Here is a 57,406-nt window from a genome sequence, read left to right on the forward strand (position 1 = left end):
GCGCCCAGCTTGACGTCCATCTCGGATTTCAGGTCTGCATCGATCGGCAACAGGTAGTTGATGCCGTTCACGGCAATGCCGTGGCCGGCATAGAAGAACACCGCGACATCGGCACCCTCGCTCTTCTTGCCGAACTCCAGGAGTTTTGCAGTCATGGCGTCACGCGTGAGGTTGGCACCCTCGACGACATCGAAGCCGACATTGCGCAGCACCCTGGCCATTGCCTTGGAATCGATCGCGGGGTTGGGAAGCTGCGGGACGTTCTTGTAGGCGGCATTGCCGACCACGAAGGCGACGCGCTTGTCAGCGAGGGCCGTGTTGCCGCTGACGATGAATGCTGCGAGTGAAATTGCTGCGATCAAGAAGCGCATGATCATTCTCCCCTGATCCAAACTTCTTCGCTGCTCTCGCATCGGCCTTAGCCGATCCGATGACAGCAATCTGATCCAACTCACAAGGACGCACTGTGATTTGGATCACTCGGGGATTTCTGCTGCCCGAACCGAGCTGGGAGTCGCTGCGACGATCGCTTTTCGGGCTGCTAACGCAGCGGGCAATCCGGCAGGTGACGAGCAATGGCAAAAGATTGTACCCGCTGGAGCTGCGAGTCCAGCAGCTATTGAAACCTCGTCCGAGAATGCGTGATGGATCAGGATTCTGCTTCGATGCCGAACGAGACAGCGCTCCTTTCTGATGGTAGCGCGGTGCCAGTGGCGCGAGCATGCCATGGATGCCGACTGGCTCCGGCGCTAGCCTGCAGCCGACGTTTCGGTCCTTTGGAATGTGACCCGCATCACATCGGAGCTTTTGAACCTTCCCTATGCTCGGAGCATCAAATTGCCATCAGGCGTCACAGCAAGGATACGACAATGACCCATTTCAATAAGTCTTTTGGACTGAGGGCGATCACGCTCACGGCCGCGCTGTCGTTGACGGCGGGCCTGGCTTTCGCCGGCGACAGCAACGTCTCGTCCAGCCAGATCCTGGATGCGTTGAAGCCGAAGCCGATCACCCGCGGCCTCTCCGTCGGTCCGCAGGCCGATCCAACCGCGCAGGCCAAGGAAGCGACTTTCCTGAATTCCGTGCGCAACCGGCAGACCCGTTCGCTCTCGATGGGCGAACGTGACCAGATCGCCGAGCTTGCTTCGACCAAGCCGAACATCGATCTGGAGATCCAGTTCGACTACAACTCGGCCGACATCGCCAAGACCTCGGTGGCATCGGTGCAAGCCCTCGGCAAGGCGCTGTCCGACCCGTCGCTGAAAGGCTCGACCTTCGTGGTCGCCGGCCATACCGATGCGATCGGCACGGAGGAGTACAATCAGGGCCTGTCGGAGCGTCGCGCCGATACTATCAAGAAGTACCTGGTGCAGAACTACGGTCTCAACGGCAGTGACCTCGTCACCGTCGGCTATGGCAAGACCAAGCTGAAGGACGCCGCCAACGGCGCCGACCCGATCAACCGCCGCGTCCAGGTCGTGAACATGGACACCAAGACCGCGTCCAAATGATCTGAACAAGTGACCTGAGACGCCATTGCCACAATCGACAAACCGCCTGCCGCGAGACTGGCAGGCGGTTTTCTGTTGTCAGATCCAGCTCTGAAACAGCATCAGCCGGTTGAACGTCTGCATCGATGTGCCGATGAAGGCCGCCGAAATCGGCAGCATCACCGCAAAGCCGGCGGCAGCCATGCCGACATAGGCCCACAGCAGCCAGCGCGGCAGTCCCTCTCGGCGCAGCGCATAGACCAGCGCAAGCGACGCGACCGTTGCGGCCGGCAGATAGTAGTAGATGAAGCCCAGCGTGCGCGGGAGCAAAGCCCAGGCGAGCCAGCAGCCGAAATAGAACGCCGCGATCAGAAACGCATCCCAACGACGCGCGACGACGATGTCGCGCAACACAACGGCAAGCGCGAGCAGCGCCGGCCAGGCGACCAGCGGATTGCCGAGGAAGACGATCGCCGCGACGTTGTCGTCTGATGTCTTGTCGAACAGGAACCACACCGGCCGCGCCAGCAACGGCCAGGACGGCCACGAGCTCATATAGGTGTGGCCGGCGATCGCAGTGGTGGTGTTGTCGGCGAAGATCCGGCGCTGCGCCTCGATCAGATCAGGCAGCGACAGGCCGTAGAGCGGAACGAAGGCGGCGATATACGTCACTGCCGGCAACAGCGCGAAGCAGAGCGCGGCATGATGCGCCCTGAATGTGGGCCAGAGATCAGGGCGGTACCAGTCAGTTGGCCTCGCATCGGCAAACAGAGTATGCCAGCCCTGCATCAGGCGGATCACCGCAACGATTGCGATGCAGACAGCGAGCGGAAACAAGCCGCTCCATTTGCAGGCAGCTGCGAGACCGAACAACGCACCCGCGATCGCGAACAGCGCCTGCGGCCGCGCTCGCCGAAAGCCGTGCATGAAAGCAGCGATGGCGAGCAAGCCGAGGCTAAGTGCAAAGATGTCGAGCATCGCGATGCGCGCCTGCACATAGAGCATCTGGTTGAAGGCCGCGATCAGCGCCGTCGCAACCGCGGGTGCTTGCGAGCCGAACAGCGCGAGCCCGCAGAGATAGATCGCGACGACAGCGAGCGCGCCGAACAAGGTCGCCGGATAGCGCCAGCCAAACGCGTTGTCGCCGAATGCCGCGATCGACGCCGCGATCAGCTCTTTCGCCAGCGGCGGATGCATCGGATTGAGCATCGGCTGCGGCGCAGTGACGCCCAGCATCTGCCGTGCTGCCGGCACGTAATGCACCTCGTCGAACACGAACTTGTCCGGCGTCGTCAGCCCGATCAGCAGCGCGAGATGCGCGGCTAGGAAGATCGCGACAGCGATCACTGCGCTTCGCGACGTCATCGGCATCGCATGTGCTTCAAGCGACTGCTGTAGGGCTATTTTGCGTGGCAAATCGGCGTCACCGCGAATAAAAAATCACTCAGCCGATGCATTGAACGCATTCTGCCGCAACTGTCACTAAGCTAGCGCTCGTCTCGCGCCGCCTGTGATAATTCTGCCACAACACGAGCGTGCGCGATCCAGCACGATCAGGGGCCTCGCTCGGTTACGACATGAATCTGCGTTTTCTGCTTTTCCCAACATTGCTGTCGGCTGCATCGTGCGCTGCGCCTTCTGTGCAGGCCCAGACGCGCGTCGGCGAAGCCGTCCTCGTGCAGAACGAAGTGGTGCGGGTGGCCGCGAGCACGACGCCAATCAATGTCGGCGACAGCATGCTCCGCGACGAGACCGTGCGCACCGGCGCCGATAGTGCGGCGCGTTTTGTCATGGCCGACAGCACCAATCTTTCGCTCGGGCCGAGTGCGACGCTGAAGCTCGATCGCACCGTCTTCAACGACGAACACAGCTATCGCGACGTCGCCATCCGAATGGCGACCGGCGCATTCCGCTTCGTCACCGGACATTCGGAGAAGACCGCCTACAAGATCACGACACCGCTGGCGACCATCGGCGTTCGCGGCACAATCCTCGACATCCTCTCGCAGCGCAGCCGCTCGGTCGTCGTGCTTCAGGAGGGAGCGGCGAGCGTCTGCACGTTGAGCTTCCAGTGCATTCAGCTCACCCAGCCGGGCGACACCGCGATCATCACCTCGACCGGCGGCAAAGTCACGATCACCAAGACCAACTCGCCGCCCTGGACGTTCGCAGCCAACTGCGCCGCCAATGCCGGTCTGTGCGCCGTCAACCAATATGCCGATGCCTCGCCGACCACGCCCGCCGTCCATGACGACGGCATGCTGTGTGGACGCTGACGATGGCAACGCCCGACTTCAAACGCCTCGTACTGGCCTGCACACTCGCTGCAGCCGCCGCGCTCACGCTGTTCGCGCTCGACGCCCGTCCAGCGACAGCCGCGACCTTTTGCGAATCCGAGTGCGGCAATCCGACACCCTCCCCTTCACCGACCTATTCGCCGTCCCCGACACCAGGCACATCGCCCTCCCCGAGCCCATCGCCGTCGCCGAGCCCGACCCCGCTGCCGAGCCCAACGCCGACCGGCTCCGATTCCAGCGGCAACTCGGTCAATGGACTCGCGGGCCAGCGCTTCAATCAGATGATCACCAACCGTGTGCTCGGCACGGTGCTGCTTGGCGTCAACGAGCAGATCAATTGCAGCGACTGCATCAGCGCGTTCGGCTCGGCCGGCTCGTTCTCGGCGGGCATCCACGGCCGCAAGGAGCTGACGCCCAACCTGTCGCTGCTTGCCGGTATCGCCTACACGCAATACAGCGAGGGCGGCTATCACATCACCAGCGCGCCGATCGGCGCCTTTGCGCTGCGCTATGACTTCACCGATTGGGGCTCATCGCGGCCGTTCTTCGACGTCGGCACGATCCTGACGCCGTGGGAGAAGGCGCGCTACACCCGCAGCTACACCTCCAGCCTCGGTCCGGTCAGCGTGACGAGCTCAACCGACGCTTCCAATTATGCAGTCTATGGCCGCGTCGGCTGGATCAGTCGCCTGTCACCGCGCGATGAGGTCGCAGCTTCCGTCGAACTCTGGCAGCTCTGGCAGCGCGTGTCAGGCTATGCCGACAACACGGTCGCGTTCAATCCGTTCAACGCCACCATTGCAACGGGCACCGACCGCACCAGCCTCGTCAAGATCGGCGGCCAGTGGACCCATCTCTTCGCCAACAATATCGAGACCAATATCAACGGCGGCTGGGTGCAGTCGTTCGCCAGCCACAGCGGCATCGTCGCCACCGTGACCGGCGACGGCATGGTGGTGCCGACGATGGGCAACCAGGGCTGGTTCGAGTATGGCGGCCGTCTCGGCTTCCGTGCGCAGAAGGGCTGGGTGGTGGACCTCTTCGCCAACGGCACCCTGGGCCCGCAGCCTGTCGGCAACACGATCCACGGCGGCGTCGGGCTTAGGATCAATTATTAGCGGCGCGCTCTCGCATGGCCACGAATTCCGCTGTCATGCCCCGGCTTGGCCGGGGCATCCAGTACGCCGCGGCGGTCGTTGTGAGAGGGAGCTCTTCGACGAAGGCCTCTGGAATACTGGATCGCCCGCCTTAGCGGGCGATGACATCTGTCGCATGGCAACGGCACTGGCCCTCACGCCGCCGATTTGCCTTCGAACGCTCGCCGCAACACCTCCACGTCCAGTTTCACCATCTTCGTCATGGCCTGCCATGCGCGGGCGGCGGCCGCCTTATCGGGGCTGGTGAGGAACTCGAACATCACTTTCGGCACGACCTGCCAGGCCACGCCCCAGCGATCCCTAAGCCAGCCGCACTGTTCTTCCTTGCCGCCATTTGCGAGGAACGCATTCCAGACGCTGTCGACCTGGGCCTGGTCGTCGCAATGAATCATCAGCGAGATCGCATGCGTGTATTCCATCTTCATGCCGCCGTTGAGCGCGACCATGGGCTGCCCGGCCACCGTGAACTCGACGACCAGCACCGAGCCTTCCTTGCCGGACGGGCTATCCGAGACGTTGTGCTGAACGTGCGTGATCTCCGAGTTCGGAACGAGCGAGACGTAGAACTTGGCGGCATCGACCGCATCGCCGTTGAACCACATGCAGGGCACGAGCTTGGACATTGCGAATGCTCCTCTTCAGGTTTCGATCAGGCGTTCGCCATGGCGGGCTTCGGCGGGACGGCTGCCATGTCCAGCCAGTTCACGCCCCACATATGGCCATCCGGATCCTCAAAGCTGCGGCCATACATGAAATCGTATTCGTCAACCGGGCTGGGATCGGCCAGGCCGCCTGCAGCCTTGGCCCTGCCGACGATATCGTCGACCTCCTTGCGGCTGTCGGCGGACAGACAGAACAGCGCCTGGTTCGAGGTTTTTGCATCGGCAATCGGCTTCGGCGTGAATTGACGGAATTTGTCGTGGGTCGTCAGCATCACGTAGATGGTCTCGGAAAAGACCATGCAGCTTGCCGTGTCATCGCTGAATTGCGGGTTCCTGGTCGCGCCGACCGCCTCGTAAAAGGCGGTCGCGCGCTTGAGATCGGTCACCGGCAGATTGACGAAAATCATCCTGGGCATGGGGGCTCCTTGGGCGGGGTTCTGCCCAAGGACGGACGACCGGGCCGCCATCCGACAGCGCATGCCGAATTATTTTGCCGAGACCGCCGCGGGGTTTGGTCGCACTGACCCCTCGAGCCTCGGTGTTACTTCTTCTCGTTCGGATCCCGATGCACGGGGTCGATCCACAGCACAGTCTCGGGCTTCTCGACCGGCTCGATGTCCAGATTGATCGCAACCGCCTCGCCATCGCTCCGCACCAGCACGCATTCCAGCACCTCGTCGGGGCTGGCGTTGATCTCCTGGTGCGGCACGTAGGGCGGCACGAAGATGAAATCGCCGGGACCCGCTTCAGCGGTGAATTGCAGGCTCTCGCCCCAGCGCATCCGCGCCTTGCCCTTCACCACGTAAATGACGCTCTCGAGATGGCCGTGGTGGTGCGCGCCGGTCTTGGCGTCGGGCTTGATGCTGACGGTGCCAGCCCACAATTTCTGCGCGCCGACGCGGGCGAAATTGATCGCGGCCGCGCGGTCCATCCCTGGTGTCGAGGGCACATTGGTGTCGAGTTGATTGCCGGGAATGACGCGCACGCCGTCATGCTTCCAGCGATCATCGTGATGATCGTGGACATGGTGGGAATGGCTGTGGTCATGGCCGGTCATGGGGACTGCTTTCTGTTGGTTCCGCGCGGGCGAACGTAACCAAAGGCGCGACATCAAGCCATACCAAAATCGGAACTCTCATAGTCGACAGATGTTGTCTTTGCGAGCAAACTGGAAGGAGAGTTTCATGGGTAGCACCAGCGACAAGATCAAGGGCACTGCCAACGAGACGATCGGCAAGGCCAAGCAGGGCATCGGTGAAGCCACCGGTTCCGAGCGTCTGCAGGGCGAAGGCGCCGTTCAGGAAGTGAAAGGCAAGGGCCAGAAAGCCATGGGAGAGGCCAAGGACAGCGCGAAGGAAGCGATTGATCGCGCCGCTGCGGCGGCACGTCGCGCGGCGGAATAACGCGCGCTAGCACTGAAAGCGAAAAGACCGGCCGAAGGGCCGGTCTTTTTGTTTGTGTTGATCTCTATCCGTCATGGCCGGGCTTGACCCGGCCATCCACGTCTTGGCCAAACGAAGGAAGTACGTGGATGCCCGGGACAAGCCCAGGCATGACGAGGCGGAATGCGCCGTCACTTCACGCCGAGCAATTCCACGTCGAACATCAGCGTCGCGTTCGGCGGGATCACGCCGCCGGCGCCGCGCGCGCCGTAGCCGAGCTGCGGCGGGATGATCAGCGTCCGCTTGCCGCCGACCTTCATCGTGGCAACGCCCTCGTCCCAGCCGGCGATGACGCGGCCCTTGCCTATGGGGAATTCGAAGGGCTCGTTGCGATCGACGGACGAGTCGAATTTCTTGCCCTTCTGGCCGTTCTCATAGAGCCAGCCGGTATAGTGCATCACGCAAATCTGGCCGGGCTTCGGCGAGGCGCCAGTGCCGACGACGCTATCGGTGATCTGCAATCCTGAAGCTGTGGTCATGGTCTTTCCTGCGGTCTGGGCCGAGGCCGGGGTGGAAACAAACGTCGGCGCACCGCCGATCGACGTGATCGCGAATGCCGACATGATGGCGAGGAGCACGCGCTGGACACGCTGCATAAGACACCTTCCCTTTGAGGCCGAAGGTGTCTAGCGCAAGGTCGACGCCGTTTCCACCCCTCTAGACCTCGATATTTTCCAGCCGCACGGGGAGCTTGCGGATGCGCTGGCCGGTGGCGTGATAGATCGCATTGCAGATCGCGGCGTTGGTGCCGACGTTGGCGAGCTCGCCGAGCCCCTTGGCGCCGGCCGGGTTAATGTGATCATCCTGCTCGGAGAGCAGGATCACCTCGACGCCGGGGACGTCTGCATTCACGGGAATGAGATAGTCGGCAAAATTGTCGTTGACATAGCGTGCGGTGCGCGCGTCGATCTCGGTGGCCTCCAGCAACGCCGAGGACATGCCCCAGATCAGGCCGCCCATCAGCTGACTGCGAGCCGTGCGCGGATTCATGATGCGGCCCGCCGCAAACGCTCCAACCAGGCGCGGGGCGCGGATCTCGTGGGTGAAGCGATTGATCCGGACTTCCACGAACTCCGCGCCGAAGGCATAGGCGATCTTGTCCTTCATGGCCGCACCGCCGACGAGCTGGGCGTGCCCGCTGTGCATCGCCTTGAACGAATCCGGCGGCGCGCCTTCGGGCTTCCATTCGCCATATTCCTCGACCACGCCGACACCGAGCGCGTCGAACGCTTTCTCCAGATCGATCGGGCGATCGCCCTTTGCTGCCTGTGTCGATCGGGTCTGCCCCATCCCAACGGTTTCCTTGGCCTTGTCCGTGAGGCTCTCGTTCGGCATCAGCGCCTTGAACAGGCGCTGACGAACCTGATCGCACACCATCATCACAGCGGAGCAGGTGCTGGCCGTCGAATTCGATCCGCCAGCAACGGGCCCCGGCGGCAGGTCGCTGTCACCAATGAAGACCGCGACCTTCTCCAGCGGCACGCCAAGTCGCTCGGCGGCTGTCTGCGCAAGGATGGTGTAGGCACCGGTGCCGATCTCGTGGCCGGCGATCTCGACGCGGGTACGGCCGTCGCGCTGCAGGCGAACGCGCGCCGCCGACGGCGCCATCTGCGTCGGATAACAGGTGGCCGCGCAGCCATAGCCGATCAGCCAGTCACCGTCGGACATCGATTTCGGCGCCGCCGAGCGCTGTGCCCACCCGAAGGCTTTGGCAGCTTCGTCGAAACACGCCATCAGCGAGCGCGACGTGTAAGGCTTGCCGCCGATCGGCTCATTGGTCGTGTCATTGACGCGGCGGAGCTCGATCGGATCCATGTTGAGCTTCACGGCCAGCTCGTCCATCGCACTCTCGAGCGCAAACAAATACGGCACCTCAGGCGGCGAGCGCATGAAGCCCGGCGTGTTGCGGTCGGCGCGCACGATCGACACGAGACTGTCGACATTTGGGCAGGCATAGAGCCGCGTCGTGGTCTTGGTGCCGCCGACGCAATAGGGGTCGGCGCGCGAGGAGACCTCGGCCCCTTCGTGCCTCAGCGCGACCAGCTTGCCGTCCCGGCTCGCGCCGAGCTTGATCTCGTGGCGGGTTTCGGCGCGATAGGTCGCAATCGTAAAGCCCTGGTCGCGAGTCGCAACCAGCTTGATCGGCCGGTTCAGCCGCCTCGCGATGCCGGCAATGATCGCGGTTCTCGGCGTCATCGAGCCGCGCGAGCCAAAGCCGCCGCCGACATAGGGATTGACCACCCTCACCTTGTCGGCGTCGATGCCGAGCTGTTCGGCGACGCCGTTCTTCAGTCCGTAGACATATTGGCTGGGCTCATAGATGACGAGAGTGTCGCCCATCCAGGCGCAGCTCGTCGAAAAAAGCTCCATTGGATTATGATGCTGCGTCGGCGTCTCGTAGGAGGCCTCGACCTTCACCTCGGCCTCATCAAACGCCTTGGCAAAGTCGCCGACCTTGGGGTCTTCCTTGAATTGCGCGTTCTGGCCTTTCGCGGCGGCTTTCGTCGTTCCCGGCGAATCGAAGCTCGCACTCGGGGTTGCGGCTGTGTAGCTCACCTTGACGCGGTTGGCGGCCTCGCGCGCGGCCTCGTGGCTCTCGGCGATGACCACCGCGATGATCTGGCCGTCATGGGCAATGTCGGTCGATTTCAGCGGCTGGATCGTGGTGCCAGCATAACCGCCATTGCTGAACAGCTTTGACTCGTTCAGGTTGGGCGCGTTCTCGTGCGTGACAATGTCGATCACGCCTCGCACGCGTTTAGCATCGTCGAGATCGAAGCTGTTGATGCGGCCTTTGGCGATCGCACTGGTGACCAGAAACGCATAGGCGGGATTGTCCAGCGGCATGTCGGACCCGTAGGTTGCACGCCCTGTGACCTTCGCAACCGCATCGTAACGTGGCACGGGCTTGCCCATATTCGCCTTCGGCTCGGGAGCGGCAGCGGTCATGGTCATATCTCCATCATTACGGCCTGCTGGAGCGCACGCGCCACCACGCGCTTGCCGAGCGCAATCTTGAAGCTGTTGTGCTGGCGCCCCTTGGCCTCAGCGAATGCAGCATCGGCGGCGCGCTGCGCCAGACCGTCGTCGAATTTTTGTCCCTTCAGCTGCGCCTCCGCCTCGCGAGCGCGCCAGGGCACGGTCGCGACGCCGCCAAGCGCCACGCGCGCGTCCCGGATCGTCCCACCCTGCACGTCCAGCGCAACCGCAGCCGAGGACAGCGCAAACTCATAGGATTGCCGGTCGCGCGCCTTCAGATAAACCGAGCGGGGCCAACGGCCGGAAATAAGAAAGGCCGAGATTAACTCGCCTGGCTGCAGCGTCGTCTCGATCTCGGGCGTGTTGCCGGGAGCCTTGTGGAGCGCCGCAAATGGCATGCTGCGGGTGCCGGACCTGCCGGTAACCTCGACCGTGGCATCCAGCGCGATCAGCGCCTGGGCGAAATCGCCGGGGTAAGTCGCGATGCACTGATCGGAGATCCCGAGCACCGCATGCATGCGGTTGATGCCGTCCATCGCGGCACAGCCGGAGCCGGGATTGCGCTTGTTGCAATTTTCATAGGAGACATCACGAAAATAGCTGCAACGCGTCCGCTGCATCACGTTGCCGCCGAGTGTCGCCATGTTGCGGAGCTGGGCGCTGGCGGCGAGCTTCAGGGAATTGGCGATCACGGGATAATTGCGCTGGATTTCGTCATGCGCGGCGACGTCGGACATCTTTGCGAGGGCGCCGAGCCGCAGGTCCTCGCGACCGGGCGAGATCGCCGACCACCCCTGCGCGAGCGGATTAATGTCGACGATCGCGGCGGGCCGCATCACGTCGAGCTTCATCAGGTCGATCAGCGTCGTTCCGCCGGCGAGCGGCTGGGCCGAGGCCTGCGTCAACGGCTTGTTGGCGGCCGCAGCGGCGCTAAGCGCCTGCACGGCCATGTCGGGGTCTGTCGCCCTCTGGTAAGAAAATGGTCGCATTCGCCTAGCCTTTCATGATCTCGGGCGCGGCCTGCTTCACCGCAGCGACGATGTTGGGATAGGCGGCACAGCGGCAGATGTTGCCGCTCATGTATTCGCGGATGTCGGCATCGCTGCCGGCGTGTCCCTCCTTCACGCAGGCAATCGCCGACATGATCTGACCGGGCGTGCAATAGCCGCACTGGAACGCATCGTTGTCGATGAAGGCCTGTTGCATCGGGTGCAGGCGGTCGTCGGTGGCGAGGCCTTCGATGGTCGTGATCTCCTGCCCTTCAGCGGCCAGTGCGAGCGTCAGGCACGACACCACGCGCCGATCGCCGATCAGCACCGTGCAGGCACCGCATTGGCCGTGATCGCAACCCTTCTTGCTGCCCGTGAGCTTGAGATGCTCGCGCAGTGCGTCCAGCACCGTGGTGCGCGGATCGAGACTCAGACGCTTCTCCTGACCATTCACCCGCAGTGTGACGTCGACGGGAAGCGCCGGATCCTGCGCCACTGCCGCTCGTGCCTCCTGCACGGTCGCGCGCGCGGTCAGCGGAACAAGCGCGCTGCCGGCAGCACCTGCCATGAAGGAACGCCTATCGTATCCGGATGATTGGGAACTTGGATGATCGGACATGGACGGCCTCCGCCGCTTCGACAACAAGGCAGCGCGCGCCTGCACCGCTCATCGCCCACCAACTTTGGGCCATGAGCTCCGTTCCGAACGGAAAAGGGCGACGCGGCCGATGCCGCGCCGCCCTCCGTCAACTTTTCCTGATCTTGTTGCGAGGAACCTCGCGCGACGATCAATAGCCGAGCGCGCAACCGTCCTTGCGCGGATCGGAACCGCCGGTCAGCGTGCCCTTGTCCCAATCGATCCAGATCGCCTGGGCGCCGCCGAGCGGGCCGACCACGCTGGTGGTCTTGTGGCCAAGCTTCTTCAAGCCTTCGACGACCGCCGCCGGCACGCTGTCCTCGAGCTGGTACTGGCCCTCGTAGTGCAGGCCTCGGGGCATGTCGATTGCCTCCTGCACGTCGCAGCCATAGTCGAGAACGTTGGTCAGCAGATGGGTCTGCCCGGTCGGCTGGTACTGGCCGCCCATCACCGCGAACGACATCGTGGAACGGCCGCCCTTGGTGAGCAGGCCCGGCATGATCGTGTGCAGCGGGCGCTTGCCGCCTTCGATACAGTTCGGATGGCCCGGCTGGATGCGGAAGCCGCCGGCGCGGTTCTGGAACAGCACACCGGTCTTGTTGGAAACAATGGCCGAGCCGAAGGAATGCGCGACCGAGTTGATGAACGAGCAGACGTTGCGATCCTTGTCCACCACCGTGATGTAGATGGTCGAGGGATTCATCGGCGGCGCGACATTGGGCAGGTCGAGCATGCCGTCCATGCGGATCTTGCTGATGTATTCGTCCGCAAAGCCCTTCTCGAGCATCTCGGCAACGTTGATCCTCATGTGGTCGGGAGAGGCGACATGCATCTCCCGGTTCATGTAGGCGATGCGCGCAGCTTCCGCCTCGAGATGGAAGCGCTCGACGCTGACGGGCGCGTATTTGGCGAGGTCGAAGCGCGACAGGATGTTGAGCATCAGAAGTGCGGTCACGCCCGGACCGTTCGGCGGGCACTGCCAGACGTCGTAACCCTTGTACATGGTGCCGATCGGCGTCGTGACTTCGGTGGTGTGCGCGGCGAAATCGTCGAGCGTATGCAGGCCGCCGATGCCGCGCAGGGTCTCGACCATGTCCTCCGCGATCTCGCCCTTGTAGAAGGCGTCGCGGCCGTCCTTGGCGATCGCGCGCAGCGTCTTGCCGAGCTCGGCCTGGCGGATGACATCGCCGGCGACCGGCGGCCTGCCGCCCGGCAGCAGGTAACGCACGGCGTTGGTACCGTTCTTGAGCTTCTCGAACTGGTTCTTCCAGTCGAAGGCGATGCGGGGCGCGACGACATAGCCTTCCTCCGCAGCCTTGATCGCGGGCTGGAGCAGACGGTCGAAACCGAACTTGCCGTGGTCGCGCAGCACGGTCGCAAACGCATCGATCACGCCGGGGATCGAGACCGCATGGGCCGAGGTCAGCGGCACGGAATTGATCTTGCGCTCGAGATACCAGTCGGCGTTGGCGGCCTTTGGCGCCCGGCCGGAGCCATTATAGGCGATGATCTTGCCCTCGCCGCGCGGTTGGATCAGCGCAAAACAATCGCCGCCAATGCCGGTCGACTGCGGCTCGATCACGCCGAGCAGCGCTGAACCCGCGACAGCCGCGTCCACCGCCGTGCCGCCCTCGCGCAGCACCTCGATCGCGGCAAGAGAAGCCTGCGGATGCGAGGTCGCCACCATCGCGTTGGTAGCGTGGACCGTGGACCTGCCGGGGAAATGGAAGTTTCTCATCGAAGTTTTGCTCTCTCAGCACCGTGGGACGCGCGCCGCGCCGTCTCGGAAAAACCGGACCTTCATGACACATTCCTGGCCGTCCGGGCAATGCTGGCATACCAGGGAAATGGCTGCCATTCCCTGGGAATAGAGCTGTGCGTTGCGGGTTTTCTGGGCGCCGGCCGCCTGCTAAACGGGCGCATGATTTACAAGGTCTGCGCCTTCTACCAATTCGCTGCCCTGCCCGATTTCCGCGAGCTGCGCGAGCCGCTGCGGGCGTTCTGTGCCGGCCTGTCCCTCAAGGGCAGCGTGCTGCTGGCCCATGAGGGCATCAACGGTACTATCGCCGGGTCGGCCGACGCAATTGACGCCTTCGCCCATGAGCTCGCACATGGAGCTATGTTCGGCGGCCGTCTGAACAATCTCGAGCTGAAATGTTCGACAGCCGAGGCGATGCCGTTTGGCCGGCTCAAGGTGCGGCTGAAGAAGGAGATCGTAACGCTTGGCGATGCGGCCGCCGATCCGACCCGGCAGGTCGGCATCTATGTCGACGCGCGCGAATGGAACGCGCTGATCACCTCGCCCGACACGCTGGTGCTCGACACCCGCAACGCTTTCGAGGTGGCGATGGGGACGTTCGAGGGTGCTGTCGACCCCGACATCAAGAGTTTTGGCCAGTTCAAGGACTTTGCCGCTCAAAAGCTCGATCCGGCCAAGCATCGCAAGATCGCAATGTTCTGCACCGGCGGCATCCGCTGCGAGAAGGCAAGTTCGCATCTGCTGGCGCGTGGCTTTGCCGAGGTCTACCACCTCAAGGGCGGCATCTTGAAATATCTGGAAGAGGTGCCGGAGGCGCAGAGCCGCTGGCGCGGCGAATGTTTCGTATTCGACGAACGTGTCGCGCTTGGCCATGGTCTGCAGGAAATTGGTCTCCGCGAACGGGATGAGGGGCACGCCGGTGACGAATGACATCAAGACGCTTGCCGAACGCATCGACGCGCTGGAGATGCGCCTTGCCTATCAGGACGACACCATCGAGACGCTGAACCAGACCATCACCGCGCAGTGGAAGCAGATCGATGCGTTGACGCGGAAGGTCGCAGAGCTCGGCGAGCGGCTGCAGGACGCCGAGACCAACGCGCCGGGCCCTGCCAACGAGCGCCCGCCGCATTATTGAGCGCGATTACTGACCTGACGCTCTGGGCAACAGGTTCATGACCTCGCCGGACATCATCAGCCGGTCGCGGCCGGCATCCTTGGCGGCGTAGAGCGCGCGGTCGGCGGCCTCCACCAGCGAGCTCGTGCCCGCGGTCCGCTCCACCGCCGGCCGGCAAGCCGCGCCGCCGACCGAGACGGTGACGCATGGCCCTGCCGGATTGGAGGCATGAACCAGGCCGGCATCGCGGATGGCGTTGCGGATCCGCTCACCGAGCCGGGCGCAACCGGCGGCATCGGTGTTCGGCAGCAGCATGGCGAATTCCTCGCCGCCATAGCGGGCCGCGAGATCGCCGCCCCTCTGCACCTCGGCCGCAATGGTCTTTGCCACCACGCGCAGACAGGCATCACCCGCGGGATGGCCATATTCGTCGTTGTAGGCCTTGAAGTGATCGACGTCGATCATCAAGAGGCCAAGGCTGGAACGGTCGCGATACGCGCGCGCCCATTCCTCCTTCAGCCGCTCGTCGAAGCGGCGGCGGTTCGCAAGCCCGGTGAGGCTGTCCTCGATCGCCAGGGTCTCGAGCCTCGTCTCCAGATTCTTCTGCTCGGTGATATCGCGCGAGATCGCGACCACGCCGTCGACAGTGCCGTTCTCCTTGCGCGTCACGTGCATGGTCGATTCCAGCCAGACCTCGGACTTCTGCCGGTGCACGTTGCGGTAAGTGACGCGCGCTTCTTCCGTCTCGCCACGCTTCATGGCATCGATGATGGCCTGGACGTGCGGGCGGTCCTCCGAATGGATTCCGGCGAGCGCCTCCGTGCCGATCAGCTGATTGGGCCGCCAGCCGACGACGCGGTTGGACGATGGCGAAACATAGCGCAGCCGCTCGTCGAGCCCGATGCGGGTGACCATGTCGCTGGAGCCTTCGGCGAGCAGGCGGAAATGCGCCTCCTTCTCGATCAGGGCCGCCGCCATGCGCTGGCCGCGCTGCAACTGCCGCACCAGCACCGCGCCGATGATCGCGATCAGCATCACCAGCGCGAGCACATACAGCATGCGCGAAATCGCCGCAGCCCGCCACGGCGCCAGGAGCTCGTCCTTGTCGACGGTCGCGAGCACAAGGAGCGGGTAGCTGCTGCTGCGCTTGAAGAAACTGACTCGTTGGGCGCCATCCAGCGGCGACTTGAAATGATAGACGCCGCTTGGTCGCTGTAGGCTCGGGTCGCGAAACAGCGGCCCGTCGGCGACGCTGCGTCCGACGAACCGCTCGTTGTTCGGATTGCGCGCGATGATCAGGCCGTCGCCATGCACGAGCGCGATCGAGCTGTTGCGCCCGATCTCGAACTGCTCGTAGAAGTGCGAGAGGTAGCCCGCGCTGATCGTTGCGAGCACGACGCCGCCGAAGCTGCCATCCGGCTTGTTGAACCGGCGTGACAGCGTGACGATCGATTGCCCGTCGAGCAGGCTCTTTACGGGATGACCGACATAGGCCTCGCGCTTCGGCGAGAGCTGATGGTGACGGAAGAACGTATCGTCGCTGAGCGTCGATGCGATGGCACCAGGCGCGGTCAGCCAGTTACCCCGGTCGTCGATGATGGCGAGGCTGTGGATGCGCGCGACCGCCTTCTTGCGGGCGTCAAGGATGCTGCCGAGTTTGGCGATCGTGGACGGGTCAGTGCCGTCTATCTCGAGACGGCTGACGACACCTACAACGCCCGAATCCAGCAAATCGAGGCTGTCCTCGGCGTGCTGCGTCAGGGAGCGGGCGACGTTCGCCATCTCGGTCTCGGCACCCCTGAGCACCTGATCGCGCGCGGCCCATTCGCGCCAGCCGCTGACGCCGAGGATCGCGACGCAAGTGAGCACGACGAAAGCCGCCGCGCGCAACGGCAGGCGGCTCCATCCGGCTCTCAGTGAGGCGACGTTCATGCGACAGAATTCTCCAACGGGGGGGAAATTCTGCCGCTTCTCTTAGTGAACTCTGAAGCCCTGACAGCGATTCGCATTCATCTACGGGCTTTTCCGTACTCCTACGGACCGGGACTTCGGCAGATCACTAACAAGGTCTTAGCAAACCTGTCGGAAACTCGCGGTCCCTAGCTGAAGATCGCCTTGACCTTGTCCCACAGGGAAGGATTGTCGGCGTCCGCATCGGCCTTCGAGGGCGTCGGCTGCGTGACGCTGACCGGATCGGAGGCGGGAAAGCTATCCTTCAACCCGGTGTCGAGCTTGGCGTGGCGATCCGCCGCGAGGGCTTCGCGCAGGTCCTCGGCATGCTTGTCATGCGGCGCGGGATTGAATGTCTGGGCCATGCAATTCCTCCTCCATTGGCGGGGTCAACGCGGCGCATTTGCGCTGGTTCCCCTGTTCCGCTTCCGCCCGCGGCGGTATATCAGGAACCTCAACTCTGCATCAGGACGATCAGTGCCCCAGTCTGCGACAAAGCCTTTCATCGACGTGCTCTCCGGCCAGCGGCAAGCCGTGCCGCCTTTGTGGATGATGCGGCAGGCGGGCCGCTATCTGCCTGAGTATCGCGAGGTGCGCGCCAAGGCCGGCGGCTTCCTCGATCTCTGCTTCAATCCGGAGCTTGCGGCCGAAGTCACGCTGCAACCGATCCGAAGGTTTGGCTTCGATGCGGCGATCATCTTCTCGGACATCCTGGTGATCCCCCATGCGCTCGGCCGCGCGGTGCGGTTCGAGGTCGGCGAAGGTCCGCGGCTCGAGCCGCTCGATGATCCGGCCAAGGTCGGAACGCTCGCCGCGCAGGCCGACTTCGGCAAGCTGCAGCCGGTGTTCGACGCGCTCAGGATCGTGCGCGGCGCGCTCGACCCAAAGGTGGCGCTGATCGGCTTCTGCGGCGCGCCGTGGACGGTTGCGACCTACATGGTCGCGGGCCACGGCACGCCCGACCAGGCGCCGGCGCGGATGATGGCCTACCGGCACACCGAGGCGTTCGCGAAGATCATCGACGTGCTCGTCGAGAGCTCGATCCAATATCTGCTGGCGCAACTCGAAGCCGGCGCCAACGCCTTGCAGATCTTCGACACCTGGGCTGGCGTATTGCCACCGGCCGAATTCGCCCGCTGGTCGACCGAGCCGACGCGGCGCATCGTCGACGGCGTGCGCGCCAAGGTGCCTGATGCGAAGATCATCGGCTTCCCGCGCGGCGCCGGCGCGCAGCTGCCTTTCTATGTCGAAGGTACCGGCGTCAACGCCGTCAGCATCGACTGGACCGCCGAGCCCGCCTTCATCCGCGAGCGGGTGCAGAGCCGCGTCGCGGTGCAGGGCAATCTCGATCCGCTGGTGCTGATCACGGGCGGCGCGGCACTCGACCGCGCGGTCGACAACGTGCTGGCAAATTTTGCGCAAGGCCGCCTCATCTTCAATCTCGGCCACGGCATCCAGCCGGAAACGCCGATCGCCCATGTCGAGCAGATGATCAGGCGCGTGCGGGGGTGACAACAAAAGCCGCGAAAACAACCCCATGCACAGTACAAATCATTGGAGAATTCGCGCCGCACCTAATTTGATTTTTCCGAATATCGTTTGACCCGTCGGGCAAAACAGATGTAGGATGGCATCATCCCGCTGGTCGTAATTCGCAGGCTGTCAGCGACCGGTCGACGTTAGACGAGGCGACCGTTTGATCTGTGATGACGCACCGCAACGCGATGGACCGACGGGCAAAGCTGATGTCGCTCGGTCGGCAGAGCAAGATTTCCCCTTGGTTTTTGCAAACTTGCCTGCCGACAGGCATCATCAGACTGTGGCAACCGGAGTGGCGTTCCTGCTGGTTGCGGCGGCAGTGGCAATTGCGCCTTTCGCAAGTATTCAACTGGGTCGGATAGATGCCTTTATCCCGGTCCTGCAAACAGCCTTGGCCATTGCGGATGGCGTAACCGCATCTCTTCTGTTTGCACAATATGCTATCCAGCCGCAGCGGGCCCTTCTTGCTGTCGCGAGTGCTTACATTTGCAGCGGCTCGTTCGCATTTCTGCAAACCCTGTCATTCCCTGGCGGCTACGCTCCCAACGGTCTTATCGGTGACGGCCTGAACACGCCGGGTTGGTTGTACGTTCTCTGGCACACGACGTTTCCGGCGGCGATCCTGATCTACGCGCTTACCAAGCATACGGATGGAGCCGAGCGGCCCAGGGGATCGATCAGGGCAACAATCCTAGCCACTGTTGCGGCGGTCATGTCGATGGTTGCGGTACTGACTTGGATCGTAGCGACAAAGGCGCAATATCTTCCCAGCTTTTACACCGACGACGTCAGGCAACAGACGCAATTCGGCAACCAGATCAATCTGGTTTTGGCGCTATGGGGAGCGACAACTCTCGCTGTTCTGCTTTCTCGCCGACATACGATCCTTGATCTGTGGTTACTTGTGACATTGCTGGCTTGCATGCCGAACTTCCTGGTGGCGATGTTCGCCAGCTCGGTACGATTCAGCGTCGGCTGGTACGCTGCGCGCGGCTTTGTGCTTGTCAGCAGTTGCATGCTTCTGGTGGTCTTGATCATCGAAACGATGCTGCTTTATTCTCGTCTTGCCAGTGCCATTGCACTGCAGCGACGCGAGCTCGCATATCGGAATTTAAGCATACAGGCTGTCACGGGCGCACTTGCCCATGAGCTGAGAAGTCCCTTGGCGGCCATCACACTGAATGCCAACACGGCGCGTCTCCAGCTGCGATCGGCGCCAGTCAATGTCGCGGACATCGAAGAACTACTTGGTGACATCGAAGCCGACGGCCTGCGGGCAGGCGCAATCATTTCCAGTATTCGAGAGCTGACCACAAAGGAAGTCCATCAAGGTACGTCAACCAACCCTGCAAGTTCGGCGCAACTCGCCTTGCGGTTGCTCAAACACGATCTTCGGGCTGAGGGAATCACCGTAACTGCGGAGCTGGAACATGACCTGCCGGACGTGAGCATAGACGGGTTGGAGCTCCAGCAGGTACTCCTAAACCTTGTCAGGAATGCCATGGATGCGATGAAGGCGCGCCCTGCGGCGGCAAGACTTCTGCAGCTCAAGGCCAGCTTCGATGGTCAATCGAACGTAGTTGTATCCGTCCACGACTCCGGACCCGGAATTCCTGACCAATACCGAGAGCGAATTTTCGATCCATTCTTTTCCACCAAATTGGAAGGAATGGGCCTGGGGCTCGGCATCTCGGCAAACTTGATTGAAAAGAACGGAGGCAAGCTGAGACTTGGAAAGTCGAGTTCAGAAGGTTCGGTCTTTGAACTAGTGCTGCCTGTCGCAGGATGAATATTGCGACGTTCGATTCAATCAAAATTGGCTTTCCACCCTAAATCCTTTTTTGCCTCTCCACCGAGAGTTCCTCACAACCACGATAATGGCGTTTTCAGCTCTAACATTATCAAAAGGCAAGAACGCCTGGGTGCTTATGATGCGATACCTCGCTGAATCCGCACTCAATGGCCTGACTTCGAGTATCAAGGCTGCACATAAATCCGGTTGCCTCGCTTATCTTACCTAGCCATTCGGCGCGGTGACGCTGGCCGAGACGCTAGGACGGGTCCGAACGTAGCGACAGTTCTTTTGCACGCCGAGGCCTGCGCTTGCGCAACGCGTCGATTGCGAGATGCGCATAGTCGGCGGCATCCCGACTGCCAATCATTTCGGTCTCTTCGAGGGTCCAAACCAGATATTGAACAGCGGCCTCGGTGTCATCGTTAAGATTGGTTATGCCTCTCATTTCGACTTTCTGCTACAAAGACAGCGGTCTTTGGAAACTCCTTCAAGTGTCTCATTTTTCAGCATCAGCCCTTGAACAGCTCATTGCCGACGCGCGGGTCCCCGGTCTGTCCATGGCGATCGTAAGGGATGGTCAGGCAACAACGCGAATTACTGCCGGTGTCCGCAACTCGCACGACAGGATTGCAGTCGATCCACAAACGGTCTTTGCGGCGGCCTCGCTGTCCAAGCCTCTATTCGCCTACTGTGTTCTCCGACTCGTCGGTGCGGGTAAGCTCACACTCGACGCCCGGTTGTCGCAATACGTCCCGGACTATGTGGCAGACGATCCCCGTGCGGCCACCATCACCATACGCCACGTCCTAAGCAACACATCTGGACTTCCCAATTGGCGTTCGGCCGAACATCCGCTCAAGACCGTTCCGGGGGAGCGCTTCAGCTATTCCGGCGAGGGCTTCGTTTGGCTTCAACGCGTCGTCGAATCGGTCACCGGCGAAGACCTCGATACAACTATCCGTCGTTTGATCTTCGAACCGCTCGGCATGAATCGATCAAGCTATGTTTGGCAGTCAGCATTCGAAACGAACCATGCGGCCCCGCACGACGCGGAAGAAAAGCCCGGCACGACAATCAGGCGGCTCGTGCCCAACAGTGCGGCTTCGTTGCTGACGACGGCGGAGGACTACGCTCTCTTGCTGACGGCAGTGTTGTCGGGGACAGGATAAAAGCGAGAAGCCGCTAGCGATTGGCTCGAACCACAGGTGCGCATCCAAGACGCGCAGATTGCATGGGGACTCGGCTGGGGTCTTGAGACAGATACCAGCGCCTTTTTTCAGTGGGGCGACTGCGATCGCGGGAGATTTAAGGCCTTCGCGATGGGCTCGCAGCAACAAGGATGCGCGATCGTCGTGCTGACCAACGGCTTTCATGGCATGGCGATCATGCCCAATTTGGTCGGCGCAGCCCTGCCCGGTCCCCACCCGGCTTTTTCGTGGCTGGGCTATCCGGCGTTTTCTGGATAGGTGACCTGGTCCGCATTCAGGCTCATCCCAACACGTCGATGGCGAAACCGAGGTGACAAATCGGATGTCGGCGTATGGGTCCGTAGTTGACCTTGCTCAGCATTGCGGCACGGACCGGTTTTGGCCCCAAGCCGACGTGGACACCCCGCCCTCAGACCCGCTTTGGAATGAGCCTCAGGAAAACCCGGCCAAAGAAGCAAGTCTCCGCAAGTGAACCGGTTAAGACGAAACTGGTGCCATCTGTTTACGCGAACAGCTTGTCGATGTCGTCCTGGGAAATCGCCGCGCTCGGCCGCTGTGGGCCCTGCAGAAAGTCCGGGGCGCTTTGGACAGCAAGCTCGGCGGCTAGCCGTGCCAGCTCCTCTTTTCCCCACATGCGGACCAGCCTGTTGATGTGGTCCTCCATAAACTGCAGCGACTTGATCACTCGAGTGATCCGCTGCCCTGTAAGGTCCTGAAATGCGCAAGCCTCGAACACCTTGTTTGAGCTATTGGCGATCTCATCGCATACTGACGCGGCGGTCGAATCGTTGACGCTCTGCAACTTCGCGACGCTGTCGCCGATTGCCTCCATGCTTTCGAGGATCGCATTTCCAGCTGCCTCCGTGTTCTCGACGATCGCGTCGAGGGTGTCTGTCATCGTCGCGAAACTGCCCTTGGTGTCGCCTTGAAGAGCGGCAAATTCCCGCCGCATGCTGCTGATGTGGCCGAACATCTCGACCAAGAGCGTTTTCAGCATCCTCTCTTCTTCTGGCGCAATCATCAGAGATCTCCGAATTCCGGGGCAAAACGTCGCGATCAGGGCTGTCCCTACGCGGCGAGGTTGCCCTTAGAGCGACGCGCGAGGTCAGCCCAAGCCAAAGCAACCCGAAGCCACTTCTGGCGTTCAGCCGGGCAACTCGCGGCAATGGCTTTCCTCATTGCAGCGAGGGCTTCTGCTTCCTGGTCAGGCTCCCGCATCATGAGCGTGATCATTCCCAAAAATTGTTAAAGCGGATGAAATTCGACACCCCGGGAAAATACCGAACGAAGAGAAGGTTCTCGGCGCCTGGCGGAGCTGACGCTCGCTTCCCTAGCGAGCTATCGGGGATGCGCCCGCACCCGGACCTTGAGGCCGGGATCGAGCCGTTGGTAGGACGTTTCGCCTTCGAGCTGTTGGGCCAGCAGCTGAACGATGCGCGACCCCAATCCGCCCGGCTCTTCCCCCTCCCGCAGACCTACGCCGTTGTCGGAGACCGAGAGCTCGATGCCGCTGCCACTCGAGAACGCGACCGCGATGTGGCCGGGTCTGTCGCCGGGAAAAGCATACTTGATCGCGTTCGTCACAAGTTCGTTCGTGATCATGCCGATCGCGAGCGCGTGGTTGCTGGCGAGGTCGACGTCCTCGCAGACCACCTGGAAAGCGACCGGTCCGGAAGGAGCCAAGGACTGGAAGACCTTCTCGACGACGTCGTTCAGGAAATAGCGCATGTTCACCGAGCGAGAATCTTGTGTGGGCGAAAGGTGGTCGTAGACCTCCGCCATCACCTGCAACCGACGGGCAGTGGATTCCAGAGCGGACTCGACTTCGGGACCGCCGTGCCTTGCCTGCAACCTGATCATCCCGCCGAGGATCGCCAGGTTGTTCTTGGTCCGGTGGGCCATCTCTTGCAGAAGCAAGGCCTTGGTCTTGTCCGCCAGCATGACCCGCCGCAGTTCGGCGCGCTCGAATTCGGCGACAGCGGCCGTCCCGGCTGCGGTGATCGCGAAGAGCGCATTGGGCGCGAAATAGTCGATGCCGTTGGTGCCGGCATAGCTGAGATAGGCGCCGACCGCGACGGCGATGATCGCGGCGAATATTCCGGACCCGCGGTCGAAGATCAGGCCCGAGAGAAACACGCCGGGGAGCAGCAGGAAATACCCCGGCGAGCCGGTCTGCATCTGCAAGACCATCTGCAGTACGGCGCAGCCCAGCATCATTGTCGCCGAGACGCCGTACCGGACGGGAGTCGGAAGCCGGTGCTCAAGAACGAGCGGATAGAGCCTGTTCATAAATTGAAAAAACGCCTGTCCGCGATAGCCGTTCCTCGCCTTGGCGCACCAGGTCCAAGCATCGGCCCCGGCTCTCCTGCAAACCTCGGATGGGGAACGACCCACATGTTGCGCCGTTCGATTGCTTGATAACGCAAGCGATTTTAAGAGCCAGCAGTGAGCGTACTTCTTGTTGAGGACGACCCTCTGATCCGCGAATTCGTCGTCGAGGCGCTGCGCGAGGCAGGCTATCACGTGATCCACGCGAGCAACGGCGAGGAAGCACTGGCCTGGTGCAAGCGCCGCGTCGCGGATGTGCTGGTCACGGACGTCACGCTGCCGGGACAGATCGACGGGTGGCAGATCGCGGAGCGATACCGAGAACAGGATCCGGAGCTGCCGGTCATCTACGCCACCGGCTTCTCGCCAACGACACCACGCCCCGTCCCGGGCAGCCGCATCGTGAAGAAGCCCTTCCATCCAGAGGAACTCGTCCGGACCATCAGGGAGATCGCAGAGTAAAGAGTAAACGGGCGCGGCGTCTGTTTAGTCGATCTCTACGCAGGACGCGCGCTCTCGTGTCATCGATGGCGGGAGGCAGCCCACATGGAAAGGGCCGCTGTTCATCCCTGTGACGAGATTCCAGCGTTCCGCCGCGCTGGGAAAAGGTGGAACTTCGGCCGAGCCTCCTCATTAGCAGTGACTACTTGGCCCTGTTTGAGGAGAACACCATGAAGAAGCTGATCGTATGCGGCGCACTCGCCGCTTTTGCCCTCGTGACCCAAGCGGCCACCGCCGCCGAGTTCTACATCGTTCGCGACGCGACCACCAAGAAGTGCACTGTCGTCGACACCAAGCCAACGACCACCACCACGACGGTCGTGGGCGACGGCGTCTACACGACCAAGACGGAAGCCGAGTCCGCCGTGAAGACCACAAAGGTCTGCACCGAGCAATAACCACTCGGTTCACATGCACTAAGCGAAGATGTGATTGCAGAACGGTTCGTCCGGTGCGCCGGACGGGCCGACGACATGCGGGGCGCGGGGGATGCCTTACCAAGTGAAGTTCGGCGCGCTGATAGTCATCGCAGCAACGGCGAACGAAGCGCTCAAACTATTTTATTTTGCTCTGGCCGGTGTCTTAGTAAGGCCCATCTGGCGGTAGTGCTCGCGGCCAGCCCATTAACTTGTGTGAATGCGAGAACATAACATTTGCTTTACTGATGGCTGTTCACCGGCAGCGATTGAGATCTGGTGACTGAGAGGTTTTCCAAGCCCATGGCCGACAAGGAAGCGCCAGCGAAGCAAGTCGTGCGCCACACTCCTTTGACCATCGATGAATTGCGACAGATGGTCCGCGAGGACATCGAGGAACAGCGGAAAATCGCAGATAGTTTCCCCCGCAAGATGCACTAAAGCCCGTTGCGGGAACAAAACAGTCGGACCCAAATTTGTGTTCGGACATCACGCCTCGACAACGTGAGACCGAAGCAAAAGGCCTCAGCTCGGCGCCAGCCCCGGAGCTGAGGCCTTTTTATCGCCTGTGTACATTTTTGCACCAAGTCCCGGAACGGAATCAGGTGTTCCAGAATCTTTCCTGCACTTGATATTTGTTAGGGAATGCCGTGGTTACGAAGAACACCCGAGAAGTAGCGGCGACGCTGCTTAAGCTGGCCAAAACGAGCTCCGACCCAACCGTGGCGGCTGGCTTCATCGAAAGGGCCGCCGACCTCAAGGAGCGGATAGACGACGAAGGGCTGCCCAAGGCCGACGGGGGTCCGCCTCCCAACATTATCCAGCGTCAGTAAAGCTGCCTCAGTTCGCCTCTTTCATTCGCGAACCCGTCGTTCTGGCACTTCATCCTGGTTGACTGCCACAAGTTAACGGCGCACGCTGGAACCATCACCGTCCGATCCGAGGCTTCTATCGGTGACTGAGAGACCTGTCGCGCTCCCGCCGAACACCGGGAGGCGGTCATGACGATCAATCGCCTGCTTGAAGATAGCCGGCTTACGCCAGAGCAACGGCACGTCTACGAACTGGCCTTCAACGCAACCCTGCGCAAACTCGATCTGGTAGATCGCCGTGATCCCATTTGCGATCTTGTTGCCCGCAAGATCATTGAGATCGGTTCAAGCGGCGTGACCAATGCTATCGTGCTTGCCGAGATCGCCAGCAAGCAGCTCGACCCAAGGTAAGCCCGAACCTATGGGGACATGGCCGAAAGCATGATCCGGAAAAGTGCGAAGCGGTTTTCCCTCGCGACATCAGCGGAACGCGTTTGCGCGGAGATCATGCTCAAACAACAACCTAAAGCGCGATGACGATTCATCCTGGTCTCATCGCGCTTTAGCGCGGCCGACTGCGCTCGATGATCTCGGCGGCTCCCTTCGCCAGGAGATCGAGACCCACCGCACGACCAAGCTCGCGCGGCCGGTTGGCCGGCCCCGTGCGCGACGCTTCGATGATGGTGTTGCCGGAGAGATCGAGGACCGACGCTGTCAGCGACATCTGATCGCCCGCGATGGTCGAGAAGCCCGCCACCGGCGAATTGCAGTGGCCGTTGAGCACCCACAGCACTTCGCGTTCGGCATCGGCAGAGGCATGGGCTGAGGGATCGTCGATCGACGAGAGAATCTGTCGCGTCTGCCAGTCCCGCGCCGCGCATTCGACCGCGACGATGCCCTGCCCTGCGGCCGGCAGCATCTCCGCCGCAGTGAACTCGTAGGCGATGCGGCTGGAAAGACCGACGCGATCAAGTCCCGACCGCGCCATGATCAGCGCATCCGCGGGTCCCACCGCGCCGCCGTCCGGCAGCTTCTGCTTCTCACGATGATCGAGCTTTCGCACGCGGGTGTCGGCGGCGCCGCGGAAGTGAATCACCTCGACGTCAGGAAACAGCCGCCGCGCATAGGCGGCACGACGTACGGCATTGGTGCCAATTTTGAAGCCTTTGCCGCGCGACTGGTGCAGCGCTTGCAGCGTCACGCCCGCGCGCAGCACCAGTGCATCGCCGGGCGGATCGCGCGACAGCGTGGCGCCGATGACGAGGCCCGGCGTGTCCTCATTGCCGGGCATGTCCTTCAGCGAATGCATCGCGGCCTGGAGCTCGCCCGCAAGCACGGCGGCGCGGATCTGGGCGACGAAGGCGCCGCCCTTGCCGCCATGGGGCAGCAGCTTGCTGGTCTGGTCGAGATCTCCCGTGGTGTCGAACTTGACGATCTCGACGTCGAGACCTGATACGGCCGATGTCAGGCGGCGCGCAATCTCTTCCGTCTGCGCCAGCGCCATCGCGCTCTTGCGGGTGCCGATCCGTAGTCGCATAGCCAAGCCGTTCTCCATCCAGCACGTTTGTCGCGTGCGCGTCATTGCCCATACGACAGGTTCAGGCCGGATGATAGACGGTTGCCGCGCTCAGCGCAGACATTAGCACAATCAATCCCGCAGACGCAGCGCCTCGACCAGCGACTTGAAGGCACGGGCATATTCCGCGCCCGCCCTTGCGATATCCGCGCGTCCGGCGCAGGCGACTGCGGCCTCCGTCACCGCGCCGAGCAGCAGCCGCGCCAGCGGCTCGACCGGCTGTTTGGCGATCAGGCCGGCCTCCATCGCGGCAGCAATCGCGCGCGGCATCTTGCCGCCAAAGTGTTTTGCATCGATCTCGCGCCAGCGCTCCCAGCCGAGCACGGCGGGACCGTCGCGCAAGATGATCTGGCCGGTCGCACCCTTGGCGGTCGCGGCAAAATAATGCTGGGTGCCGGCGACCATGGCGGAGAGCACGTCCTTCTCGGTCCGCGCGGCGCCGTCGATCTCGACGACGAGGTCGCGCGAGACGAGATCGAACACCGCTTCGAATACGGCTTCCTTGGTCTTGAAGTGATGATAGACCGCGCCCTTGGCGACGTCGGCTGCCTCCGCGATGTCATCCATCGTCGTGGCGGCGAAGCCCCGCGCCCCGAACAGCCGCCGCGCCGCTGTCAGGATCGCCTCAGATGTCGCCGCCCGCCGCTCCGCCTGTTTGGCCATGGGTTTGGTCTAATCGAATTCGCTTTCCGCGGCCAGTTGACTTTTCGACCGACGGTCGGTATTTACCGACTAACAGTCGGTTTTCTCAAGAGGTGCCGCCATGCCGAGCCGTGACGTCGTTGAAGCCTTTGCAAGGCATCTGGAGGCCGGAGAGTTCGTCGAAGCGATCGAGCAATTCTACACGCCCGATGCAGCGACCTATGAGAACAACGCGGCGCCGACGGTCGGACGGGACAAGCTCGTCGCCAAGGAGCGTGGCGTGCTGGCGGCTTCCAAAGAGGTCAAGGCCGTGCGCGTCGGGCCGAGCCTGATCGAGGGCGACAATGTCGCGAGCCGCTGGATCTTCAGCTTCACCAACGCCGAAGGCGTCACGCGCACGCTGGAGGAGATCGCCTGGCAGACCTGGCGCGGCGACAAGCTGATCGAGGAGCGGTTCTATTACGACCCGAAACAGTTGGGGCGGTGACGCCTAACGCACCGCTGTCATCGCCCGGCTCGACCGGGCGATCCAGTACGCCGAGACGGTTGTGATAGAGCCGAGAGGCCGCGGCGTACTGGATGCCCCGGTCAAGCCGGGGCATGACAGCGAAGAAGTTGCAGGCGATTTTTGCGGCGTAGATGCCCTCAAACCGCATCCGCCCGCAGCAGCGTGTCCACGGTGATGGTGCCACGTGCCCGCGAGACGCAGGTGCAGATCTTGGTGTTGCTGTGCTTCTGGTGATCGCTGAAGAAGACGTCGCGGTGGTCGATCTCGCCCTCGACAGCGACGACGTCGATGGCGCAGAGGCCGCACTCGCCGCGCTTGCAGTCGGAGATCACCTCAAAGCCGCTGGCGTTGAGGACGTCGAGCATCGAGCGCTCGCGCGGGATTTCGAGCTCCACATCGGAATCCTTCAGGCGCACGCGAAACGCTTCTGTCGGCAGCGTGCCGCTGGAGCCGAAGGTTTCGTAGCGCAGATCGGACAGCGGATGGCCGGCACCGATCCAGGCATGGCGCGCGGCATCGAGCATGCGCATCGGGCCGCAGAACAGCGTCAGCGTGCCCTTGGGCAGCGAGGCGAACAGCGCGTCGAGATCGAGCCGCCTGCCCTCGTCGCTGGCATGGACGACCAGGCGGTCGCCGAGCATGTCGGCGAGCTCGTCGAGATAGGCGGCATCCGCGCGGCTGCGCACGGCATAATGCAGGGTGACGTTGGCGCCGCGGCGCGCGAGCGCTTGCGCCGCGCCGACGATCGGGGTGATGCCGATGCCCCCGGCGATCAAGCAATAGTTGTCGCGCTCCCAGTCGACGGCAACGAGCGAAGCCGGCCGGGTGATGTCGAGCCGCGCGCCGGCTGCGAGCTGCCACATGTAGCGCGAGCCGCCGCGCGAATCCTCGGCGCGGCGCACCGCGATCTTGAAGCCTTGCGAGGTCGCTTCGCCGACCAGCGAATAGGACCGCGTCTCCGGCTGGCCGGCAATTGTGACGCTGACATTGATGTGGCTGCCGACCGGATAGGCTGCGCCGTCGAACTGGTCGGGCAGAATCAGGAATTCGCGGATGCCGGGCGACAGATCGCGGGTCGCGACCAGCGTTGCGGGAATCCAGGTTTCGACGAAGCGCATGGTGCCCTCAATCGGTTGCGGTCTTGATCAGCGCGAGCGCCGGCAAGAGGTCGAGATGGGTTCGGTTGCGCAGCGCGAGCCGCAGGTTTCGCACCGCAAGCCGCGCGTGCTCGCGCATGATCGCTTCGGCCCGCGCGCCTTCGCGGTTCTCGATCGCGTCGATCACGACGCGGTGGTGCTCCTGGCCGATGATCAGGATCTGCTGCGCCTCCGGCAGCGCCGACTGCGCCATCACGAAGCCGCTGGGCGAGGCAAACGGCAGCGCGGAGGCGCGGTCGATCTGCCGGATCAGGGGCGGGCTGCGCGACAATTCGGTCAGCAGCGCATGGAAGCGCGCGTTCAGCGTGACATAGGACGAGAAGGCCTCGATCGAAATCGGCACCTGGCCGAGCAGCTCGTCGATCGCGGCCAGGCACTCTTTCAGCGGCTCGAGCTCGCGCGCGGAGACGCCGCGCTCGGCGGCAAAGCGTGCGGCGAGACCTTCCAGCGTGCCGCGCAGCTCGATGGAATCGGAGATGTCGCGCTCGGAGAACGCCTTCACCATGAAGCCGCCGGAGGGGATCGCCTCCAGGAGCCCCTCCTCCTCCAGCCGCACCAGCGCCATGCGCACCGGCGTGCGCGAGGCGCCGGTGGTTTCCACCGCCTGAAGCTCGGAGATGCGCTCGCCTGGACGCAACGATCCGGACAGGATCTGGTCGCGCAGCGCGAGCTGCGCCTTCACGGTCTGCGAGACGGAGCGGTCGAGCTCGGCCATGCCCTACTCCGCGGCCTGCAGATGCTGCGGTCCGTTTTCCTTCGCGATCATCCTGTCGATCAGCTTGCGCATCCACATCGCGCCGGCATCGATGTTGAGATTGTAGAAGATGCGGTCCGGGTTCTCGTCCATGGCGCGCTGCTGCGCCTCCAGGATCAGCTCGTCCTCGCGGAAGATGCCGGAGACGCCTTCGCGGATCTCGGTGGTGATGCGCTGCTCGCCGATCTGGTAGTTGCGCACGAAGGCCCAGAAATAATGGCAGGTCTTCTCGGTCTCCGGCGTGATGGTGTTGAGCACGAAACCGTTGACGCCCTGCGAGCGATCACCCTCAGGCGCGCCGGTACCCGCAGGCGCCACGCCGACGTCGATGGCGATGGTGCACGGCGCCTCGAAGCGGATGATCTGCCAGCGATCGACCAGGCCGGGCTTGCCGAGTTGCTTGGCCCAGAACGGCGGCGCCTCGATGCCGCGCATCCAGCGCGTCACGGTGACCGTCTTCTCGCCATGGGTGACGTCGAACGGCGCTTCGGCAACGGCATCATTGCCGATGGAGGAGCCGTGCACGAAGGTCTCGTGGGTGAGGTCCATGAGATTGTCGAGCACGAGGCGGTAGTCGCAGGCAACGCGGATGGTCTTGCCGTCACCGGCCCAGGCGGGATCGTGATTCCAGTGCATGTCGGGCACCAGCGCGGGATCGGCGAGTGCGGGATCGCCCATCCAGAGCCAGACATAGCGGTGACGCTCGACCACGGGATAGGCGCGCACGCAGGCGGACGGATTGATGGTCTCCTGCGACGGCATGAAGGTGCAGCGTCCTTGCGCATTGTATTTCAGGCCGTGATAGCCGCAGACCACGGTGTCGCCTTCGAGCCGGCCCTTGGACAGCGGCACCAGACGATGCCAGCAGGCATCCTCGAGCGCGGTCACCGCCCCGTCGGCCTTGCGGTACATCACGACATGCTTGCCGCAGATCGTGCGCGGCAACAGGGCCGGCTTCACCTCCGCGTCCCAGGCGGCGGCGTACCAGGCGTTCATGGGAAAGGGTTTTGTCATGGGCGATCTCCCAGGGCTGTTGTATGCGTTATGTATACAATAACTCAAGGACGGTGCCGTTCAAGCCCATAATTTGAGTGTTATAATACCTATAGTTGGATTGATGTATACATATGGAACAGCTGTCATTCCCCGCGAAGGCGGGGAATCCAATACGCCGCGGCGGTCATTGGGTTCACACAACTGCGGCCGCGGCGTACTGGATCACCCGCTTTCGCGGGTGATGACAGCGGAGGGATGCGGCGAGCACTCCCTCTCGGAGCGGCAGCTTGGGAGCGCTCGGCGTAGGTCCCTAAGCCGCGAACACCTTGGCGAGCCCCGCCTGAGCCTCTTCCTGAATCCGCTTCAGGTGCTCGGTGCTGCGGAAGCTTTCGGCGTAGATCTTGTACACATCCTCGGTCCCCGACGGCCGCGCCGCGAACCAGCCGTAGTCGGTCTCGACCTTGATGCCGCCGAACGGCTGGCCGTTGCCTGGCGCCTTGCTCAATGTTGAGCGAACCGGATCGCCGGCGAGATCCTTCAGGCCAAGCCGCTCCGGCGTGACGGATTTCAAAATGGTCTTCTGCGGCCCGGTGGCGGCGACGTCGATGCGGGCGTAATGGGGCACACCGAACTCGGCGGTGAGATCGCCGAACAACTGGCTCGGATCGCGGCCGGTCCTGGCCATGATCTCGGCGGCGAGCAGGCCGAGGATGATGCCGTCCTTGTCGGTGGTCCATACCGTGCCGTCGCGGCGCAGGAACGAGGCCCCTGCACTCTCCTCGCCACCGAAGCCGAAGCCGCCGGTGAGCAGACCATCGACGAACCATTTGAAGCCGACCGGCGTCTCCACCAGCTTGCGGCCGAGCTTCCTGGCGACGCGGTCGATGATCGAGCTCGACACCACGGTCTTGCCGATCGCGGCATCCTTGCCCCAGTTCGGGCGGTGCGCGAACAAATAGGAGATCGCGGTCGCCAGATAATGGTTCGGATTCATCAGGCCGCCGGTGCGCGTCACGATGCCGTGGCGGTCGGCGTCGGTGTCGTTGGCAAAGGCGACGTCGAAGCGGTCGCGCATCGCGATCAGGCTCGCCATGGCGTAAGGCGAGGAGCAGTCCATGCGGATCTTGCCGTCCCAGTCCACCGTCATGAAGCGGAAGGTCGGGTCGATCGCCTCGTTCACCACGGTCGCTTTCAGGCCGTAGCGCGCGATGATCGGATGCCAGTAGTGCACCGCGGCGCCGCCGAGCGGATCGATGCCGATGTTGACGCCGGCGGATTTGACCAGCTCGAGATCGACGACGCTGCCGAGATCGGCAACGTAAGGGGTGATGTAATCATGGCCGTGCACGGTCGACGATTTCAGCGCCCTGGCATAGTCGATGCGCTTGATGCCCTTGAGCCCATCCGCAAGATAGGCGTTGGCGCGCTTTTCGATGACGGAGGTTGCGTCGGTATCGGCCGGGCCGCCATGCGGCGGATTGTATTTGTAGCCGCCGTCTTCAGGCGGATTGTGTGAGGGCGTGACGACGACGCCATCGGCAAGGCCGCTACTGCGGCCCTTGTTGTAGGTCAGGATCGCATGCGAGATGACGGGCGTCGGCGTGTAGCCGTGGTCCTTGTCGATCATCAACTCGACGCCGTTGGCCGCGAACACCTCAACGGCGCTGGCGAGCGCCGGCTCGGCCAGCGCATGGGTATCGATGCCGATGAAGAGCGGACCGGTCAGCCCCTTCTCTTTCCTGTAGTCACAGATGGCCTGCGTGGTCGCCAGGATATGGCCTTCATTGAAGGTGTTCTTGAGCGAGGTGCCGCGATGGCCCGACGTGCCGAACGCCACCCGCTGCGCCGGGTCGGCCGCATCGGGCTTGCCGGCGAAATAGGCGGTCACGAGCCGCGGAATGTTGGCGAGCGCGTCCGGCGAAACCAGCTTGCCCGCCGCGGGATGAACATCTGCCACTGGGATATCCTCGTCCTGTCCTTAAAGGGATTGCGGCCCACCATAGCATCGGCCGGGAGCGCGCCAAGCCGGTTGGCGGGCCGGCCAGATGCCAGATCAACGATCAATCGACAACGCCGATCCTCCACGGGGCGATCCATCGGAAATCGCAGATGGCGATCTCGTACTTTGGTGCCGGATATCGGTTGATTCAGGACAAGGACGCCGTTGCCCGGCGCGGCGCACGATGCTCCCCGTTTTATGAACGAAGGCGGACCTGCAGGATACACCTGAAGATCCCGTGATTGGGGCGATCACCATGATTGGACGTCTGTTTTTCACGCTCATGCTGGCCAGCGCCGCGTCGTCGGCCTGCGCCGCGGAGGGCGATCCGGCGGCGGGGAAGGCCGTCTTCCAGCAAACCTGCGAGAACTGCCACGCGGTGGTGATCGGGGTGAACAAGGTCGGCCCAAGCCTCTGGAATGTCGTCGGCCGCAAGCCTGCCGCTGTCCCGGACTTCGCCTATTCTGATGCCATGAAGGCCAACAAGGAGGCCTGGACGCCAACAGCGCTGGACGCCTATCTCGCCGATCCCCGCGGCGACGTCCACGGCGTCAAGATGTTCTTCAAGGGGCTGGCCAACCCCACAGATCGGGCCAATGTCATCGCCTATCTCCAGACGCTGAAGTGAACGATCGGGGCGGACGTTAGAGCGATCCGAACGAGGCCGGTTCGCCGGGTCATGCGGGTTCTGTTATGATCCGCAACGGCCACGGAGAATCATCCACCATGGGCTTTGCGCGCTGGCGTCTGCCCGTGCTCATCCTGCTCGCCATAGCGGGGGTTGGGGCTCGCGCCAACGCCGGCCAGTTCTACACCGAGGACCTGCGCATCCCGATGGCCGAGGCCGGACCGCAGGGGCTGGAGGCGTTCCTGGTCCGCCCCGCGGGCACCAAGCGCTATCCGCTGGCGCTGCTTAGCCACGGCTCGCCGCGCAGCTTCGAGGACCGCGCAACGATGTCGGCGCACAAATATTACGGCATCGCGCTGGAATATGCCCGGCGCGGCTTTGCTGCACTGATCGTGATGCGGCGCGGCTATGGCACCTCGCCCGGCGGACGCGTCGACAGCGTCGGCGGCTGCGCCAAGGCCGCCTATCTGCCGGCAGCGGCGATCGCGGTCGCGGATTTACGCGCGGCGATCGATGCGATGAGCCGCAGGACCGACGTCACCACCACGGGCATGATCGCGGCCGGCCATTCAGCCGGGGGACTCGCCACCGTCGCGCTGACCGCGCAGGCGCCAAGCGGCCTCGTTGCCGCGATCAGCTTCGCCGGCGGCCGCGGCTCGCGCGACGATGACGACGTCTGCAATCCGGAGGGGCTGGTGCAGGCCTTCGCGACCTTCGGCAAGACCTCGCGCGTGCCGATGCTGTGGGTCTACGCAACCAACGACCTGTACTTCGGACCCGATCTGGCGCGCCGGTTCTATGACGGATTTCGCGCCGGCGGCGGCGCCGCCAAATTCGTCGCGGCGCCGCCCTACGGCGATGACGGCCACTATCTCTACTCCGTGGCGGCCCGCCCGCAATGGACGCCCTACATCGACGCCTTCCTGCGCGAGCGCGGGCTTGGCCACGACGTGCTGAGCCTGCCTGATCCGCTGCCGCCGCCTGCTCATTTCAACGACGCGGCGAAAGCCGAGTTCGCGCGCTATCTCGACAGCACCGTGCCGCACAAGGCCTTCGCGGTGTCGCCGAACGGCGGCTACGGCTGGCGTTCGGGGCGCAGCACCGTGGACGAGGCGCAGCGCGATTCGCTCGCGGCCTGCATGAAATGGTCGCCGACCTGCACACTCTATGCCGTCGACGACCAGCTCGCCTCCGGCAGCGTGCAGGGGATGGCCACGGACCAGCTCTCACGCTCGCGATAGGCGCGAGACTGCGTGCCGGCCATCCACCATCGCGCCCAGTCGCGAGAGATACTCGGCCGACTGGCTGCACACCGCGGTGTTCGCCATGCCGTGCGCGATGGCCGTCTGCAGCAGATGCACCATCCGTGCGGCGTCACCGCTGCGGCTCGACCGTATCAGCGCAACATCGAGCAGAAACGGCGCCAGCGCCATCTGCTCGCGCGCATCCAGCGACTGGAAAACGTTCTCCCAATGCGCGCCTGTCCGGGGTATCGCGGCATACAACATCTCGATGATATCCATCTGATATGCGGCACCTGCGATGTCGAAGGGCGACGCCATACCGTCCCTGAGCGACACCGCACACAACATGCCCATCACGTAAGCCGTGTGATAGGAGGTCGCGAGCGCGCATCTGGTCTTGTCGTGTCCGTTCAACCGCTGGATCCGGCCCGACGCCGAGCGTCCTGCAGGGAGAAATCCGACCTTGTCCTCCAGCGAGGCGAGAACGCGAAAGCCGAACGCAGCGGCCGGACTCCAGTGCGACGACAACAGCGGCCACGCCATCAGCGCTTCGCCCGCAAGGTCATAGTCCTCGACGACCAGCGCCCGGGCGAGCACAGACCCTGCCTCGTCGAGAAACTCGCCGCTCGGCCGCGGCAACGTCACCTGCCACGCCCCGAAATTGGTGGCATACATCGGGGCATGCGTGTGCGCATAGGCGTCATCGCGCGTGCCGTTCAACAGATCGATCGGATTTCCGAGCGCGGTCCTGCGCGCGATCTCTTCACACACAGGGCCCGGCCGCTCGCTGCGCCACAGCGCATCCAACCAGAGCACTTCGAGCTCGCGGTACGGCACCACTTCGTGCCCGGCGCGCGCGGACGCCGACCAGCTTCGCGCCAGCAGCTCGTCGAAGCCCGGGTCGGCGTGGCCGAGTGCACTCAGCAGGATGTGCGGCGTCGCGAGCTGGAGGCAGACCGACGGATAGCGTACGACGTCCCAGCGCATCTGCTCCGAACGCGCATAGGGCACGAGATCTCGCAGCGGCGCCGCTGTGCCGACATCGGGCGCGTAGCGCGCGGCTACATAGAGCAGCATCGCGGTTTCGGCGAGCGGCTTTTCCGCGGCGAAATTGCCGTCCGGGACCTCCGCACCGTCGAACCCGTCCTTGCCGAGAAACTGGAGCGTCCGCTCGGCGATGCGCACGGCGAGCTGCAGGCGTCGCCGCAGATCCTGGGCAACTTCCGCGGCGTTCGCGGCGCCGGCCGCAATGCGGTTGCAACCCGGCGCGGCAGTCCGATCCTGCAGATTTGGCATGGGCGCCTCACGAGAGGGAGAGTGCGGGAGCTGATGGACCAAAGCGAGATCGTGGCCGCGCCGGAAGCGCACCTCAGGGCCGGGTCAGCGACCGGTGACCTCATTGCGGATAGCGGCCGGATTGATCCCCTGTTCCACTTCCACCACCGGCGGGATGCAGTAACGGATGAAGCGATTGCCGACGACGAAGCCGAACTCGCTTTCGCTGGCACTCGCAATGCTCGCGCCGTTCTCGGCAACGAATTTTCCGAAGGCATTGAAGTCGAACACCTTCGACCCCAGGAACTTGCGGACGATCTCTTCCCTGTTTGCTGCGTTGCTCATGTTGGCTCCTTGCTCACCGTGGATCGATCCGGACGCGGGATGCGGCCAGTACCGACGACGCGCACGATGATCCGATCGCGGAGCGAGGCGTGTGAACGACCTTACATTTCAAGAATTGTTGAGCACAACTAGCCGGCAACACATCGGTTGTTAACTCGGAAGATGTACGACGTACCTCATGTTGCGGAGCCGGGTACGATCGAATTCCAGCGCGATGTGGCGAGGCATCGTGGTCGCGGCGCTTCTGTCGGCGGCGACTTGCGTGCAGGCCCAGGATGCCGCCAGGGAGCGCGCCACGGACGACGTCGGCACGACCGCGGCGATCCCCACTCAAAATGCCGGCCTCGGCGCAGGCGAAACCGTGACGTCGCGAGCCGAGATCCGAAAGATCATCGAGCATGAGACGGCGAGGACCACTCTGCCCGCCGACATTGCCGAGGCCGTCGTCTTCGTCGAGAGCGGCTACAACTCGGCCGTCGTCGGCAGCGCCGGCCAGCTCGGCCTGATGCAGCTGCGGCTCGAGACCGCGGCGGCGCTCGGGTTCAGGGGAAACGCTGCCGAGCTCGCCGAGCCTGATATCAACATCCACTACGGCGTGCTTCATCTCAGCCGCGCCTGGCGCCTCACCGGCGGCGACCTCTGCCGCACGCTGATGAAATATCGGGCCAGCCACAACGAAGAAGAGATCAGCCCGCGCTCGCAGGTCTACTGCAATCGCGCGCGCAACCGGCTGCTCGCGATGAAGTCGACGGCAGCGGTCACCCCTGATGCAGCCGCCCCACCCTCGGCACCCGCGCCGGAATCCACAACGGCGCCAGCACCGGCAACGACATCGGCCAGAGCTGAAAAGCCGCAGACGCGGCCCAGGCTGGCCCAGCCCAAGGACGTCTATGCCCGCTACACCAGGGGCACGGCCGCCGCAAGCCGGGCCTATTGGGCCGCGCATGAGGCCAGGATCAGCCGCATCAAGGCCCGCATCGAGGCAAGGTGGAAGCGGACGGCCTCGCGTTAACGGTCATTCGTCACGACCCGGACCCAGCCCTTGACGACACCGTCATGGTCGATGGAATACTGCGGATGCTCCCCTTTTCGGGTCCTTTTCGGGGTAGCTGCAGCGATTTAGCCAAGAGTGTTTTTGCGTAACCCCTGATAGAGACCATGCACAACGGTTTGAGAGTTTTGTTTGCGATTGTCGCAACGGCGGCCGTGGCCACGTCGACCTTCATCGCCATCCGGTTTTTGGTCGGGTTCAGCGGCTGAAGCAGACGGTGATGGCCAGGCCCCCGGCCGGCGCGACGGCCGTCGGGCATTGCTGGCTGACGCGCGATGAGATTAGGAGGAATCGTCATCGCGCTTTAGGTTATTGTTTGAGCATGATCTTTTCGGAAAACCGCTTCGCACTTTTCCGGATCATGCTTTAGAGGCGCTCGCTGAGCGCGAGCTGGTAACCGACGCCGGTGACGGTGGCGATGACGGGCGTGTCGCTGCTGACGAGCTTGCGGCGCAGCCGCGCCACCAGGGCATCGACGGTGCGGATGTCGACCTCGGCCTGGCGGTTGCTCACGACTTCGATCAGATAGTCGCGGCTGAGCGGCCGTCCGTCCGCGCCGACGAGGGCCGCGAGCAGGTCGAACTCGGCACGCGTCAGCGCCACCGGCTTGCCGTCGCTGCCCAGCAGCTCGCGCCGCGTCAGGTCGATGATCCAGTCGCCGAAGGCGATCGAATTGTGGTTGCGCGCCGCCTTGCGGTCGATCGAGCGCCGCCGCAGCACGCTGCGCGCTCGCGCCAAGAGATCGCGCAGATTGATCGGCTTGGTGACGTAATGATCGCCGGCGATCTCGAGGCCAAGGATGCGATCGACGTCGGTGTCGCGGCGGGTCACGAAGATGATGCCGGCGTTGCTGGTCGCCTGGATCTCCTTGGCGAGCTCGAAGCCATCGCCGTCGGGCAATTGCACGTCGAGGAAGACCAGGTCGGTGCGCGCGCGCAGCGCCTGGCGGCATTCGGCACAGGTGCCGGCACCGACCACGTCGAAATTGTTCTCGCTGAAATAGCCGACCAGCATCGTTCGCGTCACGGGATCGTCTTCGACGACGATCAGCCGCTCGCGCCCGACCGGCCGCAATTCCTGAAGTGCGGAATCAGCCACGATGTTGGATGTCCTGTGTGCCTGCGACTGGGCCTGAAGATTCAAATGGCCGCGTGATGCGCTGTCCTGTGAACGAACATTCACGTCTTGTTCGAGCCCCCGAAATTGCCTGCCGCAATACTAGGCGCGTTGTGTCGCCCGAACAATATAGGTCACGGTATTGAAGTGTTACTATGAATTGCCCCACACTTCTCATGCAGCGCATCGATGCTCGCCGACGTCCATAATTCAATGCGGCTTGCCTCGCCGACCCTCGCGGGTCAAGCCGGATCACGCTCACCGATCGGCGGGAAGCAGGAAGATCGCTGCAAGGACGCCCAAGACTGCTGTTGAGGCCGCGGTCGCGAAAATGGCCGCGAAGGCTTGCCCGCCACCAACTACGGCCAGCGCAGCGATCCCAAGCGCAAAGCCACCCTGCCGCGCCACGATCGTCATGGCAGAGGCCATGCCGGAACGGTCTGGCGGGGCGAGCGCAAGCAGGGCGCCCGAAAGTTGCGGGTGGGCGAGCGCCGCTCCGCTGCCGATCGCTGCCATGCCCGCGAGCATAAGTCCGAGGGTCTCGGCCGCATATGCGCGCCAAAGGGATGCAAGCAAAAGGAGATCACCGACTGCGAGTATCGCGAGAGAAAGCGCGAAGTGCCGGCGCCAACCGATGCGCATCACGAGGTGGCCGCCAATTGGCGGCACGATCAGCATCGGTGCGGTTGCAACGATCAGAGCGAGGCCCGTACGATTGGCGTGCCAGCCGAATGCGCTCTGCATCGCTGGCGGCAGATAAACAAGGATGGCCCAGTAGCTGACGGAGACGGCAATCAGCAGCAGGCCGACGCCGGTCATCGCGCGCGTCCCGAACACGGTCGGGTCGAGGAGCGGCACCGCGCGCCGACGCTGTTGAAGGGCAAAGCCCGCCAACAGCAGAAGCGCCGCGCCGCCGAGGCACGCGGCACCGATCATGTCGGCACGTACGCGCATCGTCGCGTCAATCAGCATCGCGAGCGCCGTCGTCAACAGGGCAACGCCGACACTATCGAGCGGGCGCTTCTCCGCGGCTTGGCTCTCGGCGACGGACCGCGGCACCGCAATGGCCAGAGCCACGCAGAACGGGACGTTGATGAAGAAGATCCAGCGCCACCCGATCCAAGCCGTGATCACGCCACCGAGCGTCGGCCCAACGGCCATCCCGACACCGGAGACGACGCCCATCAAGGCGAACACACGTGCTCTGACGGCGGCGTCCGGGAACGCGCTGGCGACGAGCGCCAAGGCGCCTGTGACGACGAACGCTGCGCCAATGCCTTGCAGGCCACGGGCGAGCCACAACGACGGACCGTCCCAGGCAAGGCCGCAAGCGAGGGAAGCGACAAGGAAGATCAGATTGCCGGACAGCAAAGCGCGGCGGCGACCGAAGCGATCGGCGATCGCCCCAGCCGCGAGCAGCATGCCCGTGAAAGCGAGCGAATACGCATCGATCACCCACGCCGTTCCGGCCACGCCGAAGCTAAGTGTACGCGCCATCGCGGGCAGCGCGACGACGACGGCGGTGACGTCGAGATTCGTGAAGAACGCACCGAGGCCGAGTGTCAGGGCAACGGAAAGGTCACGAGCGCATAGGGCGGTTGCGGTCTTCACAAATCCTCTGTCGAACCGGGAAAGTGCCGCGCAGAGGAGCTGCGGTGCTCGCAGAGCATGATCCGGAAAAGTGCGCAGCGGTTTTCCGGAAAGATCATGCTCAAACAATAACCCAAAGCGCGATGACGATGCATCCTGGTCGCATCGCGCTTTAGTTATCATCGGTTTGCGCTCCCGGCGTATGCCGAGTGTTCAACTCGGCATGAATCTGCTTCATATTGCCGGCATGACCGCCCAACCTCCATTCGATACCCTGATTGCGTTCGAAGCCGTACACCGTCTCGGCAGCGTCACCGCCGCAGCAAGCGACCTCGGCGTAACGCAGAGCGCAGTGAGCCACCGGTTGCGCCGGCTGGAAGACTTTATGGGTTTGCCGCTGCTGATGCGGAGTTCGGGCGGCATGCGGCCGACCCCCGCGGGTGAAGCGCTTGCATCCGGCCTCGCGGAACTCCTCGCCGGCCTCGGAGAGCTACGCGCGCGATGCCGCGCTGCGGCCAACAATGGCCCACTGCGCGTCGGTGTCAGCGCCGCGCTCGCCGACTATTGGCTCGTCGCACGTCTGCCGATGTTCAAGGCTCCATCGACGCCGATCGAACTGATCATCGTCGAAAGCACGGCGCAAGCGATCCAGCTCGATCTCGACATCACGATCCATTGGCTGCTCGAGGGCGAGGCACGCGAGACCTCGACGCAGCGCGTGTTGTTCCGCGAGCAGGTCTTCCCCGTTTGCCACGCGCGGCTATTGCCGTCCGCGCCGCTCGACGACCCGACGCGCATCGCCGCGCTGCCGCTGATCCATAAAGGGGCCGGCGCAGACGCGAACGCGGGAACCGAGTGGTCCTGGTCGACGTGGTTCGCGCGACTTGGCCTTCACGCGCCGCCGCCGGTCGGACTACGTTATGCCAACATGGCGACCGCGATCGGTGCCGCACTTCAAGGCAGCGGCGTCGTGCTCACGCGCTCACTCCTCGCGCGCGACGCGCTCATCGACGGCCGCCTTGTGCGCGTGCTGCCTGAGACCTGGGACATGCCGTCGTCGAAGGTGCACCTCGTGCGCTGGCCTGCGGTCTTGGCAAGCGATGCTCGGGTGAAGGCATTCGTGGCATGGCTTTTGGACGAGGCCAACGAATGCGTCCAATAGGGGACCTGCCCGGAAGCGTTGCGTCTGGTCAGCCCCCTGGGATTCAAGCGTCCAAACTGGGAGCTCGAATCATGGGCTACGAGCTTGCCGATCATGAATGGATCGCCATCAAGCCCATACTGCCGAACAAGCCGCGCATCGTTCCTCGGGTGAACGACCGTCTTGTCCTCAATGGCCTCTCTCGGCGAGGACCTCACGCGGATCGAGGCGTGAGCGCCTGAAGCGCGATGAGATTGGGCTGAATCGTCATCGCGCTTTAGCTCTTTGTTTGAGCATGATCTTTTCGGAAAACCGCTTCACGTTTTTCCGGATCGTGCTCTAGGACGTGCCGACATCGATCCGGAACGAGAGCTGCTCCTCCGCACCGGGCGCAATATGCATCAGCCCTGGCTTGTCGGTGAACTCGCCGTCAAAGCCGACGGGGCTGGCATAGCCGCGCCAGGGCTCGATGCAAAGGAACGACGCACCCGATGGTTTCGACCAGATGCCGAGCTCGCGAAAGCCGCGCCAGGACATTTTGAGCCAGGGCCCGGTGCCGTGCCCATCCGCATAGCGGACCGCGGCGCTGTTGACGGGATTGAGGATCACTGCGTCGTTGGTGAACAGGGCCTCCGACAGTGGGAGCACGGTGCCTCGGACCGGGCTGGGATCCGCAGCTGCGAGCAGGAGCCCGCCCTCGACACGGCAGATCGGCGACGGCTCCTCATGCGTGAACGTCAGCGCATAGCTTTCCTTCGGCACGCCAGCCTGCAGCGGCCAGTTGAAAGCGGGATGGCCACCGAGCGACACCGGAAGGGTCTCGCCTCCGGTGTTCTCGACCGCGAGGATGAGATCGAGACCGGCATCATCGAGCGCATAGGTCGCGGTCAGGCGGAACGCGAACGGATAGCGCTCGCGGGTCGCCTCGCTGTCCTCTAGCACCAGCGTGCACCTGTTCTCTCCGCGTGCCCCCCATGCAAATCGGCTGTCGCGCGCAAAGCCGTGCTGGGTCATCCGGTACGTCTTGCCCCGGTGCCGCAATTCGTCATTGGCAAGGCGTCCGACGATGGGAAACAGCAGCGGCGCGTGACGCGGCCATTCCGGGGCCGCCTGCCAAAGGAACTCGATGTCGCCGCCCTTCAGCGAGCAGAGCTCGGCGCCGTACGCCTTGACGGTCGCGGTGAGCGTTCCGCTGCGAAAGGAGTGGGTGTCGTCGGTCATTGCCAACCTCTACACCGCGGACTCGCATGCAGCAAGGCGACGCGGCCGAGGCGCAACGTCTGCTTTATGCGTCCGCCGCTACCGAAGGATTGATTCCCTCGCTTGTGTAGGGCGCTAAAATCAAACGAAGAATTTGGCTTTGTTCTGCAGATCAGCTTGATTCTCTACTTGAGAAGCCCGCGCGCCGCCGGCCTCTTAAGTGAGGCCATCCCCCCGCCTCAGTCCTGAAGGCTCCCCCCGTGACCGGCCGTTCCGCGGGGCCCCAGCTCAGCGGAGACGCAATGGTCAGCTGCAAAGGTTCGAGGAGAGAAGGGCGTGATAGGCGTGGCCGCACCAAAAGCTTGCCGCCGACTCGGGACCACCGAACATACCTGCGACTCACAGTGCGAGAAGCCCCGAAGTTCTCTCAAGACGAAGCAACTGGTTTAGACCCCACCCTGACGCGATACCCCAGCGCCGGCGAGTTCGTCGGAATTGGCGTTGCGCAACAGGAACAACGACCTCCAATCGCGCTGATGGCCAAATTCGATATAGCGGTAGCTCAGGGCACTTAGCAGGATCGTTATTGCAAGATAGGGCAATGAAAGTTGAAGCGTGTCTTGCAACGGAGACGTATCGGGCGGGATCATTTCAACCATGATGATCGAATGCCACGCATAAATACTGTAGCACATGCATCCGACGACTTGAATTGGCCACGCCTCGAACAAGCGATTTGCGGACCATGCCCCGCACAACACCGCCAGCAGCACCATGGCAAACCCGGCGCAAAAGATCGTGGCGTAGAGAATGCTCACCGCCCAGGGGCCGTTATCCTTGAGATATATGGCGGCAATCATCACCAGCAGTCCGGGCAGCAGCCCGCGCGCCTGAAATCTCCTAAGTGATACACTGTCCCTGGACTTGACGTAGAGATCGCAGACCAACATTCCGAAAATGAACTGGTAACACGACCCAAATATTCCGCCCACAAACGGGCGAAACATCCCAATCCGATCCACCGCGATAAGGTGCCCAGCCACCACGAAAGCTGAGCAGATGACGACGCTCAACAGCAACAGCCTTCGGAGGCCCAAGCGCGCGGTGAGAAGAATCAGAAGCGGAAACAAAAGGCTGAACCAGATCTCAACGCCTACGGACCATAATACGGGATTGGAGGGGGGCATAAACCCGTGCGGCACAAAAATGAAAAGCGTAGATAACAGTCCGCCGAGTTCCAGGTACCACGCGTGCGATCCAGCGGGCGACTTGGCATGGAGCGCAACCGTCACGAGGACTACCGTATAGTAAAGTGGAAGCAAACGGGCTGCGCGATGCCAATAGAAATGCGGGAGGTCGGCGAGCCGACCGATGGCTCGCTTCTTTGTGCGATAGGGCAGGTACAGAACGAATCCGGAGAGCACAAAAAAGATATTTACACCCAGGAAGCCGTGCTTGGCGACAATGGCCAGGAGACCATTCGGATCAAGTTCGCCGGGAAACGCCGACGCGCTGGATGTAAACGGAACAAGCAAGTGAAAGAGGATCACCATCAAGATGGCGAGTCCGCGAAAACCGTTGACCGCGCCGATCTTCTCCGCGCGACTATCGGCTTTGATGGCGGAACCTGGAGATTGTAACGACAAGGCGGCGATCTCGGTATGGTGATTTCCTGTTTGCGATGTTCGCTACGTTGAGCGAGCTGTCAATTGACGGCCGTCACACCCACGACAGCGCGATGCCAAACCGAAGGTGCATTGACCAGCAAATAGGCAAGTCACCGCATCGCTAGGATGCAGCGGATATCGTATCGCGAACACCTCACGACTCGTTGGAAGCGATCCTTACGCGAGCGCAGCCCTCCCCGGACACGGCGAACGACGTGCCTTCAAATCGTCAATTACGGTATCTATCAACTACGGGATATAGACGGTAACAGGTTAACTCTGAGGCAGAATTATGCGTGGGCGCGGGTAGTTTGATGGCTGGGCTCCTCATCATGTCTGTTCTGCTCGCGATTGGCTTCGCGGCCGGCTACGGCACGCGTGAGCTGATCTCTCGTAAGCGCCACGCCGAGTACTTGAACTTGCAGCCCTACGTTTCGCCTGCGCTCAGAACCGGACGGCCATCTTCCGATGAAAGCACCATCACGCGATACGCCACACCCCAACCCGCAATAACTGAGCAGGCGAACTATGACATGCTTGAGTCGTTTAGACCCGTATCAATTGGGGAGCCGAAGCCAGTGAAATCCGGGCCTGCCGGCGCAAGCTTGCGTTTGATCGAGCCGCATTCCTCCAAGCCCGATACCGGATCCTTGCAGTCCGCGGACATTGAGCAGAGCCTCGAAGAACTGGTCGGACTCCTGCTGCGCAAAAAACAGGGCGGTTAGGGCCCTTTTCTCCGAAGCGTCTGGTCACAAGCGTCTTGCCGCATTTACGTGTCGGCGTGTTGCCGAGACGGGGTGGGAAGTACCCCCCTGGAACCGAGAAGCACCAGGTTGTCAGCAGGAGAGCTCCGGGATCCCGGTGGGAATCCAGGGCACCGGGTCGATGACAGAGCACCTTTTTACGACGGAACCGCCCGCCCGCAGCACAGGCAGGTAAAGACTGGCCGGGGCCGCGTAAAAATGGTATGTTTTTAGCGGTTCTGTGGCTACAATACGGCCCATCACGCGTCCGGAGAGCAGGAGGGCAGATTTGGTTGTGCTGATGATCGCAAGCGCCGTGGCGGGTGTTCTTCTGGGGCGTTTTCTTCGCGCATATGCCCTTATTCCCGCAACGATGCTAATCTTGGCTGCAGCATGGTATTTGGGCCTCGAGCAGGGTTTCGCGACGGGCGCGATCGCATTCGTCGCTAGCGCGGTGGTCTTGCAAGTCGTCTATTGCGCGAGCCTGCTGATCTATCTGCTCATCGCGAACCTCTCGGTGCTGGACCAGGTGCAGTCGGAGGCATCACCGCAGATGCCTGAATCGCAAATCGCAGCCTAAGACACCTATCCTGAGCGGCCACCGAGAATGTTGTCGCGGGCCCGTACACTGTGACAACCTCCCGTAGAAGCGCCGCACCTGCTTAGTTCATGCAGACCATCCCGCAGGGCCGCATTCCTGCCGGTGTGTTGTGAACGCGTCGTTTACGCGGCATGATCCCCCTGCGCGCGTGGTGCTCCGCTGAAGCTGTTGGCCTGCAGCTTCCAATCTGCTCAACGACAATATCTGCTACACCCAACTGAATACGCGTTTGAATGCGTGGCGCAGGCTTTCTTCTTTGATTTTGATTTCGGCTCGTTGAAACTTCAGCGGAATGGCTGTGTTGCACCAAGTCGAGGCAAATGCTTTTAGACGAGGCGAATCCGCGACAAGCTGACGCGACACAGTATGCTCAGGACGTTTGGGAATAAATGGCAATGCAATTTATTCGGAACCGATGCGAAGCCGCCGGCCGATATTCCTCGATTGCAAAGAAGAAGCGCACATTTGCGCCTTGCCACGGGTTTATGATGCTAGATCAACCCGCTGAGACAACATGACTCTCCATAGCACCTATATTCGCCGTCTTTATGTCGACAATGCAGATATGATCGGTTGGCTGGAAATTAAAAATGGAATTGCTGGCGAGAACAGCCGCGGGCGGCAACGGCGCGCAGAACGCGTTACAAAAGTTGATCGTAAGGGGTCAAGCGGCTGTCGCATTTTTGACGCCAGCGCGATCACGGGCCAAGCAGCGTCCCGATCCGGTCATTCACCGGATTGATACCCGGCCCCTCGACTTCGGCCCCGATGAGATCGTGGCTGTCGGCAAGCTCCGCAACGAAATGCTGCGATTACCCGAATTCCTGCGCCATCATCGCCGGCTTGGGGTCCGACGTTTCCTCGCGATCGATGACCGTTCGGATGACGGCACGCGAGCATTCCTGCTCGATCAGCCGGACGTTCACGTGTTCGAGATCCGGGAGTCCTTTGCAGAATCAAGTGGTGGCGCGCGTTGGACCAGCGCCGTGCTCGACCAATTCGCGCCAGGACGGTGGGCGCTGACGCTCGACGCCGACGAACTCTTTGTCTATCCCGGTTGCGAAAATTTTGATCTTCGATGGCTGTGCCGATATCTGGAGAGTACCGGCGCCGATTGCATGACCGCGGAGATGGTCGACATGTATCCACGCTGGCTCGGAGGCCCGGAGCGCTACCAAGCCGGTGAGAGCCTCGTCGCGTTCTGCCCCTACTTCGATTCAGATAGCTATGTGAAGCGCCGTCGGCGCGGCTTTCCGGCCAACTACCTGGTGGGCGGTGCGCGAGCGAGGCTGTTTTATGACGAACCGATGCCGCCGAAGATCGCCCTTTATGACGCACTCGTACAGTTGCTTGAGCCATACGGGCTGGCGCGGCTGCTGCCTGCAGTTAACATCACGCGCTGGCAGCCACCGCTGCTCACTAAAGTGCCGCTCGCGCGCTGGTTGCCCAGCCGTCGCTATATCGCCGCCGGTCACCTGATGACCCCACCAGGCAAGCCAGGCGATGTCACAGGCGCCCTGCTCCATTTCAAATTTCTCCACGACTTCACCGATAAGGTCGCAATAGCGGTCCGTGAAGGGAATTACTATCTCGGATCGGTCGAGTATCAGCGCTACGCGGAGCGACTCGATCAAAATCGGTCATTCGAGCTCATCTATCCGAAAAGCCTGATCTACCAATCATCCGACGACCTTGTCCGTTGCGGCCTGATGCGTCTCTCTCCGGCCTATCAGGCCGCGACGCGATAACCTGCCCCACCGCTTCTTGTACACAGGAGGCGCGCTGGAGCCTTCCTCCAATCGTCATCGGACTCCCTCGTTGTGCTTGATGTTTTGGTCGGAAGGACCGACCGGTATCCGCTGTTCCGGAGCATTGATCTCATCGATCAACTTGCGGCCGAGAAGCCGAAGGAGAAGCTTCCTTCCACGCACCAGTGCCGGATAAAGTGCCCTTGCCAGGCGTGGCCGGGAGAACACCAGCCGATTAAGACGATTGAAGACAGTCTTCTCCGCGGCAAGCGTTGCCAGCAGATGCATTGCATCGGCCCCATGGTAGTGCCGCCCACGCCAGCGAACCACCATGCCTTCATTGAGATCGAGGTTGCGGGCGCGGATATCGCCGACGATCGGATGTTCCGAACGCGCGTCGATCAGGTGAATGCGCTGCCCACGCTCCCGCAACTGGTACAGCAGAACATAGCGGCTGCATAACGGGCATTCGCCGTCATAGACCACCCAGATCTCGTCATCACTATGGGTCAATTCGATAGTCCGTTCGATTCCGAACGTCGCGCACGAGCTTGCCCTCCGCCAGGCCGAGACATACTGAGTCCACCACATAGTGATAGGCGACGATATCGTCCATGGTCAGCTCGTTGAATTCGCCATACAGCCATGGATTGGACAGCATGTGGTGCGGATAGGCATAAAAGCTGTTGTTGTGCTTCACCCAGGGGTAGACACGAAAAAAGCGATCCGTCTCGCGGACCAATTTTTCCACGGCCTCCATGGATACGCCTGTGTCTTGACGCGGAAGGATCTCCGGGCCGCAGGTGGCCGCGTCGTGCCAAGTCGCAAGATCGTGGTTGTTGCCGCCAACGCGAGCCCGGAAATGATTCTCAGGGATGTACATGGTTCCGGTCCCGATCATGTACGAGTAGATGCCGAAATAGGTGGAAGGCGCGAGAACCTGGCGACCTTCGCGGGTCTCGACGAAAAGCCGCGGGCTTGCCAGCTTCGGCCCGTCCAGCCATCCCAGGTGATTGGTGTAGAAAAAGAACCGGCCACAGATGACGGTCACGACCATCACAACCTTCATCGCCGGGGTGAACCCATCACGCGGCAGCGTGCGTGCCGCAGCCACGATGAACAGGTTGAGCGCAATCCAGAAGAAGAAAAGAGCCCCGAGCGTGAAGTACACGCCGATGTGGAAGACGTCGAACAGCAGGCAGAAGAACGACAGCACGCGCGTCGAGATCGCAGCCAGGGGCGACAGGAGCTGGGCACCCAGCACGAAGACGTTGAAGATCAGCTGGTTGCTCACGATCGCGTCCCAGATGGTCTGCAACGCGCCCGGCCACAGGCCGAGCGGGGCGTCGCCGCGTTCGAGGCCCATCAGGATGGACGTTTGCGTGGGATTTGCGAACAGCCAGGTCCACGGCTTCTCGCCACCAGCCTGCAGCTTTGCGATTCCCGACCAGAAATAGCTGCCGAGATGCGCCCCGACGGCGCACGCCCAAATCAAGCCATAGGCGCGATCGCGAAGCTGCTTCACGTCATTTGCGGAAGCGAACAGAGTTCGCAGCCTCGGCACGCGATCCATCACCCAGGCGCTGGTGAGAACGATGGTGCCGAGCACGCCAAGCACGGCGAAGTTACCGACGTCGAGCATACCGAGATAATCGGTCTCCGTCACGAAGATGCCGGACACGACGCTCACCATTTCGCGCCATGCATGATAGAAGTAGAACAGCGGCACCAGAAATGAAGGACGCCAGATCGCGGCTATTCCTGCCACAACCGCAAGCACCGCACCGTAGCGGAAGAACAGAATCTTGTCGCCCGCCCCGAACAGGATGTTGGGAGGCCCTGCGAAGGGCCCCAATGAATCGAACAGCAACTGCACGAAGATCGTCATTCCGATCGCGAAGGCGGTGATCCGCAATGGCGGCGAGAAATCACGGTAGCGAATGGAGCTGAAGGCGAGCGCGCCGGCAAATGCCGAGCAAACCAGCACCAGAGCGTAAATGTCAGACCAGCGCGCGAGATGCGTGACGGCCCGCCGCGAAATCGCAGACAGAATGACGGCTACTGCAAGGAGGAAGAGAGGTCCCGCAAGCGACGCGACGCCAGACCGCGCTCCTTGCCGTGATGCAACAGTGTACAACGTCATCCCGTCTCGGACCTCCGGAGCTTCGCCATCGAGATCAACCGAACATTATAGAATGACTAGCGGCCTGCAAATATCGCAAGCGCAGCTTGCCCTTCTCCTGGTGTGAGTGCCCACAAAATCATCTCACGGGAACCTCAGCACTGTGAATCGAAATATGACAAACTGCGGGCATTGATGTGACCACAAGTGTCTGCATTGACGTTGGTGACGTCCAGCCATCGCTTGAGATCAGTTTCGAGCAGGCTCGTCCAGGCCGATCCCACATCGCCCGATCATGTCTTCCGTTCGTGCCAAGGCCAAGCTAAAAGCCGGAGACGATCGGAACCGCCATCGTGCAGCGCGCTGGATTTCCCGCGGAATTTGCTGGCAGGCGCGAGACCGCGCAAGAGGTGTTTGAGATCGCGGGGGTGAGCCGTTGGACAAGGACAGCAAGTCACGGGCCGTAACCAACATCCTCATAACGGGCGGGTCCCAAGCCTGGAAACTCTCGGCCGGTTTTGTCCTGACGATATTCTCGACGCGAAATCTTGCCCCGTCCGACTTCGGCCTGCTGGCTATGTCTGCGACGGCCGCAACGTTCGTCGGGCTCATCAAGGATGTCGGCGTTGGACAGGCCATCATTCAACGCACGGAAATCGCCAAGGGCCAAATCGATGCGCTGTTCTGGCTGTCGGTGCTCGCTTCCGCGGCATCTGCTCTCGTTCTGGCGTTGAGCGCGCATCCGGTTGCGCTGTTTTATGGCGATACGACGCTTCAGCAGCTCATGATCGCAATTGCCGGCCTAAGTTTCATAGCTGGCCTTCCGACCGTTCCGGCGGCTCTCCTTGCCAGAGAATCCCGATTTAAGGCCCTAGCAATCCTGGATGTCGCCGCGACAACCGCTTCCGTTGTCGCAGGGATCGTCGCTGTAATCATCTTGAGAAACTATTGGGCACTTTACCTGTCCACGTTCGTTCTTACCCTCTTTTCGACAATCGGGATCTGGGCCTATTCCGGCTATCGCCCCGGATATCCCAGTCTGGACAGCGAGACGCGCCACATGGCGCGATTTGGCCTGCATGTGTCAGGGTTCAACCTCGTCAACTATCTTTCGAGAAATGCGGACAACATTCTCATCGGCAAATTTCGAGGCGGCGACGAACTTGGCCTGTACGATCGGGCCTATAAGCTGTTGCTGCTGCCGATCGTCCAATTACACAACCCGATCGGCCAGGTGATTGTCCCGCTGCTTTCGCGGCTTCGTTTCGATAAGGAGAGATATCTCAGTACCTACAATGATGCCCTTTCCATGGTGATGCTCATATGTCAGCCGGGCATCGTGTTTGCCATCCTACTCTCGGAACCGCTCTTCAGAGTTCTCCTTGGCGAGCATTGGGTGGGCGCAGCCCCGATTTTTTCCTGGCTGGGCGTTGCCGGCTTGATCCAGGTCGCGACCGCGACGGCAGCTTGGCTGTTCCTCAGTCAAGGCCGTAGCCAGGAGTACTTCAGGCTTGGCGTTTGGACCGCCTTGATCAACGTGACCTCATTCCTCGTCGGTCTTCCCTGGGGTGCGCTTGGAATCGCCGCGGCGTATACGCTGGTGAACTGCACCGTCGTGCTGCCGCTTTGCGCGATATCTATCGGTCGTCATGGCCCGGTGACGACAACGAGCCTGGTCAAGACGACCGTCCCGCATTGGATCGGTTGTGGCGTTGCGGCGGCCGTCACAAGGATTTCGAACATCTCATTGCTGGATGGAAACTCTTTCGCTGGGCTGGTTACGCTGCTGGCGCTTGCCTATGCATCATATCTCCTCGCCATGATCTCCTTCACGCGGAAACGGGAACTTGCGAAACGCGCGTTGCGCAACGTTATTCGAAAGGCAAAGACCTTCAGCGAAGAATGAAGTTATGCAACTCCGCCAGATGGACATCAATCGGGGCTACCGCGTGAACGGCGTCGACCTGATGAAGGCTCGAGTCAACATCTGGATAAGTGGTGGCCGCGAGGAGCCCTATCTTGGTCGTTTCATGAAACGCCTCGTTAACTAAGTCATATGGGTTGGAGGTGGCGGACTGCTCGAACACGAACCCCTCGCCTCCCAGGCGCGCGGTGCCGACGGCCGGTGCGGTAGCAGGAGGCTGCGACGGCGCAACCGCCGAAAAATCAAAGCGAGCCTTCGGAGGATCGATGACCAGTGTGCCCCCGGATCCGTCGCTCGAGAGATTGAAGGTCGAGTTGGTGTAGTCGCCAGCAAGCGAGATATGTGCCGTGTGATTTTGAGCGTCGACCACGGTCAACACGCCACCGGCTGTATCGCCGGAAAAGGACGCCGTCGTTCCCGCTCCGTAGGCGATGTCCTTCAGGTCGATATGGTTGGAATTTGACGCGGTGCCGTCACCCGTTAGACCGATGAGCGTTCCCGTAAATTGCGACGCGTGGTCCAACACCAGATTGCCGGTCGACGCCTTGAAGGTGATCGACCCGGAAGCGGCGCCGGACAATTCGAGCGTGGCGCCGGGGTCGACCGTCGCGGCCTGTGACATATTGCCCAGATTCAATACGACATTTCCGGAGATCTTGAGGATGGTCGATGACGTATTGATTACACCATCGCCATTGAGGTCCTGATAAAACGTCGTCTCGACCGCTTTAAGAGCAGAGTCGGTCGGGGACACCTTGTTCAGGAGGTTCGATAGATAGTTGCCATTGCTGTCCGTGGTCCACACACAGAGTTCGCCGGTGGCCGGAATCTTCCAGGCGACATCATAGCCGCTGGTCGTTTGCTCAACGCCCACCGGCGTCCAAGCGCCGAACTGTCCCGACACAACCGCTACGCCACCGTACTTCAAGGTCGGCCCCGCGCCGCTGGCCATCCCGTCGAGCAAGTAATTCGAGCCGACCAGAACCAGGCTGGTTGAGCCGGACGCCTCGATTGTCGTGCCTGAAACCTGCTGGGGCGTTGGTGGAAGACCAATCACGCCATCACCGTTGAGATCCTGGTGAAAGAGGGTCTCGCTCGACTCAAGAGCCGGGTCGGTACCGGACACCTTGTTCAGATAGCTGGATACGAAATTGCCGTTGCTGTCGGTGCTCCAGACCGCGAACTGGCCGGTCGAGGGGATCTTCCACGCGACGAGATAGCCGTTCGACGACGCTTCCGCAGCCACTGGCACCCATGCGCCAAGCTGCCCTGCGACAACCGCCGTTCCGCCATTCTTCAGGATCAACGATGAGCCGGCCGTCGAAAGGTAGAAGTTGCTTCCCGACTTGATAAGCGATGTCGTGCCGGTCGCTTCGATCACCGTACCCACCGCGGAACTGAAAGCATTGGAAAGCTGGCTCAAATTGCCGGCGATGTCGGTGGCGGTCGCGGTGAAGCTGTGTTGCCCTGCCGTGAGCGATCCGGTGGTGACGCTCCAGGCCCCACTCGTCGCCGCGACGCCCGTGCCGATCAAGATCGAGCCTTCGTACAGCCGGACAGTGCTTCCGGCTTCTGCCGTGCCGGACACGATTATCGCGCTTGAAGCTCCAGGTGCGCCCGAGGTCAGGATGGGTGCAACCGGGGCACGCGTATCGACCGTGACGTTCAGTGCACCGGAGGAAGCGCTGACGTTGCCGGCGGTGTCCGCGGTCTTGCCGGTAAAGGTGTGATTACCGTCCGCCAACGTTGCGGTGGCAAAGGACCAGGCTCCGTTGGTATCGGCGATCGCCGTTCCGATCATCGTCGCGCCGTCGAAGACCTGCACCGTGCTCCCGGCGTCCGCGGTTCCAGTCAAATTCACGTGGTTGACATTGGTGACGCCATCGCCGGCGACGTTGCTGTCGGGCGAGAACGACGCGAGCTTGGGCACGTTCGGGGCGATCGTATCGATGGTGACATTCACCCCGGCTGAGAGCGCGGTGAGATTGCCGACACCGTCCATCGCTGCGGCGGCAAAGGTGTGGCCGCCTTCGGCCAGCATTGCAGTCGCCATGCTCCAGCTACCGTTGCCGTCGGCGATCGCCGTGCCGATCTGAGTTGTCCCGTCGAAAACCTTGACGGTTAAACCTGCCTGCGCGCGACCCGTGAGGACCAGATGATTTGTATTGATGAGGCCCGACACGATCGAGCCGCTGTCGTTGACAGCCGAGATCGTCGGCACGGCGATAGATGTCATCGTCATCGGCGAATTCGTCGCGGAAACGAATGAATAGTCGGCCGACGTCAAGCTGGTCACGCCCGCGATGCGCAGCGTGTCTGCTCCACCCGCGTAGTGAACGGTCCATACATCGTTCACATGGGTCAAGTAGGCGCCGCTATCGTAGCCTTTCAGAATCAGCTTGTCATGTTCGGCAGTCGCGCTCGTGAACACGTGGAAATCGGCGACCGTATCGTTGCCGCTGGCTACATTGTAGATGAACGTATCGTTTCCGGCTCCTCCGGAGAGCCAGTCATTCCCGCCTGCGCCATCCAGGAAATCGTCACCGCTCGAGCCGACCATACGGTTTGCCGTCTGGTTGCCGACGCCCGCGAGCCCGCCCATCATCAACGTCAGGTTTTCGACGTTTGCCGACAACGTGTACGACGTCCAAGCCTCCACGCTGTCAACGCCGCCGCCGGGATTTTCGACGATTTTCTGGTTCGCACTACCGATGACGTAGGTATCGTCGCCGTTCCCCCCGACGAGCGTGTCATCGATATTGACCGCCGAGAGCTTGTCGTTGGCCGCGGTACCGTACACCATGTGGCTGCTCGCCTTCCCGCTGATCCAAGACGTGATCGTGCCGCCGACCGGGAGCGTTGCTGGCAATTGGAAATCGTCGCTGGTGAATGCCGAGACCGTCGTGTTGCGGAACACCAGGGTATCCTGGCTCGTCAGCTTCAGATATACGTCGCTTCCGATTTGGCTCATCGCCGCTTGAACGTCGGCGAATGAGGTGAAGGCAAAGCCGTTGAGCTGGACGACATCGTGTCCGGCGCCTGATCCCGGCGAAAAGTCGGTGATGATGTCCGAACCGTCGCCGGAGTTGATTACGAAGCTATCCGCACCGCCGCCGCCGGTCAGGATATCATTGCCGAGCCCGCCGGTGATCACGTTTGCCGCGGCATTGCCGATGATGATGTTGGACTGAATATTGCCGGTGGCGTTGATGGCTGCGGAACCGGTGAGGGTCAGATTCTCGACGTAGCTCGAAAGCGTATACGTCACCGAGGCGTTTACCGTGTCGATGCCTCCGCCATAGCCTTCGATAACCTTCGCACCGGAATCGGTGACGACATAAGTGTCGTCGCCGGCACCGCCGGTCATGACATCGGCGCCTCCTGCACCACCGATCAGGTCATTGCCGGACGTGCCGCTCAGCGTGTCCGCAGCCGCGCTTCCCGCGATCGTGTTGGTCGGCGTGCCACTCGTGAGCAGAGTGTAGTTCGCAAGCGTGTATTCCGGCAATTGATAGGCTTTGATCGAATCGATGGTCATCGTCGCCGTCGATCCTGGAGCGGCATTGCCCGGCCAGCTCCCGCCCATCGCCAGATTGGCGATCATGTACATCGCCGTATTCATGTCGGCGGGCGTGGCCTGCCGCGCGACCTCGTTCCCGTCGACGAGGAATGTCAATTCGTAAGGCGTCCATTTGAGCGCGAACGTGTGTTCTCCAGTGGTCAGGTTGGCTGTATTTGCCCAGCCCCCATTCGTCGCCGGCGCGTAGGGCGAGTGAATGGCCCAATGCGCCTGGTCAGGATCCTGGCCAAAGGCTTCGAGCACATCGATCTCAGTGTTGAGGTTATTGGCCGTGCTGGGCAGCATCCAGAACGCCGGCCACGCTCCGCTCGTGCTGGGCAGCGTGGCCGTCATCTCGAAATAGCCGTAGGTCTGAGTAAAGCTGTTCTGGGTCGAGATCATGCCCGACGAAAATATGGCACTGCCCGTATAAGGCGTTGCGCTCGCAGGCAACGCTTGCGCCGTGATGACGAGGTGACCGTCCTGAATCGAGAACGGATTGAGCCCGAGCGACGTTGATGCCTGAGTGGCCGGCAGCCCGGAAAAGCTGGGATCGACATACACCTCCTGTTCGCCGGCCAGCCCGTACCCTGCGGCTCCGCTCCAGGCATAGCTCGTGCGCCAGGTCAGGCTCGGATCCTGACCCGCGGAGAGCGTGTTGAAGTCGTCGTTGAAGGTCTGGACCAGTCCGGTCAGGGGACTGACGATGTTTATATTGGCGGCCGTGAGATTCTGGAGGCTGGTGTTTTCAAGCGTTATCGTTTCGCCGCTAGCGATCGTCAGGACAAGGTCGGTGCCCACCTGCTTCATGGCCGCCGTGACGTCGGCGAACGTCTTGAAGCCGGTGTTGTTGAGCTGCAGGATGTCCCCACCCGCACCCGCCTGAAAGTCGGTGACAATGTCGTTGCCGTTGCCCGCTTTCACGACAAAGGTGTCGCGACCGGCCCCACCGGTCAGCACATCGTTGCCTCGCCCGCCGTCGATCATGTTGTCGCCGGCATTGCCGACAATGATGTTGTTGAGATCGTTGCCGGTGGCGGGCGACGGAACACTATCTGTCAGGACAAGATTCTCGACGTTCGGCGCATTGACGAGGCTGTATCCATTGATGTTCCAGACACGGATCGTATCGATACCCTCTCCGGCCTGCTCGACGACCTTGGTGTTGTGGTCATAGACATAGTAGGTGTCGTCCCCTGCTCCGCCGATCAGCGTGACGCCCGTGCCGCCGGCCTCCATACCGTCATTTGTCGCACCGGTCGTCAGCGTACCGCCCGCGGCGACGGTACCCGCCCAGTTCCATGCCGTTCCGCTCGCTGGCAGCGGATTGTCCAGGGCGACATTGCTTGCAACCAAGGTCGAAAGCGCGACATTCTGCAGCGTCAGGGTTTCGGTGGACGACAGCGTGACGACCGTATCGGAGCCCACTTGGGTGGCCGCTGCCAGGAAACTGGCGAACGTCGCAAAGCCGTAGTTTTGCAATCGCAACACATCGCCGCTCAAGCCCGCCTGAAAATCAGTGACGGTATCGGAGCCGTATCCCTTCGAGACGACGAAAGTATCGCTGCCTGCGCCTCCGGTCAGAACATCGTTTCCGGTACCGCCAAACAGAACGTCAGTACCGGCGCTTCCATTGATAATGGTCATGATGGATTGCGTGCTCCTTTTACGTGCACACAACTATGCACGCGTTCAAAAGAGCCTTATCGATTCGATGCAATTTGACGAATGACGCGAGAATCAGCTGACGGCTAGAGATTTCTGCGGAGACACCGTAGTGCTACGGGCTCATGTGAAGTCGGCGCTGATCTGCAACAAGCACGCTCAAGGCAGTACCCGTCATTCACCGGGCGAGTGCCGAACACGCAGGTTCCGGTTAGGGAACCGCGTTCCGCATCCGATGTAGGGCACTTCATCTTGCGAAGTGCCCGTTACGCACGCTCCTTGACTCGCCAGGACTTTCGCCGGAGGACCCTCAGCGACAACCCGGCCGTTTTCAATGCACACCGCGTGGTCCGCATCGCGCACTGAATCCAGGCGATGTGTTATCAGCAACAAAGTTCGGTTCTTGAATTGTAGCTGGATCGCGCGTCGAATGCTGTCCTCGAGCGTCAGATCGAGCGCGCTCATCGCTTCGTCCAGGATGAGGAACTTCGGATTGCGCACGATCGCTCGGGCAAGACCAAGGCGCTGCCGCTGACCGCCTGAGAAGCGCAGGCCGTGCTGTCCGATCCAGGTGTCGTATTTGTCCGGCAAGGCCTCGACGACCTCTGAAATGCCCGCGACCCGCAGCGCCTGCCGAACCTCTTCCTCGGAGGCGTCGTTCTTGGCCATCCGAACGTTCTCGATCACCGTGCCTTCGACCAGGTCCACATCCTGCCCCGCAATCGCGAGCATGCCGAGCCAATCGATTCGACGAACGTCTTCGATGGATCGCCCATCAACCCGTATGACACCCTCGTTGGCCGAATAGAGTCGCAACAATAGATTTACGATCGTGGTCTTGCCCGCCCCACTGGCTCCAATGAGCGCAGTGGTCTTGCCCGCAGGAATGTCAAACGAAGCATCCAAAAGAGCGGGCTCGGTACCGGCATCATAGCGGAACGTCACGTTGCGAAATGAGATGCCGTTCTCCAGTTTAGCCACGGCCACGTGCCCGGCGTTCGGGTACTCCTTGTCATCTGTCGACAGCATGTGTCTGATGGACCGAAGCTGCGGCTCGATCTGCGCCATATACAGCAA

Annotated in this window: 53 protein-coding genes and 1 pseudogene (2 of these 54 running past the window's edge); 24 read left to right on the forward strand and 30 right to left on the reverse strand. The window is 62.2% G+C overall.

The features are described from left to right. Window positions 1-371 carry the 5' portion of a caspase family protein gene (locus tag HYH07_RS19225; protein ID WP_220003959.1) on the reverse strand. The gene continues 1,039 nt to the left of window position 1, outside the view, so the window shows 371 of its 1,410 coding nt (coding positions 1-371); it begins with the start codon at window positions 369-371; its stop codon lies off the left edge, out of view. Between the two features lie 498 nt (window positions 372-869). Between HYH07_RS19225 and HYH07_RS19230 the strand changes: the two genes are divergently transcribed. Beyond that, window positions 870-1,511 carry an OmpA family protein gene (locus tag HYH07_RS19230; protein WP_220003960.1) on the forward strand — a complete coding sequence of 214 codons (642 nt, stop codon included), beginning with the start codon at window positions 870-872 and terminating at the stop codon, window positions 1,509-1,511. 78 nt (window positions 1,512-1,589) lie between these two features. Here HYH07_RS19230 and HYH07_RS19235 read toward each other — a convergent pair whose 3' ends face one another. Then, window positions 1,590-2,855: a phospholipid carrier-dependent glycosyltransferase gene (locus HYH07_RS19235; RefSeq protein ID WP_228749644.1), complete on the reverse strand. Its 1,266-nt coding sequence runs from the start codon at window positions 2,853-2,855 to the stop codon at window positions 1,590-1,592. Window positions 2,856-3,067: 212 nt separating this feature from the next. Between HYH07_RS19235 and HYH07_RS19240 the strand changes: the two genes are divergently transcribed. Beyond that, a complete protein-coding gene (locus HYH07_RS19240; RefSeq protein ID WP_220003962.1) occupies window positions 3,068-3,766 on the forward strand; it encodes a FecR domain-containing protein in 699 nt (232 codons plus the stop codon). A gap of 2 nt (window positions 3,767-3,768) precedes the next feature. After that, window positions 3,769-4,905 carry a hypothetical protein gene (locus tag HYH07_RS19245; protein ID WP_220003963.1) on the forward strand — a complete coding sequence of 379 codons (1,137 nt, stop codon included), beginning with the start codon at window positions 3,769-3,771 and terminating at the stop codon, window positions 4,903-4,905. 173 nt (window positions 4,906-5,078) lie between these two features. Here HYH07_RS19245 and HYH07_RS19250 read toward each other — a convergent pair whose 3' ends face one another. From HYH07_RS19250 to HYH07_RS19260, 3 genes are all read right to left on the reverse strand, one after another. Next, window positions 5,079-5,567 (reverse strand): VOC family protein, encoded by a 489-nt coding sequence (locus HYH07_RS19250; protein WP_220003964.1) that lies wholly within the window; start codon window positions 5,565-5,567, stop codon window positions 5,079-5,081. Window positions 5,568-5,593: 26 nt separating this feature from the next. Beyond that, entirely contained in the window at window positions 5,594-6,022 is a 429-nt protein-coding gene (locus HYH07_RS19255) for a VOC family protein (protein WP_220003965.1), read from the reverse strand. 125 nt (window positions 6,023-6,147) lie between these two features. Then, the gene (locus HYH07_RS19260; RefSeq protein ID WP_220003966.1) at window positions 6,148-6,663 is read right to left on the reverse strand and encodes a cupin domain-containing protein; all 516 of its coding nucleotides are present in this window, start codon (window positions 6,661-6,663) and stop codon (window positions 6,148-6,150) included. A gap of 127 nt (window positions 6,664-6,790) precedes the next feature. Between HYH07_RS19260 and HYH07_RS19265 the strand changes: the two genes are divergently transcribed. Continuing rightward, the gene (locus tag HYH07_RS19265) at window positions 6,791-7,009 is read left to right on the forward strand and encodes a CsbD family protein (RefSeq protein WP_220003967.1); all 219 of its coding nucleotides are present in this window, start codon (window positions 6,791-6,793) and stop codon (window positions 7,007-7,009) included. Window positions 7,010-7,179: 170 nt separating this feature from the next. Here HYH07_RS19265 and HYH07_RS19270 read toward each other — a convergent pair whose 3' ends face one another. From HYH07_RS19270 to ggt, 5 genes are all read right to left on the reverse strand, one after another. Next, on the reverse strand, window positions 7,180-7,644 hold the full coding sequence (locus tag HYH07_RS19270) for an FKBP-type peptidyl-prolyl cis-trans isomerase (RefSeq protein WP_220003968.1): 465 nt from the start codon (window positions 7,642-7,644) through the stop codon (window positions 7,180-7,182). A 61-nt stretch (window positions 7,645-7,705) separates the two neighbouring features. Then, window positions 7,706-9,997 carry a xanthine dehydrogenase family protein molybdopterin-binding subunit gene (locus HYH07_RS19275; protein ID WP_220003969.1) on the reverse strand — a complete coding sequence of 764 codons (2,292 nt, stop codon included), beginning with the start codon at window positions 9,995-9,997 and terminating at the stop codon, window positions 7,706-7,708. Window positions 9,998-9,999: 2 nt separating this feature from the next. Next, window positions 10,000-11,016, reverse strand: a complete 1,017-nt coding sequence (locus HYH07_RS19280; RefSeq protein ID WP_220003970.1) for a xanthine dehydrogenase family protein subunit M — start codon at window positions 11,014-11,016, stop codon at window positions 10,000-10,002. A 4-nt stretch (window positions 11,017-11,020) separates the two neighbouring features. Continuing rightward, entirely contained in the window at window positions 11,021-11,584 is a 564-nt protein-coding gene (locus tag HYH07_RS19285) for a (2Fe-2S)-binding protein (RefSeq protein WP_220003971.1), read from the reverse strand. A 220-nt stretch (window positions 11,585-11,804) separates the two neighbouring features. Next, a complete protein-coding gene (gene ggt / locus HYH07_RS19290) occupies window positions 11,805-13,391 on the reverse strand; it encodes a gamma-glutamyltransferase (RefSeq protein WP_220003972.1) in 1,587 nt (528 codons plus the stop codon). Between the two features lie 183 nt (window positions 13,392-13,574). Here ggt and HYH07_RS19295 point away from each other — a divergent pair, with 183 nt between their 5' ends. Continuing rightward, window positions 13,575-14,342, forward strand: a complete 768-nt coding sequence (locus tag HYH07_RS19295) for a rhodanese-related sulfurtransferase (RefSeq protein WP_220003973.1) — start codon at window positions 13,575-13,577, stop codon at window positions 14,340-14,342. Beyond that, on the forward strand, window positions 14,332-14,550 hold the full coding sequence (locus HYH07_RS19300) for a SlyX family protein (RefSeq protein ID WP_220003974.1): 219 nt from the start codon (window positions 14,332-14,334) through the stop codon (window positions 14,548-14,550). The genes HYH07_RS19295 and HYH07_RS19300 overlap by 11 nt, the downstream gene beginning before the upstream one ends. 6 nt (window positions 14,551-14,556) lie before the next feature. On the opposite strand, the gene HYH07_RS19305 is transcribed toward HYH07_RS19300, so the two are convergent. Together HYH07_RS19305 and HYH07_RS19310 are read right to left on the reverse strand one after the other, a co-directional pair. Continuing rightward, window positions 14,557-16,461: a diguanylate cyclase gene (locus HYH07_RS19305; RefSeq protein WP_220003975.1), complete on the reverse strand. Its 1,905-nt coding sequence runs from the start codon at window positions 16,459-16,461 to the stop codon at window positions 14,557-14,559. A gap of 167 nt (window positions 16,462-16,628) precedes the next feature. Next, on the reverse strand, window positions 16,629-16,844 hold the full coding sequence (locus HYH07_RS19310) for a hypothetical protein (RefSeq protein ID WP_220003976.1): 216 nt from the start codon (window positions 16,842-16,844) through the stop codon (window positions 16,629-16,631). 112 nt (window positions 16,845-16,956) lie between these two features. Here HYH07_RS19310 and hemE point away from each other — a divergent pair, with 112 nt between their 5' ends. The 4 genes from hemE to HYH07_RS19330 all read left to right on the forward strand — a co-directional run bounded on the left by hemE (window position 16,957) and on the right by HYH07_RS19330 (window position 21,279). Continuing rightward, window positions 16,957-17,991, forward strand: coding sequence for a uroporphyrinogen decarboxylase (gene hemE / locus HYH07_RS19315; protein ID WP_220003977.1), 1,035 nt, complete (start codon window positions 16,957-16,959; stop codon window positions 17,989-17,991). A gap of 184 nt (window positions 17,992-18,175) precedes the next feature. Then, window positions 18,176-19,807: an MASE4 domain-containing protein gene (locus HYH07_RS19320; RefSeq protein ID WP_220003978.1), complete on the forward strand. Its 1,632-nt coding sequence runs from the start codon at window positions 18,176-18,178 to the stop codon at window positions 19,805-19,807. A gap of 497 nt (window positions 19,808-20,304) precedes the next feature. Continuing rightward, window positions 20,305-20,982: a serine hydrolase gene (locus HYH07_RS19325; protein ID WP_220003979.1), complete on the forward strand. Its 678-nt coding sequence runs from the start codon at window positions 20,305-20,307 to the stop codon at window positions 20,980-20,982. A 36-nt stretch (window positions 20,983-21,018) separates the two neighbouring features. Continuing rightward, a complete protein-coding gene (locus HYH07_RS19330) occupies window positions 21,019-21,279 on the forward strand; it encodes a hypothetical protein (protein ID WP_220003980.1) in 261 nt (86 codons plus the stop codon). A gap of 244 nt (window positions 21,280-21,523) precedes the next feature. Here the strand turns inward: HYH07_RS19330 and HYH07_RS19335 are convergent, their stop codons facing one another. Next, the gene (locus HYH07_RS19335; RefSeq protein WP_220003981.1) at window positions 21,524-22,042 is read right to left on the reverse strand and encodes a protein phosphatase CheZ; all 519 of its coding nucleotides are present in this window, start codon (window positions 22,040-22,042) and stop codon (window positions 21,524-21,526) included. Window positions 22,043-22,359: 317 nt separating this feature from the next. After that, the gene (locus HYH07_RS36350) at window positions 22,360-23,310 is read right to left on the reverse strand and encodes a sensor histidine kinase (RefSeq protein ID WP_228749647.1); all 951 of its coding nucleotides are present in this window, start codon (window positions 23,308-23,310) and stop codon (window positions 22,360-22,362) included. Window positions 23,311-23,466: 156 nt separating this feature from the next. Between HYH07_RS36350 and HYH07_RS19345 the strand changes: the two genes are divergently transcribed. The 4 genes from HYH07_RS19345 to HYH07_RS19360 all read left to right on the forward strand — a co-directional run bounded on the left by HYH07_RS19345 (window position 23,467) and on the right by HYH07_RS19360 (window position 25,489). After that, the gene (locus HYH07_RS19345; RefSeq protein ID WP_220003982.1) at window positions 23,467-23,811 is read left to right on the forward strand and encodes a response regulator transcription factor; all 345 of its coding nucleotides are present in this window, start codon (window positions 23,467-23,469) and stop codon (window positions 23,809-23,811) included. 209 nt (window positions 23,812-24,020) lie between these two features. Beyond that, window positions 24,021-24,248, forward strand: coding sequence for a hypothetical protein (locus tag HYH07_RS19350; protein ID WP_057756911.1), 228 nt, complete (start codon window positions 24,021-24,023; stop codon window positions 24,246-24,248). A 321-nt stretch (window positions 24,249-24,569) separates the two neighbouring features. Then, window positions 24,570-24,707: a hypothetical protein gene (locus HYH07_RS19355; protein WP_220003983.1), complete on the forward strand. Its 138-nt coding sequence runs from the start codon at window positions 24,570-24,572 to the stop codon at window positions 24,705-24,707. A 560-nt stretch (window positions 24,708-25,267) separates the two neighbouring features. Beyond that, on the forward strand, window positions 25,268-25,489 hold the full coding sequence (locus HYH07_RS19360) for a hypothetical protein (protein ID WP_220004027.1): 222 nt from the start codon (window positions 25,268-25,270) through the stop codon (window positions 25,487-25,489). A 151-nt stretch (window positions 25,490-25,640) separates the two neighbouring features. On the opposite strand, the gene hemC is transcribed toward HYH07_RS19360, so the two are convergent. Continuing rightward, window positions 25,641-26,621, reverse strand: a complete 981-nt coding sequence (gene hemC, locus HYH07_RS19365; RefSeq protein WP_220003984.1) for a hydroxymethylbilane synthase — start codon at window positions 26,619-26,621, stop codon at window positions 25,641-25,643. Window positions 26,622-26,726: 105 nt separating this feature from the next. Continuing rightward, window positions 26,727-27,317 (reverse strand): TetR/AcrR family transcriptional regulator, encoded by a 591-nt coding sequence (locus tag HYH07_RS19370; RefSeq protein WP_220003985.1) that lies wholly within the window; start codon window positions 27,315-27,317, stop codon window positions 26,727-26,729. Between the two features lie 100 nt (window positions 27,318-27,417). On the opposite strand from HYH07_RS19370, the gene HYH07_RS19375 reads away from it, so the two are divergent. Further along, window positions 27,418-27,783 (forward strand): nuclear transport factor 2 family protein, encoded by a 366-nt coding sequence (locus HYH07_RS19375; RefSeq protein ID WP_220003986.1) that lies wholly within the window; start codon window positions 27,418-27,420, stop codon window positions 27,781-27,783. A 158-nt stretch (window positions 27,784-27,941) separates the two neighbouring features. On the opposite strand, the gene HYH07_RS19380 is transcribed toward HYH07_RS19375, so the two are convergent. The 4 genes from HYH07_RS19380 to pgm all read right to left on the reverse strand — a co-directional run bounded on the left by HYH07_RS19380 (window position 27,942) and on the right by pgm (window position 32,668). Beyond that, window positions 27,942-28,922 (reverse strand): PDR/VanB family oxidoreductase, encoded by a 981-nt coding sequence (locus HYH07_RS19380; protein WP_220003987.1) that lies wholly within the window; start codon window positions 28,920-28,922, stop codon window positions 27,942-27,944. A gap of 7 nt (window positions 28,923-28,929) precedes the next feature. Next, window positions 28,930-29,676: a GntR family transcriptional regulator gene (locus tag HYH07_RS19385; protein ID WP_220003988.1), complete on the reverse strand. Its 747-nt coding sequence runs from the start codon at window positions 29,674-29,676 to the stop codon at window positions 28,930-28,932. 3 nt (window positions 29,677-29,679) lie between these two features. Next, complete coding sequence (locus tag HYH07_RS19390; RefSeq protein WP_220003989.1) at window positions 29,680-30,729, reverse strand: aromatic ring-hydroxylating dioxygenase subunit alpha; 1,050 nt, start codon at window positions 30,727-30,729, stop codon at window positions 29,680-29,682. Between the two features lie 292 nt (window positions 30,730-31,021). Then, window positions 31,022-32,668 carry a phosphoglucomutase (alpha-D-glucose-1,6-bisphosphate-dependent) gene (gene pgm / locus HYH07_RS19395; RefSeq protein ID WP_220003990.1) on the reverse strand — a complete coding sequence of 549 codons (1,647 nt, stop codon included), beginning with the start codon at window positions 32,666-32,668 and terminating at the stop codon, window positions 31,022-31,024. 298 nt (window positions 32,669-32,966) lie between these two features. Between pgm and HYH07_RS19400 the strand changes: the two genes are divergently transcribed. Then, window positions 32,967-33,338 (forward strand): cytochrome c family protein, encoded by a 372-nt coding sequence (locus tag HYH07_RS19400; protein WP_220003991.1) that lies wholly within the window; start codon window positions 32,967-32,969, stop codon window positions 33,336-33,338. A 98-nt stretch (window positions 33,339-33,436) separates the two neighbouring features. Further along, window positions 33,437-34,579 (forward strand): S9 family peptidase, encoded by a 1,143-nt coding sequence (locus HYH07_RS19405; protein WP_228749648.1) that lies wholly within the window; start codon window positions 33,437-33,439, stop codon window positions 34,577-34,579. On the opposite strand, the gene HYH07_RS19410 is transcribed toward HYH07_RS19405, so the two are convergent. Beyond that, on the reverse strand, window positions 34,565-35,878 hold the full coding sequence (locus HYH07_RS19410; RefSeq protein ID WP_220003993.1) for a DUF6895 family protein: 1,314 nt from the start codon (window positions 35,876-35,878) through the stop codon (window positions 34,565-34,567). The genes HYH07_RS19405 and HYH07_RS19410 overlap by 15 nt on opposite strands. Before the next feature lie 84 nt (window positions 35,879-35,962). Continuing rightward, the gene (locus HYH07_RS19415; protein ID WP_057756882.1) at window positions 35,963-36,202 is read right to left on the reverse strand and encodes a hypothetical protein; all 240 of its coding nucleotides are present in this window, start codon (window positions 36,200-36,202) and stop codon (window positions 35,963-35,965) included. A 229-nt stretch (window positions 36,203-36,431) separates the two neighbouring features. Between HYH07_RS19415 and HYH07_RS19420 the strand changes: the two genes are divergently transcribed. After that, window positions 36,432-37,214 (forward strand): transglycosylase SLT domain-containing protein, encoded by a 783-nt coding sequence (locus HYH07_RS19420; protein ID WP_312016685.1) that lies wholly within the window; start codon window positions 36,432-36,434, stop codon window positions 37,212-37,214. Between the two features lie 405 nt (window positions 37,215-37,619). Here HYH07_RS19420 and HYH07_RS19425 read toward each other — a convergent pair whose 3' ends face one another. Continuing rightward, the gene (locus HYH07_RS19425; RefSeq protein WP_220003995.1) at window positions 37,620-38,435 is read right to left on the reverse strand and encodes a response regulator transcription factor; all 816 of its coding nucleotides are present in this window, start codon (window positions 38,433-38,435) and stop codon (window positions 37,620-37,622) included. A gap of 192 nt (window positions 38,436-38,627) precedes the next feature. After that, window positions 38,628-40,142 (reverse strand): MFS transporter, encoded by a 1,515-nt coding sequence (locus tag HYH07_RS19430; protein WP_220003996.1) that lies wholly within the window; start codon window positions 40,140-40,142, stop codon window positions 38,628-38,630. Between the two features lie 64 nt (window positions 40,143-40,206). Here HYH07_RS19430 and HYH07_RS19435 point away from each other — a divergent pair, with 64 nt between their 5' ends. Together HYH07_RS19435 and HYH07_RS19440 are read left to right on the forward strand one after the other, a co-directional pair. Continuing rightward, on the forward strand, window positions 40,207-41,121 hold the full coding sequence (locus HYH07_RS19435; protein ID WP_220004025.1) for a LysR substrate-binding domain-containing protein: 915 nt from the start codon (window positions 40,207-40,209) through the stop codon (window positions 41,119-41,121). Between the two features lie 71 nt (window positions 41,122-41,192). Next, window positions 41,193-41,300: pseudogene (locus HYH07_RS19440) on the forward strand (IS5/IS1182 family transposase); the annotation flags it as partial. A gap of 139 nt (window positions 41,301-41,439) precedes the next feature. Here the strand turns inward: HYH07_RS19440 and HYH07_RS19445 are convergent. Both HYH07_RS19445 and HYH07_RS19450 read right to left on the reverse strand, forming a co-directional pair. Continuing rightward, a complete protein-coding gene (locus tag HYH07_RS19445; RefSeq protein WP_220003998.1) occupies window positions 41,440-42,321 on the reverse strand; it encodes an aldose 1-epimerase family protein in 882 nt (293 codons plus the stop codon). Between the two features lie 425 nt (window positions 42,322-42,746). Next, complete coding sequence (locus HYH07_RS19450) at window positions 42,747-43,946, reverse strand: acyltransferase (protein ID WP_220003999.1); 1,200 nt, start codon at window positions 43,944-43,946, stop codon at window positions 42,747-42,749. Window positions 43,947-44,299: 353 nt separating this feature from the next. Here HYH07_RS19450 and HYH07_RS19455 point away from each other — a divergent pair, with 353 nt between their 5' ends. From HYH07_RS19455 to HYH07_RS19465, 3 genes are all read left to right on the forward strand, one after another. Then, window positions 44,300-44,692, forward strand: coding sequence for a hypothetical protein (locus HYH07_RS19455; RefSeq protein WP_220004000.1), 393 nt, complete (start codon window positions 44,300-44,302; stop codon window positions 44,690-44,692). A gap of 307 nt (window positions 44,693-44,999) precedes the next feature. Then, window positions 45,000-45,290: a hypothetical protein gene (locus tag HYH07_RS19460; protein WP_220004001.1), complete on the forward strand. Its 291-nt coding sequence runs from the start codon at window positions 45,000-45,002 to the stop codon at window positions 45,288-45,290. Window positions 45,291-45,901: 611 nt separating this feature from the next. Beyond that, window positions 45,902-47,059, forward strand: a complete 1,158-nt coding sequence (locus HYH07_RS19465; protein ID WP_220004002.1) for a glycosyltransferase family 2 protein — start codon at window positions 45,902-45,904, stop codon at window positions 47,057-47,059. Window positions 47,060-47,113: 54 nt separating this feature from the next. Here the strand turns inward: HYH07_RS19465 and HYH07_RS19470 are convergent, their stop codons facing one another. Further along, on the reverse strand, window positions 47,114-47,572 hold the full coding sequence (locus HYH07_RS19470) for a DCC1-like thiol-disulfide oxidoreductase family protein (RefSeq protein ID WP_220004003.1): 459 nt from the start codon (window positions 47,570-47,572) through the stop codon (window positions 47,114-47,116). Further along, on the reverse strand, window positions 47,562-49,202 hold the full coding sequence (locus HYH07_RS19475; RefSeq protein WP_220004004.1) for a hypothetical protein: 1,641 nt from the start codon (window positions 49,200-49,202) through the stop codon (window positions 47,562-47,564). Before HYH07_RS19475 ends, HYH07_RS19470 begins: the two co-directional genes overlap by 11 nt. A 415-nt stretch (window positions 49,203-49,617) precedes the next feature. Between HYH07_RS19475 and HYH07_RS19480 the strand changes: the two genes are divergently transcribed. Further along, window positions 49,618-51,087 carry a lipopolysaccharide biosynthesis protein gene (locus tag HYH07_RS19480; protein WP_220004005.1) on the forward strand — a complete coding sequence of 490 codons (1,470 nt, stop codon included), beginning with the start codon at window positions 49,618-49,620 and terminating at the stop codon, window positions 51,085-51,087. On the opposite strand, the gene HYH07_RS19485 is transcribed toward HYH07_RS19480, so the two are convergent. After that, window positions 51,074-56,311 (reverse strand): Ig-like domain-containing protein, encoded by a 5,238-nt coding sequence (locus HYH07_RS19485; protein WP_220004006.1) that lies wholly within the window; start codon window positions 56,309-56,311, stop codon window positions 51,074-51,076. The genes HYH07_RS19480 and HYH07_RS19485 overlap by 14 nt on opposite strands. A gap of 192 nt (window positions 56,312-56,503) precedes the next feature. After that, window positions 56,504-57,406 carry the 3' end of an ABC transporter ATP-binding protein gene (locus tag HYH07_RS19490; RefSeq protein WP_220004007.1) on the reverse strand. 981 nt of this gene lie beyond the right edge of the window, so 903 of the gene's 1,884 nt are visible here — the last part of the coding sequence; its start codon lies beyond the right edge, outside the window; its stop codon occupies window positions 56,504-56,506.

Origin of the sequence: Bradyrhizobium sp. BR 10261, from assembly GCF_019455395.1 — a bacterium.
GTDB classification, from domain to species: domain Bacteria; phylum Pseudomonadota; class Alphaproteobacteria; order Rhizobiales; family Xanthobacteraceae; genus Bradyrhizobium; species Bradyrhizobium manausense.

Bases quoted from the DNA above. Each gene is read 5' to 3' on its own strand.
- HYH07_RS19375 (WP_220003986.1), top strand. From the start codon at position 27,418: ATGCCGAGCCGTGACGTCGTTGAAGCCTTTGCAAGGCATCTGGAGGCC.
- HYH07_RS19265 (WP_220003967.1), top strand. From the start codon at position 6,791: ATGGGTAGCACCAGCGACAAGATCAAGGGCACTGCCAACGAGACGATC.
- HYH07_RS19485 (WP_220004006.1), bottom strand. From the start codon at position 56,311: ATGACCATTATCAATGGAAGCGCCGGTACTGACGTTCTGTTTGGCGGT.
- HYH07_RS19435 (WP_220004025.1), top strand. From the start codon at position 40,207: ATGACCGCCCAACCTCCATTCGATACCCTGATTGCGTTCGAAGCCGTA.
- HYH07_RS19405 (WP_228749648.1), top strand. From the start codon at position 33,437: ATGGGCTTTGCGCGCTGGCGTCTGCCCGTGCTCATCCTGCTCGCCATA.
- HYH07_RS19355 (WP_220003983.1), top strand. From the start codon at position 24,570: ATGGCCGACAAGGAAGCGCCAGCGAAGCAAGTCGTGCGCCACACTCCT.
- HYH07_RS19400 (WP_220003991.1), top strand. From the start codon at position 32,967: ATGATTGGACGTCTGTTTTTCACGCTCATGCTGGCCAGCGCCGCGTCG.
- HYH07_RS19305 (WP_220003975.1), bottom strand. From the start codon at position 16,461: ATGAACGTCGCCTCACTGAGAGCCGGATGGAGCCGCCTGCCGTTGCGC.
- HYH07_RS19430 (WP_220003996.1), bottom strand. From the start codon at position 40,142: ATGATAACTAAAGCGCGATGCGACCAGGATGCATCGTCATCGCGCTTT.
- HYH07_RS19285 (WP_220003971.1), bottom strand. From the start codon at position 11,584: ATGGCAGGTGCTGCCGGCAGCGCGCTTGTTCCGCTGACCGCGCGCGCG.
- HYH07_RS19360 (WP_220004027.1), top strand. From the start codon at position 25,268: ATGACGATCAATCGCCTGCTTGAAGATAGCCGGCTTACGCCAGAGCAA.
- HYH07_RS19235 (WP_228749644.1), bottom strand. From the start codon at position 2,855: ATGACGTCGCGAAGCGCAGTGATCGCTGTCGCGATCTTCCTAGCCGCG.
- HYH07_RS19415 (WP_057756882.1), bottom strand. From the start codon at position 36,202: ATGAGCAACGCAGCAAACAGGGAAGAGATCGTCCGCAAGTTCCTGGGG.
- HYH07_RS19270 (WP_220003968.1), bottom strand. From the start codon at position 7,644: ATGCAGCGTGTCCAGCGCGTGCTCCTCGCCATCATGTCGGCATTCGCG.
- HYH07_RS19380 (WP_220003987.1), bottom strand. From the start codon at position 28,922: ATGCGCTTCGTCGAAACCTGGATTCCCGCAACGCTGGTCGCGACCCGC.
- HYH07_RS19335 (WP_220003981.1), bottom strand. From the start codon at position 22,042: ATGATTGCGCCAGAAGAAGAGAGGATGCTGAAAACGCTCTTGGTCGAG.
- HYH07_RS19295 (WP_220003973.1), top strand. From the start codon at position 13,575: ATGATTTACAAGGTCTGCGCCTTCTACCAATTCGCTGCCCTGCCCGAT.
- HYH07_RS19475 (WP_220004004.1), bottom strand. From the start codon at position 49,202: ATGACGTTGTACACTGTTGCATCACGGCAAGGAGCGCGGTCTGGCGTC.
- HYH07_RS19250 (WP_220003964.1), bottom strand. From the start codon at position 5,567: ATGTCCAAGCTCGTGCCCTGCATGTGGTTCAACGGCGATGCGGTCGAT.
- HYH07_RS19230 (WP_220003960.1), top strand. From the start codon at position 870: ATGACCCATTTCAATAAGTCTTTTGGACTGAGGGCGATCACGCTCACG.
- HYH07_RS19260 (WP_220003966.1), bottom strand. From the start codon at position 6,663: ATGACCGGCCATGACCACAGCCATTCCCACCATGTCCACGATCATCAC.
- HYH07_RS36350 (WP_228749647.1), bottom strand. From the start codon at position 23,310: ATGAACAGGCTCTATCCGCTCGTTCTTGAGCACCGGCTTCCGACTCCC.
- HYH07_RS19385 (WP_220003988.1), bottom strand. From the start codon at position 29,676: ATGGCCGAGCTCGACCGCTCCGTCTCGCAGACCGTGAAGGCGCAGCTC.
- HYH07_RS19445 (WP_220003998.1), bottom strand. From the start codon at position 42,321: ATGACCGACGACACCCACTCCTTTCGCAGCGGAACGCTCACCGCGACC.
- HYH07_RS19350 (WP_057756911.1), top strand. From the start codon at position 24,021: ATGAAGAAGCTGATCGTATGCGGCGCACTCGCCGCTTTTGCCCTCGTG.
- HYH07_RS19465 (WP_220004002.1), top strand. From the start codon at position 45,902: ATGGAATTGCTGGCGAGAACAGCCGCGGGCGGCAACGGCGCGCAGAAC.
- ggt (WP_220003972.1), bottom strand. From the start codon at position 13,391: ATGAGAAACTTCCATTTCCCCGGCAGGTCCACGGTCCACGCTACCAAC.
- HYH07_RS19245 (WP_220003963.1), top strand. From the start codon at position 3,769: ATGGCAACGCCCGACTTCAAACGCCTCGTACTGGCCTGCACACTCGCT.
- HYH07_RS19455 (WP_220004000.1), top strand. From the start codon at position 44,300: ATGTCTGTTCTGCTCGCGATTGGCTTCGCGGCCGGCTACGGCACGCGT.
- HYH07_RS19280 (WP_220003970.1), bottom strand. From the start codon at position 11,016: ATGCGACCATTTTCTTACCAGAGGGCGACAGACCCCGACATGGCCGTG.
- HYH07_RS19275 (WP_220003969.1), bottom strand. From the start codon at position 9,997: ATGACCGCTGCCGCTCCCGAGCCGAAGGCGAATATGGGCAAGCCCGTG.
- HYH07_RS19410 (WP_220003993.1), bottom strand. From the start codon at position 35,878: ATGCCAAATCTGCAGGATCGGACTGCCGCGCCGGGTTGCAACCGCATT.
- HYH07_RS19390 (WP_220003989.1), bottom strand. From the start codon at position 30,729: ATGACAAAACCCTTTCCCATGAACGCCTGGTACGCCGCCGCCTGGGAC.
- HYH07_RS19255 (WP_220003965.1), bottom strand. From the start codon at position 6,022: ATGCCCAGGATGATTTTCGTCAATCTGCCGGTGACCGATCTCAAGCGC.
- HYH07_RS19310 (WP_220003976.1), bottom strand. From the start codon at position 16,844: ATGGCCCAGACATTCAATCCCGCGCCGCATGACAAGCATGCCGAGGAC.
- HYH07_RS19240 (WP_220003962.1), top strand. From the start codon at position 3,068: ATGAATCTGCGTTTTCTGCTTTTCCCAACATTGCTGTCGGCTGCATCG.
- HYH07_RS19370 (WP_220003985.1), bottom strand. From the start codon at position 27,317: ATGGCCAAACAGGCGGAGCGGCGGGCGGCGACATCTGAGGCGATCCTG.